A 57,671-nucleotide genomic window follows, 5' to 3' on the forward strand; every position below is an offset into this window, starting at 1 on the left:
GGGAATGTCTTTTATGCCGACTTCCACCGCTTGTAATGCGGGGCCTAAAGACTGCGGCAGGGACTGCGCCGGCGAGCCGTATCCTTCCTTCGTTCCGGTTTGCCGAGGCTCTTTTTCCCGCAAAGTGATTGACCCGGCGTTTAAACCGCACAGGCATATTGTGCTGCCCCGAAACAAGTCGTCGGCCAAGCCGATTGAACTTTTTTTGTGCATAAAGGAGTTCTTTTTGCCTGAGGGAAGGCCGTTTTTCGTTAAATCGATTAAATCGGGGCTTTGGGCCGTATCGAATACCAGTTCATAGTCGGCGGCGGTTTTGACCTTGCCTGCCGCATTTTTTTCCTGTGCAAAAGGGCATATAAAGCCCGGATGAAACCCGAGTCCGAAAAACATCGGCTCGGTTCCCGTATTTCTAACTTCAACGGTATGAGTAAGTTTCGGCCCTTCAAGCTTAAAGGTTTGTACGAGGCGAAAATCATAAGGAAAGAGTTTGAGCGTGTCGGAAGAGCTTGACGCTTCAAAGCTTAAAGTATCGGCGTTTTCGGCTATACAGCGGTGTTCGGTTTGACCGATAAAGCCGTGGATTCCCGCGTCGAAGGTTTTTCCTTTATGAGTAAACAGGCCGTTTTTTATCCTGCCCGACCAGGGGAACAAAAGGGGCGCATGAGAGTTCCACACCCCCTCTTTTCCCGGCCATAAAATATCGGTACCGCTGCGCAGTTTTATTGCCGTAAGTTCCGCACCGAGGCTGTCTATGGTTATATCAAGGTAATCATTGCAAAGCGTTTTTTTCATATCCTGATAATAGCATAAAAAAAGATTTTTGATGAGTACCCGGCCGGTTGAAAAAAACGAAAAATCAAGAAAAAAGTCCTTGACATAAGTTAAGTACTCCTATATAATAACCGGACACGACGCAGGATAGAGCAGCTGGCAGCTCGTCGGGCTCATAACCCGGAGGTCGTAGGTTCAAGTCCTACTCCTGCTAACGGCCGGTACGGTTTTCCGTATCGGCTTTTTTTTATTCTATTGACTTCTTTTATATTGTCGACTATAATCGACAATATGAGCAGGTTTTTGTCTTTTATATCCGACAGGAGCAAGGGCGTATGAAACGTGAATTGTTAAAAACCGTTATTTACGATCAGCGCAATGTAATAAAAAACTTCCAAATTGTTGACCGCGAATATGCCTTCAATATGAACGCCAATTATGTTTTGATCGGATTACGGCGTGCGGGGAAGTCGACATTGCTGTATAAAATCGTTCAGGATTTAATTGCGACCGGAACCGATTGGAATCAAATTATTTACATTAATTTTGAAGATGAGCGTCTGGCCGAATTTTCTTTGGAAGATTTTAATGATATTCTTTCCGTACAAGCGGAAATGAGCGATAAGCGTGGTTGGTTCTTTTTAGATGAGGTTCAAAATATTGACGGCTGGGAAAAGTTTGCGCGGCGCATGGCGGATTCAAAAGAACATATATTCATTACCGGAAGCAATGCAAAAATGCTTTCGCAGGAAATTGAAAGCCGCTTGGGAGGACGATACCGTACTCAATATGTAACTCCTTATAATTTCAGAGAATTTCTTACCGCTAAAAATATTGATTTTTCAGAAAAGGCTATACTCGGAACAAAAGACAGGGGGAAAATCAAAAGAGCATTTAAAACCTATTTTTACTTCGGCGGTTTTCCCGAAAGCATTCAATATGAAGATAAGCGGGAATATGTTTCAAGCATATATCAAAAGGTATTGCTCGGAGATATAGCTGCAAGAAACGGAATAAGAAATACAAACGGATTGCGGCTTTTAATAAAAAAAATTGCGGAATCCGTTAAGGATGAAGTTTCATATTCAAAATTGCATAATATTCTTAAAACCGTAGGCGTAAGCATCAGTAAGGATGCGGTTATCGATTATGTCGGTTATGCGCAGCAATCATATTTGATTTTTGCAATTAGAAATTATTATTCCAAATTTGTCGATAAAGAAACAACGCCCAAATACTATTTCAGCGACAACGGTCTTTTGAACCTGTTTTTGGATAAGGCGGAAGCCCGGTTGCTTGAAAATCTGGTGGCAATTAATTTACGGAATAGGTATAAAGACAAGGTTTATTATCTTAAAAGTCAAAATCTGGATATCGACTTTTTTGTAGAAAAAACCGGGGAAGTTATACAAGCGGCCTATTCCGTTTCCGACATTTCCTATAACCGAGAAACAAAGGCCCTCGTTCAGGCAGCGAACAGCGTCAAAAAAGCAAAAAAATTCTTTATTATCACGTATGACGAAGAAAAAGAATTAAACATCGGCGGTATAAAAATCACGGTCATTCCGGTTTGGAAATGGCTGCTTAAAAACTAAACCGGAAATAATATTTGCCGCAACTTCCTTATTTATAGATTAAATAAAAAAAATATAATAAACTTATAATATGCAAAAGAAAAAACTCAGTATTCAAGAGCAAGTCGACCACATGAAATCAAATGGAATTCCTTTTAAAATTTCCACTGAAGATGAAGCAAAAGAATTCCTTTCAAATCATTCATATTATTTTAAAATAAAAGCCTATGCAAAATGTTTCCGAAAATATATTAATAATAAGCATAACAAATACGGACAATATATTTCATTGGATTTCAATCAACTTTTAGTTCTATCTAAAATTGATATGATATTCAGGGCGGCTCTTTTAGATATAACACTGGAGATTGAACATTCGTTAAAAGTATATCTGAATAAAAATATTTCAGAGAATGATTTAGAAGACGGATATGGACTGACAACAGAATTCCTGACAAAACATAGCAATCTGCAGCAAAAAATTAATAATATTTTACAATATCCTGATTCAAATACATATACTTATGATATGGTTAAGAAGTATCAAAAGGCTTTTTCATCATGGAATCTTGTGGAAATTCTCACATTTGGAGATTTAATTTCATTTTATGAATTCTATGCTGAAAAATATAAAATTAGAACTAAGTTTGAAAAGCTTTTAAAACCTGTTAAATTTGTAAGAAATGCGGCTGCGCATAATAATTGTATGTTGAATCAACTGAACTCACAAGTGTTAGAAATCAAACCGTCTAAGAAAATACGGAATTATATTACAACTTATATTCCTTCAATCAGTCAAAGACAGCTGAAAAAATATTTAACCGTTCCCGTTTTACATGATTTTGCGGCTTGTATTTTTTCTTTTCTTTATATAGTAAAAAGCAATAATGCGTACCAAAGAGCAGTTATTACTTTAAATCAACTATTTGATAAAATAGAACAATCAAAAGATCTGTACAATAAAGAACTGAATATAATAAGCGGATTGACCTTTATACAAAACATAATTATTTTTTTAGAGAAACAAATTGTAATAATTTTCAACCGTAAAACTCTTGTTTTTTTTGTAAGATAATATATAATATTACTGTAGACCAAAAATCAACAGATTTTACACTCCCGGATGCCTGCATTTGGGAGTGTTTTTTATTCCCCTTTTTTATTATATTTAATGTATGACCCTACGTGAAGCGCGGAAAGAGGCGGTGCGGCTTCTTTCGTCCGCCGATTTTTCAAAACAAGTATCGCCTACTGCGGCATTGGACGCCGACTGCATATTATGCGATCTTTTGCACACAAACCGCAGTTTTCTTTTAGCACACGACGACAAAACGCTTTCTCCTTCAAAACAAAAAGCATTTTTTAAACGAATCGCTCAAAGGGGGGACGGTCTTCCTGTCGCCTATATTACCGGTCATAAAGAATTTTTCGGCTTTGATTTTTGCGTGTCGCCTGCGGTTTTGATTCCCAAGCCCGACACCGAACTGCTTGTTGAGCTCGCCCTTGACGAAATTAAAACACGCGCCGCATACCTACAAAAAAGCGGAAAGGCAGCGGCCTGCACTGAAAAATCAAAACCGGGCGCCGAAGCCTCGCAGCCCTATGACGGCTCCCGGCTGTATATAGCCGATGTGTGTACGGGGTCGGGCTGTGTTATTTTGGCGCTTCTTAAAACGCTTGAAGAAAACCGCTCCGGCCTATTTAAAAACATTCGCCTTATTTCCCGCGCATCCGATATTTCCGAAACCGCCCTTTTTCTTGCACGAAAAAATGCGGCGCGTTTATTGAACCGTTCCGAAATAGAAAAACCGCGTTTTTTTTGCGCGGACTTACTCGCTTTCGGCCCTCCGGCCGGCAGGGTAAGCGAAAGCCGCTATGATATAATTGTGAGCAATCCGCCCTATGTCCCCTCCGGGGTTGCAGCCGAACTTTTAAAAGACGGGAGAAACGAACCGCTTTTAGCCTTGGACGGGGGAAAGGACGGTACGGACATAATACGGCGTCTTATAACGCAAGCCCGGCACGCTTTAAAAGAAGGCGGCGTTTTACTGCTTGAAACGGGCGAATACAACGCTGCCGACACACGGGATGCGCTGACAAAGGCCGGTTTTAGCGATATAATAACATTTAAAGATTTATCGGGATTACCGCGCGTAACAAGGGCTCGAAAAATAATATGAGTGATTTTCAATTAAATAAAACCGTAACCGACAGCGCCGTTTTGCTGGATACTTTTTTCCGCGAATATCCGGATTATACGGGTTCGGATGCCGATCTTATAAAATCGGGCTGGGATTTTTTATGTAAGGCCGCAGGAGCGAAACTGCGTCCCGGCGGAGAACCTTATATTTTACACCCGATGCGCGTTGCCTGCATTTTGGCGGAAAACAAACTCGATGCGGAAGGCATTACCGCCGGCTTTTTGCACAATATTTACAACCTTGAAACCGCCGATGAAAAAGAAGCCGAAAAACGATTCTCCCCCGCGATTGTAAATATCGTCCGCGCCTCAAAGCGCATAACCGGTCTTAATATGCAAAGCAAAACGCTTGAACAAGCCGACTCATTCCGCAAAATGCTTTTTGCGATGACCGACGATATCCGCGTTATTTTGGTAAAAATGGCCGACAGGCTCGACCGTATCCGAAACATAGACGAGTTGGAAAGCGAAGAGCAAAAACAGCTTGCCGCCGAAATTATCGAAATCTGGGCGCCGCTTGCAAACCGCCTCGGTATGTCGGCGGTAAAAATCGAAATGGAAGACTTAAGTTTAAAATATTCCAACCCCGATGTCTTTGCCCAATTAAAACGCATTGTCGCCTTAAAAAAAAGCGAGCGCACCGACTACCTTGAAAAGGCGCAAAAAGAAATTTACAAGGCGGCTTCCCGCGCCGGTCTTGAAGTGAACGTGTACGGAAGGGCAAAGCATTTTTATTCGATTTATCAAAAGATGAAAAAGAAAAACCGCACGGCGGAAGAATTGCTCGACTTGCTCGCTATGCGGATTTTGTGTAAAACCCCCGCCGACTGTTATATTATGATAGGCCTTGTGCATAACCTGTGGAAACCGCTTGAAGGGCGTTTTAAAGATTATATCGCCATGCCCAAGTCGAACGGGTACCAAAGTATTCACACAACCGTTTTATGCGGAACGCGCCCCTTGGAAATTCAAATCCGCACAAACGAAATGCACGCGGTGGCCGAACACGGAGTTGCAAGCCACTGGCTGTACAAAAAGGGGATGAACAAGGACTTGGTCGACATAGACAGTTTGACGATTATCAATCAATTAAAAGAACTGCGCAAAGACCATTTAACCGACAGCGATTTTTTTAACGAAATAAAAAGCGAACTTTTGGGCGACTCGATTTTTGTGTTTACGCCCAAGGGTGAAGTACGGAAACTTCCCTTCGGTTCGACGGCGATAGACTTTGCCTATTCGATTCACACGCACATCGGAGAAACGATTACGGGAGCAAAAGCCGACGGTCATATTATTCCCCTGTCCAAGCCTTTAAAAAACACGCAAATTATCGAGATTTTGACGAATCCGCAGGCGCACCCAACGGAAAATCAATTAGCGCAGGTAAAAACCGCACGGGCGCGCTCCAAAATACGCGCATGGCTTGCCGCAAACGCTCCGCCTGAAACAAAAGAAGCCGCAAAAATCCGCGATACGGAAGTGCAAAAGACGGAAAGCGCAAAAGGTACGCCGCAAAAAAACGTGCCGCTTAAAGGCTCGCCGCCGGGAGCCGAAACTTCGGACTCCGCGGGCGGCGCAGGGCTTTTTCCCGGGGCGGAAGCGGCGGGAAGTACTGCCTTACGGCAAGAAAGCACAGCGGACGCCCCCGTTAAAATCCGCATAGGAGACACGGCAAATTTTTTGGCGTCGACTGCAAAGTGCTGTAATCCCCGCTATGGAGATGCCATTGTCGGCTATGTGTCGCGCGGGAGGGGAATTATCGTTCACCGCGCCGACTGCCCGAATTTTAAGCGCATAGAAAACGTCGCTCAGCGGACGATTCAGGTTATGTGGAAGGAAAGCCCTGCACAAACGTCAAACGCGGCGAAAAGTGCTAAAAAAGACCGCCCTAAAAAATCGGGGAAAAGGTAGAGAAAAAAGGTAAGGTGCAAGGAGGGCAGTTAAATTACTGCATAAAAACCGCATTATTCCGATATATCGATGTTCATCGTGCGGGCAATTTTTATTAATTTTTTGTCGCACGTCAATAATACTGCTTTATTCTTTTTTGCGGCAACGAGATAAAACATATCGTAGACGGGATGTTCATATTCTACGGCTGCATTATACACTTCCTTATATAAGGATTTTGTATCGATAAAATCGTCTATCAAGTCTATACAATATTTTATACCTTTTAAACATTTTGTTGTATCCAGCTTTGAAAAGACTTTATATTTCCAAAATACATTTGTTATTTCAGACGGGTAAATATCAGGTGCAAGTATTATATCCGCCTCTGTACAAATGCTTTTAAAATGAGATGCGTTTTTCATATTCAATGTCATTTCTACAGCCGCGCTTGCATCAAGAACAGCTATCATCGTTCTCTATCCTCTCGCAATAGTATTGCAGGATGCGGAAGCTCCTCTCCTGTAAAATCAAGCTCTTCCATTTTTTTTAAGATAATCTTTCGTCTGTTTTTATTTCCGATTTTTTCGTTAATACTTTCCTGCAGTAGAGATATAGTTTGTTCGGTTATTGTTTTTTGCTCCTTTTGGGCAAGATAATGTATTTGCCGATACATTGCATTAGGTAAATTCCGTACTTGGAGTGTGGGCATAAAACCTTCCTTAAAATAAAACAGCGGAACAAAGTGTCAACTTTGGAAGCTGTTTTATTTGTGCTTTCGTAACACAGGCGCACCCGCAGCGCAGCTTCAAGCGGAAAGCACATAAAATAATGAAGTTTTGCCCTTATAAAATATACAGGCAAAACCCAAATTAAAGTGAGCGACGCCATTTTAGACGCTTACTTTAAACCTTCCTTTATATATCAATATGACAAATTATCAGTACATCTTATATATCGCACAATTATTATAACACAGCTTCCGCTTTTATGCTATTCATATTTTTATGGGAATACTGTCGGTTCGGCTTTATTAGTTATTAGTTTTTTTTAAGTTTTTAATTATTTCCTGAATAAAAATCAAACCTATCAAAGCCGCAATAAACAAAGCAAACAGTCTGACTGCATAATCTCGTATTTGCAATTTTTGTCTTACATATATTTTACGGGTATGAGGCTCTATTCTTAAATCAACCGGGTCCAATTTTGTATTGAATAAGGTAAGAGTCATGTCTTGCAGCTTACCATCGATTATATATTTTATGTTGTACACATATTTTGTTTGAATTGTATAACCTCGATTTTTTGACGGAAGATAGTCGGTGAACATTTGTTCCTGTATATCGACAATTTGTACACTTTCCCAGTTCTTAGACAAACCGTTTTTAATGTTTCCCGTGATTGTTTTAAAACAGAGTAAAAAAGCGCCGGCAAAGCAAAAAAAAGCAAAGATAGTATACATTATTACACTGTGCCGAGCTTGCTTTTTCATCCTTCTTCTATTCCGTTAAGCGGATTGAGTATAAAGCGGTAAGCGAAAAACAATAAAACGCCGATACCTGCAAGCGTTTTTATATTCCAGCGCATATCAACCTTCCCTTTGTGCCCTCACCCGTATAATGGCGCCGTCTTGTAAATCGGCGCTTGTGAATAAAAGGCTGGGGGTGTTGTGGTGTACCGCATCCAGGATTTTTCCCGTTTCGGGGTCAACAAAGCAATAGGTATCGGGAGGTATCTTTAAAGCGGCGCAGTCGGGAGAAAGGGCTTCAAGTTCGGTGCCGCTTCGGGTTTGATTTGCCGGTTTGTATTCGTATAAATGACGCTTTTCGTCGGCTTCTATAAAGTGCGGAATTTTTTCGGGATGAAGCTCTAAATCTTTTTCACGGGCTTTTCGCGCCTCAGGATGCATACCGTCGAGGGAACGCTCGGCTTCGGCGGCAGTGCGGCTCGCCTCGCAAAATATCTTTTCCCTTTCGGCCGCGTTCAGTTTTTTTACGATGGTACCGGCCATATCGTACTCGCTTGTCGTTTCGCCTGAAACCGTTTCGTTTGCATTTTCTTTTCCGTAATAAAAACCGGTGCCGAAAGCGCGGTGGCTTGTTTTGTACAAATCTTCAATAAAGGGGGCGGCTTCGGCGGCGCTTATGCGGCCTTCCAAGCTGTCGATTGCCTTTCTGTATGCGCGCGTTACGATTGCCGTATAATACAGGCTTTTCATACGCCCTTCAATTTTCAAAGAATCCGCTCCCGCTTTTTTTAAATCGTCCAACTTATCAATCATGCATAAATCTTTGGATGAAAGAAGGGCTGTAAAGTTTTCGCCTTCAAAAATCGGAAAATACTCGCCCGGCCGTTTTTGTTCTTCCAGAGCAAGAGAGCCGCTTTGGACAAGCGAATAATCCCAGCGGCATGAGTGCGAGCAAAAACCCGCGTTCGCGCTTCTGCCGTTCATATAGGCGCTCATAAGGCAGCGGCCCGAATAGGCGATACACATCGCTCCGTGCACAAAAACTTCCAGTTCCATGTCCGGCACCGCATCCTTTATTTCGGCGATTTCCGTCAAAGAAGCTTCGCGCCCGAGCACTACCCTGCAAAAGCCCAAGTCGCGGTACATTTTAACGGCCTCGCGGTTTATGCAGTTCGCCTGCGTGCTTAAATGAAGGGACGCATTCGGAAAGTGTTTTTGTATAGTGCGCACCATGCCTATATCCTGAACGATAAAGGCGTCAAAAGGATAGGATTTAAAATAATCGATTTCGGATAAAAAGTTGTCGATGTCGGCATTGTGAAAGCTGATGTTCAGGGCGCAAAAAAGCTTTTTCCCCGGATATTGATTTTTGAGATTGTTGACCGTCTTGTATTCGTCGTCGTAAAAATTATCGGCTTTTACGCGAAGCGAAAAACGTTTTAATCCTATGTATGCGGCGTTGGCGCCGTAAGCGTATGCGTAGCTCAGCTTTTCGACATTGCCTGCAGGAGAAACGAGTTCCATACTTATCCTTGTCTGTTTTTAATGTGAGCGCCCGCTTTTTCAACCGCCAAGTGAGCTTGGGGTAAAAACTCATCCGCCATTTGAAAAAAGTGAATCATGCCTTCCCATAAATCGAGTTCACAGGGAACATCGGCTTTGCGCAGTTTGTCCTGAAAGCACAGCGCGTCCTGCTTTAAAAGCTCGTCGTCCGCCATTTGAATGTATACGTCGGGCAAGCCTGCAAGCATTTCGGGACTCGCAAACATCGGCGATACAAGGGGGTTGGTCAGGTTTGCAGAATACGTATAAAGTTCGGCGGCTGCACGTATAGCTTCGGAAGAAACGATTTTATCGCGGTTGTATTTTGACGGCGTTTTTACGGATTCCGAATCTCCCGATATATCGAACCACGGGGAAAAAAGCACCAGCTCGTCGATTTTTCCGCGGAATTTTTCTTTAATCGACAATACAAGGGCAACCGCGATTGAAGCACCCGAACCGTCGCCTGCAATAATAATACTGTCGTTTTCCGCGTAGAGTTTTTTTATGACCGCCTTTAAATCTTCCAAGGCTGCCGGAAAGGGATATTGGGGTGCAAGATGAATTTCGGGCAGTACGATTTTTGTGCATGATGCGTTTGCAAAAGAAGCGCAAAAGTTTCCCCATGCGGCGCATGAGCCTCCGACAAAGGAACCTCCGTGAACATAAAGGAGGACGCGCTTCGATGCGTACACCTCGGGGGTAAAAACGTCGCAGTCAACTCCTCCGATACTCCGCTTTTCGCGTTCGACACGGTTCGGTAAAATGGGAACGGTAAATTCCGCATTCAATTTTTGCCTGAATTTTTCGATGTCGGCTGAAGGGGTAAAAATCAAATGCTTTATTTTTTTTACGGCTTTTTTTGTGTCGGCGCGCATCATACGCTAAAGTATAGCAAAAAAATCACAAATTTGCTATACTTTGCACGCTATGCCTATAAAAATTCTTTCGGATTTACCGGCGCGTAAAGTGCTTGAAGAAGAAAACATCTTTGTAATGACCGAACAGCGCGCCCGAACGCAGGATATCCGTCCTTTAAAAATCGCCATTGTAAACCTTATGCCCACAAAAATCGCAACGGAAACGCAGATTTTGCGCCTTTTGGGCAATACTCCTTTGCAAGTTGAAATCTTCCTTGTACACATGGAAAATCATAAAACAAAAAATACGCGCGCCGACCACTTGGAACGTTTTTATATTCCTTCAAAAGAAGTACTCAAACGCAAATTCGACGGAATGATTATAACCGGCGCCCCGGTCGAACAGCTCCCCTTTGAAAAAGTCGATTATTGGAAGGACTTAACGCGCATTATGGATTATGCGGCCGAAAACGTTTTTTGCACCCTCTATATTTGTTGGGGCGCACAAGCGGGCTTGTACTATCATTACGGAATTCAAAAATACGATTTGGATAAAAAGCTGTTCGGTATTTTTAAACACAAGCGTATGACAAAGGCAGAACCCCTATTGCGCGGTTTCGACGACGTATTTCCTGCTCCGCAGTCGCGCCACACGGAAGTGCGCAGCGCCGACATCAAGGGCTGTTCCGATTTAACCGTGCTTGCCGAATCCGATGAGGCGGGTGTCCTACTGGTTAAATCGAAAAACAACCGCCAAATCTTTATGACGGGACACTTGGAATACGACACCGACACCCTCGCTTTGGAGTACACGCGGGATAAAAACAAGGGCTTGCCGATAGACGTACCGTGCAATTATTTTCCCGAAGATAATCCCGACAGCACCCCCGTTTCGACATGGAGAAGCCACGCCCACTTGTTTTATTCGAATTGGCTGAACTATTATGTTTATCAGGAAACTCCCTACGAGTTTGCATAGGAAGGGTTAAAATAATTTATCGGATACGCTGTGTGCAGTTACGCTTAAAGTATCTACGGCTTTCGGTAAAGACTTAAACAATCGGTAGCACAAAACCTCGATTAAAAACGATACCGGAATTTTGCTGCCGATTTCGGCATCGAGAACTTGAGAACGAAGCTGAAGACAAAAGGTTAAATCTGCGGTATTTCCCAGCGGAGAGCGAGCATAATTGGTAATTGCAATAACGCTTGCTTTTCCCTTTTTGCCCTGTTTTACCGCATGCAGAATTCCCTTTGTGCTTCCGGAAAAAGAAACGGCTATTAAAACGTCCGAGCTTTTTAAAGTCGAAGCACGTATGGCTTGCAAATGCGAATCTCCTTCAACAGTGGCGTCAAAACCGAGTCTTATTAAACGATAGCACAAATCCCACGCCTGTGCATAAGAGCCTCCGCTTCCGATAACAAGTATTTTTTTTGAAGCGCGCAAAAGTTTTACTGTTTTGTCGAGGTCAAGCGGATCGATGGATGCATTAACGGTGCGGATATCTTCACAAACGCTTGAGAAAAAAGTTGTTTCCGCAATCGGTGTTTCCGTTTCTTTTTGTGCAAGCTCAAGTGCAAGTTTAATTTTAAAATCCTGAAACCCCTTGCACTTGAGCTTTTGACAGAGCCTGATTATTGTTCCGTATCCTGCTCCGCTTTCTTCCGTTACCATCGTTATTGATTTGTAGATAAGCTCATTTTCCTGCAAAATATAATCCGCAAATTTTCGTTCGGCATCGCTGAGTTCCGGGAGCATTGCCCGTATGTTATTTAAAATGTGGGTTTTTTTCATTTTATTCCGTTACAGTAATTTTTTCGCCGTAGTTGAAAATACCCGCTTCAAATCCGCGTTCTTTTGCAAGGGCATGAACAATTCGAGGGTGAATGCCGGAAACTGCCAACGGAAACAAGGTTTCATCGTCTGCCACCGGATTCGGTATTGTCAACACTCGGATTAACTCATGTTTTACAGAGGCAGGCTCGTCGGTTATAACGAGAACCTTTGCGCCTAATTTTGCACTGTCTAAAGCAAGCTTCCATGAAAACCGGCTTGTTTTTCCCTTTGCACAATATATCACAATTGAAAAAAGTTTTCCAACGGATTCAAAGGGGCCGTGCCTAAAAGCGCCGCCGGTAAAAGGCGAGCTTAAACACCGTGTTCCTTCCATAAAAGTTAATGCCGACTGCCGTGCACTCGTATAAGCAGGGCCTCTTCCGACAAAGGCTATTGCGTCTCCGGGCAGTAAATGATCAACTGCTTTTTGAATTTCTTCGTCCGGAACAGAGAGCAATAAATCAGCCGTTTTATCAAGAACATCAAAGAAGTCGGCGGAAGGCGCTTTTCTTTTTGCAAGAGTTTCTCCCATAAGGTTTAATACGGCAAGCGTATTCGTATATGTTTTTGCCGATATACTTGCTTCTTCTCCTCCGAACAAAGGAAAAACGACGTCCGCATATGTACCTAAGGTACTTTCCCGATTATTTGTTATTCCGATAACCGATGATGTAACACGGTTGCCTTCAATCAGTTTACGTATTTCAACGCTTTCACCTGATTGACTGGTTAAAATTGTTAAAACACTACGATGTGGCTGCTCGGGACCGTAATACAGATATTCTCCCGCATCTCGGATGAGCACCGGAACTTCTCCTGCTTCTATTTTCGGCAAAGCGCTGTAAACTGAAAATTCGGAAGTACCCATTCCGAGAAAGTTCAGCGCAGAATGTTTATGCACAAGAGATAGCCAGGTGTTAAGCGATTCAAGCCCGGTTGTTTTGTAATAATCCACAGCACGGTGAAGGGCTTCCGGTACTTGCAAAATTTCTTCATAAAACTTACTCATAATGTTATATTCTCCTGTAAAAATATATGTAACATAATTATTTTGATTGTTAATTGAACAGATGTGCAGAGCCCAAAAGCGGCGCCGCATCTCCTATTTCCGTTTTACGAATATGAATTTTCTTTAAAAGCGGAAATTGTAAAAATGCCGGTGAAAAAAAATCAAAGTCTGTTGAAACCGAGCCTCCAAAAATGATTATATGCGGATCGAGGATATTGACGATTTGACATAATAATTGTGCCAAATATGTTCCGTATTCGTTAAAACACTGAATTGCATACGGGTTGTGTAATTCGGCTTCTTGATGCAATTCTTTCCCGGAAATTGTTTTTCCGGAAATTTTTTCGTACAGCTTTTCCAAAGACTGTCCGCTTAGGTATCTGTCTACTATCGAATTGTTTTCGGGCTTGTCGATTATCGACGTCGGAGAGCGCCAGATTTCTCCCGCTTGTCCCCAAGCTCCTTTAAATATACTTCCGTTTATTATAATTCCCAGGCCGATACTTGTTCCGAGTGTAAAAGTGAGTAATATTTTTCCCGCTTTATCACTTATACAACTGTATTCTCCTAATGCAAAACACGCAGCGTCGTTTTCCAATATAACCGGTCTTTTTAATTGTTCGGATAATTTTTGTGCAAGAGGATAATTCGGCATGGTCGGAAGGTTTTCACACGGATCAAGGCATCCGCCTGTAACCGACGTAGGAACGCCTATCCCGAGCGGACAATTTTTTGCTCCCGTTTCTTTTTCGGCCGAGCGAATAAGGTCCAATATATCATTCACTATCTCTTGCGCAGGGCGATTGCGTTGTGTGGGGCGGCGGAAAATTCGGCTTTTAACAACCGTATTTTCCACTAGGGCGCAACGCATTTGCGTTCCGCCGAGGTCAAACCCCCAAACGAGTTTTTCCTTTGTCATAAGGCGGATTATATATCCAAAAAAATATTTTGTAAAGGATTTTTTATCCGTGTTTGGTTTGTTTTTGGATATTTTATACTTGACAACAGGCAAGAATGGATATAATATCCTTGTTGAGTACTTCGCAAAAACTGAAAAAACAGTATATAAAAACGGCTGCGTTGTATTCCGGTTAAAAAAACAAAGCAAAGGATACAAAAATGGCATTAGAGCGGGTAAAGGTTGACGGAAACTATCTTACAAAAAACGGAAAACGATTTATACCCATAGGTGCGCATTGGGTTCCGGCAAAGGCGGCGCTCCAATGGGCTCAATACTGGGATGCTGCCGATATTGAAAAAGATTTTGTAAAAATGAAAGAGCTTGGGTTCAATGTTGTCAGATTCGACCTTTTTTGGGCTTGGTTCGAACCTCATCCCGGTTGTTATAATCCGGAAGCTTGTAAACAGCTCGATTCTCTTATCGATTTGGCACACCGCTATGAAATCTATCTTCATCCGACTTTTTTTATAGGCGGTGAAGTCGGAGAAGCTTTTTGGGATGTTCCGTGGAGGCAGGGCAGACATCCGCACGAAGATCCCGATATGCTGCGGTTGCAGACAAATCATGTTGCTTTTTTTACGAAAAAATATGCCGGAGAAACTGCGATTTTAGCATGGGATTTGACGGATGAACCGCCGTTTTGGGTTGTGTGGGGAAAAACAAGCGATGCAATGGCGGTAAACTGGACACGGCTGCTTGCCTGGGCTGTTCGCAGGCAGGATCCTGATGCTTTGGTTTGTGTCGGAACCAGTATGGAAGATTTAAACCACGGTCCTTTTCGGCCGGACTTGGTAGCCGAAGAAGTGGATTTTTTATCTTCGCATCCTTACCCGATTTATACTTTAGACAGATTTACCGATCCGATGTTATCTGAAAGAGGTAGTTATTGCGGCAGTTTTGAAGCTGCCCTTTCGCGAGGTGCCGGCCGGCCGCTTATGATTCATGAATACGGCGCGTCTTCTTCTCAATACGATCCTGAAAGAATAGGTTTATATGACCGCATTGTAATGTATTCGGGATTGGCAAACGGGGTAATGGGCTTTATGCCGTGGTGTTTTACGGATGCTGCTCCGGAAACTTGCGGACGGCTTCCGTATATACGTGCGCCGCATGAAACCCAATTCGGAATTACAACTTGGGACAGAAAAGATCGGCCGGCCGGCTGTGAGGTACGCAAGTTTGCAAAACTTCTTCAAAAACTTAATTTGGAGTCTATAGAACCGCGCAAAGGAGACGCCGCTCTTGTGGTTCCGTTTGAATGGGCCAAGGCGCACGGCGATTTAAACGGTTTGGGGTTAAACGGTTATAATACGATTCCATATACATCCGTACAGGATGTCCATCGCACGCCGGAAAATGATTATGAAGAAAATCGTTGGCTTACCGGCTCATTGATATCTTCTTATATTTTAGCTAAGCAGGCGGGTTTTCAAGTGGATATGCCCAGAGAGCATCACGATTGGGCTTCTTATCCGTTGTTGATTTTACCTTCGCCTTTGACGGCAACGGACAGAAACATAACGCACCTTCACACCGATTTTTGGAAAAAAGCGGAAATGTATGTTAAAAACGGCGGTGTTTTATATGCTTCTTTTTGTGCGGATGCAGCTATTCCCGAAATGCAAAACTTGTTTGGTGCCCGGCTGGCGGATCACGAACCGGTAGAAGATGCAGTGTTTACCTTTGTTCGCGATTTCGGAAGTTTTAAAAAAGGTCAAACAATAGAATATAAGGTTTCACAAAAACCGGAACATTGGCCCGTAACGGTTTGTCTTGAAGGCGGAACCGTTGTAGCCGTAGATGCCAAGGGAAATCCCGCGTTGATTTTAAATCGCCTTGGTAAGGGTATGACCCTCATGTCGACTTATCCGATAGAAACATATTTGTCGGAAACTCCGGCAGCCTTTGAAAATAATAATATCTCCTTTCTTGTTTATGATGCATTGATGCACGAAGCGAAAATAAATGTAACGGCACGTTCTTCCTGTCCGTCTATAGAAGTCGGCGTTTTGGGAAACGCAGAGCGCGGATATCTTGTTGCTGTAAACAGATCGTTTAAGTCGCAAAACGCCTCACTGATACTTGACTTTAATATAAAAGCCTTATCTCTTGTTGAATCTGCTTCCGGAAAAGGAAGGGCCGTACATGAAAATAATACATGGTCTTTATACATGGAACCGTGGGACGCAATTGTTTTGGAATGGACAAAGTAAAAGCGGGAGTTGCCGGAAAAACAAGCGGTTTTGGCAGCTCCGATTATTTTTCAACTGAAAAGGAGGATAGTATGAAAAAGAAAATGGTTGCCCTGTTGACAGTATCGATGCTGCTCTTTACAGTAGGCTGTTCCGTAAATAAAAAAACGGAAAAGGTACAAACCATAACGGTTTGGGATTATTACGGCAAAGAAGTTTCACCCTTGGCCGTTCTTGTTGAAAAATTTGAAAAAGAAAACAGCGACATAAAAGTCCTTCGACAGGATCTTGACTGGGAAACAATGCATACAAAGCTGAACGTTATTTTGTCCAGTAATAACGTTCCCGACGTGGTTACAGCGGATTTGACATGGATGCCCGTTTACGGTTCGTTGGGTGTTTTTACGGATTTGAAAAAACTTTCAGGAAACCTTATCAACGGCGAAAATTTGGAAAATATTTGGGCTCCTTCAAATTTAGAGGCCATGACATATGACGGCAAACTTATCGGCGCACTGTATGATTTTGATGCATATTGTCTTTATTACAGAAATGATTTATTTTCCGCAAAGGGATTAAAAGTGCCTCAAACATGGGAAGAACTGGTAACGGCGGGAAAGGCAATCGCAAAAGATGATAAATATAAATATGCAGCACTTTCCGATGTGTTTCATGCCGTTCAATTTGTCTATGAAAACGGCGGAGAAATTCTAAATAAAGATAATACCGCTGCCGCTTTTACTTCAGAACAGGCAAAAGAAGCGTTTCAATTCTATGGTGATCTTGTAAATAAACATAAAATGGCGATTCATTGGACGGATGGGCACGGAGATTTACTGCAGGGCATAAAGGATGAACGCATTGCAATGTTTTCCGACGGTCCTTACAGAATGGCCCAAATGAAAGAAATAGCTCCCGAACAATCCGGTAAGTGGAGTGTTGCTCCTCATCCTTTTTCAAAAAAACCGGGTACATATCTGGGAGGAACCGCACTTGTTATCCCTGAGCGTTCAAAAAATAAAGAAGTGGCATGGAAATTTATCGAATTTCTTTTAAAACCGGAAAACGCAGCCCTGGTCTATACGCAGGCAAGCGCGGGTCCCGCTGTTTTGACAGTCTTCGATCATCCGGAGTTTTCCGTTCCGGATCCTTATTTTAACAATGAAAAACCGTTGCAGCTATTTAAAGACGCGCTTATACATGCATCCGCATTTCCGAAAATTCGCGAATGGGATTCCGTTGATTTTGAAATCTCCGAAGCGACCGTACAAATACTCGGCGGATATATGTCGGTAGAAGATGCATTAAATACTGCTGCGGAAAAAGTAAACGCCGTTTTACAAAAAAAATAAAAACGAGGCATAAAAGAGAGAAGCAACGATGTATTCATTATTTAAACGAACAAAATACAGAATGTATATATTGAGTTATATTTTTATTACACCGTTGCTTTTGTCAACGCTTATCTTTTTATTTGTTCCTATGCTTATTTCTTTGTATTGGAGCTTTACTGATTTTAACGGAATTTCAAAACCCGCTTTTGTGGGGTTTAAAAACTATGTATCGTTATTTTCAGACAGCAGTTTTTTAGCCGCATTAAAAAATACGACCATCTATGTTTTATTAGGAATGACAATAGGCCCCTTTCTCGGTCTTATTACGGGTGTTTTTTTAAATTCAAAAATAAAGGGACAGACATTTTTTCGTACAGCCTATTTTTTACCGGTTATGACGTCTACAATTGTTGTCGCTATGATTTGGCGATTGTTATACAATGAAAACGGTATATTCAATTTTATTATTACTTATCTGGGCTATTCTCCCGTCGGCTGGCTTTCAAATCCCAGGCTTGTTCTTTATTCGATAACCGCCGCAAGTATTTGGCAGGGGTTCGGTTTCGAAACAGTGGTTTTTTTAGCGGCGCTGCAAAATATTCCAAAAGAACACTATGAAGCGGCTACTATTGACGGGGCAAAGCCGTTTACGCAGTTTTGTGTAATTACTTTGCCGGCTCTCCGGCCTGTTTTCTTTTTTGTATACTGTGTCGGATTAATCGGCAGTTTTCAAGTGTTTGATCTTCCTTACGCTCTTATGCATTCCAATCCGAATCCGGGCAATGCGTATACGACATTGGTGTATATGCTTTTTTCAAAATTCAGACGACTCGACCTTGGATATGCGTCGGCTATTGCGTATGTTTTATTTTGTATTCTTGTTTTTATATCTTTGGTACAATGGTTTGTAGAAAAAAAGAGGAGTGAGCGACAATGAACGGCCGCGGGTCAAGATACATATTTATTTTTCTCGTTTTATCTTCTTTTCTTATGATTTTTCCTTTTTATTGGACAGTTTCTTCTTCTATGAAGCTTGAAAGTGAAATTCTTGCTTCTCCGCCTCAATGGTGGCCAAATCCAATTATATTTTCAAATTATGTTAAACTGTTTTTGCATATACCGAATTTCGGATTATATTTTTTCAACAGTACGGCTGTAACAATTGTTGTTACTTTTTGCCAAGTGCTTTTATCGACCTTGGCCGGATATGCTTTTGCAAAGCTTAAATTTCCGGGGCGCGACGGAATTTTTTTTGTTATGTTATTGGGACTGATGATTCCTCTTCAAGTTAATCTCATTCCGCTATATAAAATTATGGACCTGTTTCATTGGCTTGATACGTACTGGGCCTTGGTGGTTCCCAATGCCGTATCTATTTTCAATGTATTTTTAATGCGCCAATATATGCAGTCTTTGCCGGACGAATTATTTGAAGCTGCAAGAATCGACGGCTGTTCCGAGTTTTTTATTTTTTTGAAAATAGCGTTACCTTTATCACTTGCAGGAACAACAACACTTATTATATTTTCCGTTATGAATTCATGGAACAGTTTTTTATGGCCCCGTATCGTAACGCATACGGAAACGTTGTTTGTTCTTCCCGTCGGACTTTCACAAATACAAATGAAAACGGTTATTAATCACGGAGAAATATTAGCGGGCACTACTCTTACCGCATTGCCTCTTATCCTTTTATTTATGTTTATGCAAAACTATTTTATAGACGGAATGACTGCGGGTGCCGTTAAAGAGTAGTGGCGGCGGCTGAAGTAGCGGCCTGTCTATTAAATTCCCTATAAAATAACCTTTAAGGAAGCCTTTGTCAAAATATCCTTGTATTCCTGCAAATCTTCCGGATGAAGAGATTTGTATCCGTCAAACTCATACGGTAAGCCTAATTGCCGGTATTTATTTTGACCGAATTGATGGAAAGGCAATAACTGAATTTCCCGTATACCGTTTGCGATAAAAAAACGGGCAAAGGCTTCGGCGTCATCGAGAGAATTGTTAAAGTGCGGAATAACGGGAACACGGACCAATACATTTTTTTCGGCTTTAATCAGCATGCGTAAATTCTCGATAATAATATCGTTGGTAACGCCCGTTCCCTGTGTATGTTTGTGAGAATCATAGTGTTTAATATCGAATAAAAATAAATCCGTCAAATCGATAATCCGCTTGAAATATTCGGAAGCGATAAAACCGCTTGTTTCGACTGCCGTGTGTAAAGCGTTTTTTTTGCATTCACAAAGCAGGGCTTGCACAAAATCGATTTGTACAAGCGCTTCTCCGCCCGACAAAGTTACTCCCCCGCCGGATTCTTCGTAAAAATCTTTGTCCTGCAAAATCTCAGCCATTACCGAATCGATATCCCGATATGTTCCGCAAACCTGTTCTTTGCCGTCTTTTGTCAGCGGTTGTAATATTTGCATGCTTGCCGATTGCGATTCGGGGTTTGAACACCATTTGCATGAAAGCGGACAGCCTTTAAAAAAAACAACCGTCCGTATTCCCGGCCCGTCGTGAATACTGAATTTTTGTACGTTAAAAATAAGTGCCTTCGGATTTTCCATACGGTAATTATATCACAAAATCAAACTTTTGAAAAGCATATACTTTCATTTGAAAACATTTTACTTGCATAAATAAATATTTTGTGTTATAGTATATATGAGAGAAAAAAACATGCTGCTGCAAAAGGGGGAACTATGAAGCGGGCATACAGTATCGGAATTGATATAGGCGGCACAAAAACCGCAATCGGTTTGTTTGATGCAAACGGTGTTTTGCTTGAGCGTATGCAGTATCCGTCGGATAAAGAAGCCGAACCGGAAGTGTTTTTCCGAAACGTTGCGGAACAATGTAAAAACCTGCTTGCGGTAAAAAAAGCGGAACTTGACGACATAGACGGCATCGGCATAGGAGTTCCCTCCTTTGTTCTTTTTGAAAAAGGTTTTATCGTAAAAACAAGCAATTTAACCAAGATAAAAAATTTCCCCGCACGTGACTATTTTGCAGACTGTTTTGATAAACCTGTCCGTATCGTCATAGATAACGATGCACATACCGGAGCCCTTGCGGAACTGAGGCACGGCGCCGGCAAGGGTTTTGAGCACATGCTTTTTTGCCCGGTCAGTACGGGCATTTCATCTGGTATTATTATCAATAAACGGCTTTTTCGCGGTTCTTACGGCTGGGCGGGAGAAAGCGGACACATGCTTACCTCGCCGGATACGGGCATTCTCTGCGGCTGCGGCAACAAAGGCTGTCTTATGTCATGGTGTTCCGGCAGTATGATTGTTAAACATGTGGAACAAAGAATAGCCGCGGGAGAAAAAACGCTTATAAGCTCCCTTGCCGCAAAAGATGCGGCGATAAGTACCGTTCACATTTGTGAAGCATGGGAACAAAACGATGTCATTGCAAAGCAGGCGGTTGAGCAAATGGCGCAATACATGGCAATTTGGCTGTATAACCTGTATGTTACGCTGAATATAAATTGCTTCGTTTTTTCCGGCGGTCTTTTATGCATGGGAGATAAATTATTTAAACGTGTGCGGGAATTATTTGATATGTACAATGACAATGAATATCCCGTGTATTTTAAAACAGCTCTGTGTGCCCGGGACGCCGGTATTATCGGCGCACGGGAATTATTATATTGAATCATCTCTAAAACCCGGTCGGATTTTTAGAGATTTTCTAAATGTGAAACGGTGCGGCGGCAGTCTTGAAAGCGCTTGCGTTTTTGACGGCCGGCCGGCTTTGTAAATAACAGGAGGTCCGGTATGAGTATGTACTTCGGAGAGTTGACCGAAAGAATGAAACATTTTAGAGAAGAAGTTTTGTCCGCTTCTCCCTGTGTTTGTGCACAGCGGGCGCTTTTAACTACGGAAAGTTATAAAGCCCATCAGGATATGCCGGTTGTTTTAAAACGTGCATATATGATGAAAAATATTTTGGAAAATATGAGTATCTATATAGAAGACGATACTCTGCTTGCGGGGAACCAAGCTTCACAAAACAGAGCGGCCCCGATTTTTCCCGAATACGCAATGGATTGGGTTATCAATGAATTGGATGAATTTGAAAAACGTCCGGGAGATGTATTTTTCATTTCCGAAAAAACAAAAGAAGAACTTCGTTCCATAGCGCCGTTTTGGGAACATAATACGACAAAAGAACGGGGTCTTGCGGCAATTCCCCCCGCCAGCAAGGTGTTTTACGACTTGGGTATTATTAAAGCGGAAGGAAACATAACCTCAGGCGATGCCCATATTGCGGTAAATTATAAACGTTTACTGCAAAACGGCTTGGCTGATTTTAAAAAACAAACCGAGCATGAAATGGCAAAGCTCGATTTAACCGACTATAATAACTTAAAAAAATATTATTTTTATGAAGCGGTTATTATTTTAATTGATTCCACCGTTGCTTTTGCGCATCGGTATGCATCTCTTGCCGGTAAAACCGCCGATAAACTGGAAAAGACAAATCCCGAGCGCTGTGCGGAATTGAGAGAAATGAGCCGCATTTTGCAAAAAGTTCCTGAACATAAGGCCGACACTTTTCATGAAGCGCTGCAATCGCTTTGGCTCGTTCATTTGGTTTTGCAAATAGAATCAAACGGACATTCTTTGTCATACGGCAGAATGGATCAATATGTATTTGAATATTACAATCGCGATATTCAAAACGGTACAATAACGCAAGAAAGCGCCTGCGAATTGCTTACCAACTTGTGGATTAAAACCTTCACAATCAATAAGATTCGCAGCTGGTCGCACACCCAATACAGTGCCGGCAGCCCCCTGTATCAAAACGTTACCGTCGGCGGACAAACAACCGATAAAAAAGATGCGGTAAATCCGCTCACATATCTTATTCTCCGCTCGGTTGCGCAAACACATCTTCCCCAGCCGAACCTTACGGTCAGATATCATGCCGGTTTGGATGACAGGTTTATGAAAGAATGTGTGGAAGTATTAAAATTGGGCTTCGGTATGCCGGCCTTCAATAATGATGAAATTATTATTCCTTCATTTTTGGAACGCGGTATTAAAGAAGAAGACGCATATAATTACAGCGCTATCGGCTGCGTGGAAGTGGCCGTTCCCGGTAAATGGGGATACCGCTGTACCGGTATGAGCTTTTTAAACTTTCCAAAATCTTTGCTTATTGTGATGAATGACGGCGTGGATCCCAAAAGCGGCACACGCCTTACAAAGAGCTGCGGACACTTTAAAGATATGAACTCTTTTTCCGATTTGCAAAAAGCATGGGATACGGTTATCCGCGACTTTACCAGACACAGCGTCATTATTGAAAATGCCTGCGACAGCGTTCTTGAAACCGACGTACCGGACGTTTTGTGCTCGGCCTTATGCGACGATTGTATCGGACGGGGTAAAACCTTAAAAGAAGGCGGCGCCGTATACGACTTTATCAGCGGTTTACAAGTCGGTATTGCCAATCTTGCCGATTCGCTCGCCGCAATAAAAAAGTGTGTGTATGAAGACAAGCTTATCAGCCGCGACGATTTATGGGAAGCTTTGATGAGCGACTTTGCCGGTGAAAAGGGTAAAAAAATTCAGCAGATTTTACTTACACAAGCCCCCAAATACGGTAACGATAACGATTATGTGGATTCTTTGGTTGTCGATGCATACCAAAGCTATATTGATGAAGTGGAAAAATATCCGAACACCCGTTTCGGCAGAGGCCCGATAGGAGGTTTGCGCTATGCGGGAACCTCTTCCATATCGGCAAATGTGGGACAGGGAATCGGTACTTTGGCAACTCCCGACGGACGCAATGCGGGAACTCCGCTGGCTGAAGGCTGCTCGCCGACTCATGCAATGGATACGCACGGCCCGACCTCCGTATTTAAATCGGTTTCGAAACTTCCGACGGCAAAAATTACCGGCGGTGTATTGCTGAATCAAAAAGTAACGCCGCAAATTTTACAAAAGGATGAAGATAAGGTAAAATTGGCAGCTTTAATCAGAACCTTTTTCAACCGATTAAAGGGATTCCATGTTCAATACAATGTCGTGTCCCGCGATACGCTTTTGGACGCACAAAAACATCCGGAAAAGCATCGTGATCTTATAGTCCGGGTTGCCGGCTATTCGGCCTTTTTCAATGTGTTGTCAAAGGCGACTCAAGACGACATAATCGAACGCACCGAGCAGGTTATATAACATAATATTGATATAAAAAAGGCTGTCGAAAACTTCAGTTTTCGGACAGCCTTTTTTTCGCGTATTTAATGCGATACCGTTTTATTTATAGTTTGCAATATTCGATTTTGTTACCAATTCATAGGGAATGTCGTACAGTTTGTTTATGGATTCTCCCTTTGCCGCTTTTACCGCAACGTCAACTGCGGTGCGGGCTTGTGCAACGGAATTTTGGAAAACGGTACAATTCAAACGTCCGGCTTCAACGGCTAATAATGCATCGGGAATTGCATCGACGCCGCCGATAAATTTACCTTTTACACCGGCTCCTTCGCATGCAAGCAATGCTCCCATAGCCATTTCATCGTTTTCCGCAAAAACGGCATCGAATTCCATACCCGATTGAATAATATTTTGAATGGCATCCAAGGCGCGCGAACGGTCCCAATCACAAACCTTTTCCGCAACTATTTTTGCTTCGGGGAATTTTTTCATAACTTCTTTTAATCCGGCAAAACGCATAACCTGTGCGTTTTGTCCCGTCGGTCCGTGTAAAACGATTATTTTGGCATTCGGTTTTACATTTTTGAACATTTCCTGTGCAAGCATAAGGCCGGATTGAATATCGTCGGATCCGACATATGAACGTTTTTTATCCGAAACGGTTGAAGCGCATAATTCAATAAGCGGAACGCCGGCTTTTGCCGCGGCTTCAACTGCGGGAACCTGTTGTTCGCGGTCAAAGGGAATCATAATAATGCTGTTTACTTTTTGCGTTATCAGGTTATCCACTTGACTGTTTTGTTTAACGGGGTCGGACTGTGCATCCAAAAACACCAATTTTACGGAAGAGTAATCCGGATTTTCGGCAACGTATTTTTCCATGTGTGTTTTTAACGACGTTAAATATTCCGACGTTAAGTTAAACATTGAAATTCCGACTTTGTACGTTCCTTCCGCACTTTCTCCTTTTCCTCCGGCTGCTAAAGGCAGCATAAGTGCCGCCGCAATCAAAAGAATTCCCAATTTTTTCATAAAAAATCCTCCTTGCTTTGATTTTTATGTTTTATGTAAACGGCAAAAATCAGGATTTACCGTTTTAGCCTATCTTGCGCTGCGGTTTGCTTTATCCGCCCATACTGCGCCGATGATAATCAAACCCTTTACAACCTGTTGTATATAAGACGATACATTCAAAATATCCAAACCGTTTTGGATAATACCGAAAATCAATACGCCCAGCAGAGTTCCGAATATAGTGCCTTTTCCTCCGGACGGGGAAGTTCCTCCGATGATGGCGGCCGCTATCGCGTCAAGTTCGTATCCGGTACCGGCATTGGGGGCGCCCGCGTTTGTTTTTGCCGTCATTAAAATACCGGCCAAACCGCAGCAAAAACCGGTAAAGGTATAGGCAAACAGCTTTATTCCGGCTGTGTTGATACCCGATGTTTTGGCGGCATCTTCATTTCCGCCTACTGCAAGCGTATAGCGGCCCAGTTTTGTCGTATGTAAAATAATAAAGCCGACTATAAGCATGCCGATAAAAATCCATATCGGAATGCCCAAGCCTAAAAAAGAAGACTGTCCTATGGCCGTAAAACGCTTATCCAGCTTTATGATGGGGCTGCCGCGCGTGTATACGTTTGTTATTCCGCGGGCAATCGACAGCATTCCGAGGGTAACGATAAACGGTACTATCTTGGCATACGAAATCAATAAACCGTTTATAAAGCCGAATATAAGACCGGCTGTAATGCCGGCCAATACTGCCCATAAGGGATTGCCGCCGCCGCTGACCAAACTTGCGGCGATTACACCCGAAAATCCCAATAAAGAACCGACCGATAAATCTATTCCGCCGGTTATGATGACAAAGGTCATACCCACTGCAAGAATACCGTTTATCGAGATTTGCTGAAAAATATTTTTTATATTTTGTACGGATAAAAAATTGTTGTTGGCAATAGAAACCGCCACCATAAGTACAAAAAGCAATAAGTACAAACTGTAAGCGGAAAATCCTTTTTTTAAATCCGCTAAAGTTACCGTTTTTTTCATTCATCCTCCATAAAAACCGCATTAAAATATGTAAAGCGGCCTTACCGTCGTTTTAGGCCGCTTCTTTTATTAGGTTAAAACATAAGTGCGTGCGCAAGTATTTCTTCTTTATTGATATTGTCGCCTTCCAAAATTCCGCGGACCTTACCGCTGTTCATTACAAGAATGCGGTCGCTTAAAGCAAGAATTTCCGGCATTTCGGACGATATAACGATAACGGCCTTACCCGCGTTTGCCAGACTGTCTATAAGCACGTATATTTCCTGTTTTGCTTTAACGTCGATACCGCGCGTCGGTTCGTCAAGTATCAGTATTTCGGGAACTGTGGAAAGCCACTTTGCCAATACGACCTTTTGCTGGTTACCGCCCGATAAGGATGAAACGGGAATTGTAAAGCCGGACGCTTTTACACACAGCTTTTTTAAAACGGCTTCGCATTCCTTTTTTTCGATTTTTTTATTGATAAAGGGGCCGAAAAACATATTAATAAGATTCGCAATCGACGTATTGAATGTTACGGACTTGTCCAAAAACAGTCCTTGCCGCTTTCTGTCTTCGGTTACCAATGCAATACGTTTTTTAATCGCATCGCAGGGCTTTTTTATGCGTACTTCGTTACCGTCGATAAATATTTTTCCCGCAGTTACGGGCCGCAAGCCGAAAATCGATTCTACAAGCTCGGTCCGCTTTGAACCGATTAAGCCCGTAATGCCCAATATTTCTCCTTTATGAAGCTCAAACGAAACATCTTCAAAACAATTTTCGGAACACAGTCCCTGCACGGACATTTTTACATCTCCGATTTGTTTTGCATTTCTTTTAAACAAATGACACACATCGCGGCCGACCATCATGCCGATGAGCCGGGACGAATCCAATTGCGTACTTATTTCGGTTCCTATCATTTTTCCGTCGCGCATAACGGAAATTCTGTCCGAAATACGGAATATCTCGTCCATCTTATGCGAAATATAAATAATCGAAATGCCGTTTGCGGTTAAACGTTTGATTATATCGAACAGCATTTCCACTTCGGCATCCGCTATTGCCGAGGTAGGCTCGTCCATAACTATGATTTGAGAGTTATATGAAATGGCTTTTACGATTTCCACCATTTGGATTTGCGCGATACTCAGCGTGTTCATACGCAAATGCGGCGGAATAACGGGTAAAGACAATTTTTCAAAAAGCGCCTTTGTTTGTTCGTTCAGCTTTTTTTTATGCACAAAGATTTTGCCGGGTAAGTGCCCCAAAAAGATATTCTCGGCAACCGTCATATCGGGAATGGGACTCAATTCTTGATGAATCATTGATACTCCCAGCTTTAAGGCGGCATGAGAATTTTGCGGCTGTACCGTTTTGCCGTTAATTTCTATTGAACCGCTGTCGGCTTTATGCATGCCGTTTAAGATTTTCATTAATGTCGATTTTCCGGCTCCGTTTTCTCCCATCAGAGCATGTACTTCTCCCTTGTACAGCTCAAAATCGACGGCTTCCAATGCTTGGACTCCGGGAAAGGCTTTGGAAATACGATTCATCTTTAAAACGGCGGTATGCATTATTGTTCCTCAAATATTTGTAAGTTTTCGAATAAAAGCTTTTTGTATTCAAATAAAAGAAAAATGGCTTTGATACTATATGCTAACACGTGTTTATCTATCTGTCAAGTTTTTTTTATAATTATTTATCTTTCGAATAAAACTTGTTTTATTGCCGTTCAAAGATGTTCAATAAGTATTGCTGCCGTCTTTTGAAAAATACTCGGTTGACAAGGAGTAAGCCTATTCTATAGAATAAAGCATTATGGGAACGGATATCATACAGCGGCAGTTGACAATCGTAAATTTATTAAACGAACATGATAAATTGAATGTAAAGCAAATAGCCGACCGCATCAAAGTTTCTACCGTTACTATACGGAAGGACTTGCAAATATTGGAAGACAAGGGGCTTTTGCGCCGCTTTCACGGTTATGCACTGCGGGTTTCTCATGACGATATAAATTCGCGGCTGTCTTATGCATATGAAATAAAGCAAAAAATTGCAAAAAAAGCCTTGTCCTTTTTAACTCCCGGCGAAACCGTTATGATTGAATCGGGAAGCACCTGTGCCTTGTTGGCGATGGAGATAGCAACGGCGGCAAAGGACATTACCATCATCACCAATTCGGCTTTTATAGCCGGCTACATACGGCACATTCCCAGTGCAAAAACCGTTTTATTGGGCGGAGATTATCAAAATGATGCACAGGTTATGGTCGGTTCGATAACGGAAATGTGCGCAAAAGAATATCATGTGGATAAATTGTTTACGGGTATTGACGGCTATACGGCCGAACACGGTTTTTCTCAGGAAAACCACACACGGGCGGGAACGGTTAAAACAATCAGTAAAAATGCCGATAAAATCTTTGTTCTTTCCGATTCGTCAAAATTCGGAGCGCGCAGTGTTGCCCGCCTGTTTTCGGCAAAAGAAGTGCATACGGTTATTACCGATGACGGAATCCCTCCGGAATTAAAAGCGGACTTGGAAAAGAAAAACGTCCGCGTTGTCTGTGCGTAAAAGTTTGAATTATCGAAATCGTTCTCATTCGAGCTCATCGCTACTTCACATACACCATTAAAAGCATAATGTCCGAATTGCGGATGCCGGAAATGCGGGCGGCTTGTCCGAGTGTGCGCGGGCGGACGGTTTCAAGTTTTTGGCGCGTTTCCGCAGAGAGGGCGGGAATCGAAGCGTAATCGAAATCGGCGGGAATGAGGGCGCCTTCCATGCGGTGCATTTTTTCGACGCGCCTGTCCTGTTTTTCGATATAGTACTTGTACTTATAGTCTATGCACGCATTTTTCCACGCCGTTTTGTCAAAGCCGTTTTCAGGCTCTTCTTTTGCGGCGGATGCGGGATTCTTTTCCAAATAGGCTAAAATTTCGTTGCGCATACGCACTTTGTCGCGCACCCGCTGCATTTGCGCTTCGCTTTTAAGACCGGCTTTAAAACCCTTTTCGGTTAAGCGCTCGTCCGCCGTATCGTGGCGCAGTTTTAAGCGGTATTCGGCGCGTGCGGTAAACATGCGGTAAGGCTCCTTTGTGCCCAAGGTTACCAAGTCGTCGATAAGAACGCCGATGTATGCTTCATCGCGGCGCAAAACAAGGCTTTCGTATTCGGGTATATCGCGCCTTCGGTCGGCGTGTCCTTCAACTTTTTCGCCGCAGAGTTTTTTATGGGCGGCGGCATAGCTTCCCGCATTGATTCCGGCGATAAGCCCCTGTCCCGCCGCCTCTTCGTAGCCGGAAGTTCCGTTTATCTGTCCTGCGGTAAAAAGGCCTGCGACGCGCTTTGTTTCAAGGCCCGCACTTAATTGGGTGGGGTCTATAAAGTCATATTCAACCGCGTAGCCGGGGCGCGTCATGACGGCATGCTCAAAGCCGGCAATTGTCCGTAAATAAGCATCCTGCACCGATTCGGGAAGCGACGAAGAAAGGCCGTTCAAATACATTTCGTCGGTGTCGAGTCCTTCGGGTTCGACAAAAAGCTGGTGGCGCTGCCGGTCGGCAAAGCGCATAACCTTATCCTCTATGGACGGACAATAGCGCGGTCCTATGCCGTTTATTTTTCCGCTGTACAGGGGCGAAAGGCCTATGTTTTCGCGGATCATAGCGTGCGTTTTTTCATTCGTATACGCAAGATAGCAGGGAACCATGGGGCGCTCTATTTTTTCGGTATCGAAAGAAAAGGGCAAAACTTCATCGTCGCCGTGCTGAATTTCCAAGCGCGAAAAATCGATTGAAGAGCGCAAAAGGCGCGGGGGCGTTCCCGTTTTTAAGCGTCCGACGCTAAAGCCCAAAGACACAAGGGATTCGGTAAGACCGAAGGCGCCCGTTTCTCCCAAGCGGCCGCAAGGCTCATCGTAATCGCCGATAAAGATTTTGCCGCCTAAAAAAGTTCCGGTGGTAAGAACGGCCGTGCGCACGGGAATATGCCTTCCGCGCTCCGTAACAAGGCCGGTAAGTTTTCGGCGGTTGGGGGAAACGTCAACCGTTTCCAAAGCGGTTACCGTATCCTGCAACAGGTAGAGATTCGGTTCGCTTTCCAAAAGGCGGCGGGCTAAAGAAGCGTAGAGCTGTTTGTCGGCTTGAGAGCGCGGCGCTTGCACGGCAGGCCCCTTGCTGCGGTTTAAAAGCCGGTATTGAATCATGCTTTTATCGATAAGGTGTGCCATTTCGCCGCCGAGTGCGTCTATTTCTTTAACGATGTTCCCTTTGGAAATACCGCCGATAGAAGGATTGCACGAAAGGCGGCAAATTGCATCTATGGACTGGGTTATGATAATCGTTTGGAAACCGCGCCGCGCCAAAGCAAGGGCGGCTTCAAGGCCTGCATGCCCAGCACCGACGACGGCCGCGTCAAAAGAGGATGTGTAACCCGTATAAGAAAAATTCACCATATTCACCATAATGATTATATTGATTTTATAAAAATCGTAAAGCGGTTATATTTAAAAGCGGGTATCAAAGACTTTTAGGGCCGCCTCTTTCCCGCGGTTCTTTTCTGCGTACCGTAAACAAGCGCGGAATTTCTTTGTTGGCGGTTTCGGCCCTTTGTTTGTATTTATTGTACAAACTTTCCTGTGCACGTACGGGAATTTCACCCGAGCGGGGCTTTTTAAGCGACCACGTACCGTCGGCGTTCAATTCATGCGCATGGGTATTATCCGAAAAATACAAGTGTAAAATATCCTTTAATTCTTGAAACAAATCTTTTTGCGTTACGGGGAACATAAGCTCAACACGGCGGTCCAAATTGCGGCTCATCCAATCGGCGCTTGAAAGATATGCCTCTTCTGCACCTCCGTTTTGGAAGTAAAAAATACGCGAATGTTCCAAAAAACGGTCTACAATGCTTATAACGCTGATGTTTTCGCTTTGTTTTCGTATTCCCGGCACCAGGGTACAAATACCGCGCACGTTTAACATAATCCGTACATGAGCATTGTTCGCGTCATACAAAGCTTTGATGATATCCGGGTCGGCAAGACTGTTCATCTTTGCCATAATAAGCCCCGGCGTTTCGCGGGTGGAATGCATTTTTTCCCGTTCTATCATGTACAAAAGGCGCGATTTTAAATTGACGGGTGCCATATAAAGACGGCGCATGGTTTGAATTGCCGAATAGCCGGAAATCATGTTAAAAAAAACGGTTGCATCGTTTGCAATTTCGGGATTTGAGGTAAATAACGATATATCGGAATACAACCGTGCCGTTTTTTCGTTGTAATTTCCGGTTGCCATATGAACATAGCGGACAATGCCGTCGCTTTCCCGGCGCACGACAAGCAGCATTTTTGCATGAACTTTAAGGTTTGCAATACCGTGAACAACGATAACACCGAAATGCATTAATTGCTGTGCCCAGGAAATATTGCGTTTTTCGTCAAAGCGGGCTTTTAACTCTACAAAGACGGTTACCTGCTTTCCTTTTCGCGCGGCGCGTTCAAGGGTTTTTATAATCGGTGATTTTCCGCTGGTACGGTATAAGGTCATTTTTATAGCCAAAACATCCGGATCGTCGGCGGCATCGTTAATAAACCGTAAAACCGGATCGTAAGACTCATAAGGAACATGAAGCAGTATATCCCGTTGTTTTAAAATATCCCACATCGCTTCGTTTTGCATAAGAGAAGGCGGATACAAAGGTTTCCATGCCGGATACCGATGTTTTGAAAACCCGCTTTTTTCGGCAAGATTGCTTAAAGAAGACAGATCGATTATTTTACCGGCTTTGTAAACGTCTTGACTGCTTAAGCCTGTTTTTTCTACCAATATTTTTGTAATTTCGGAACTTGTGTCCGTACAGGTAAGGCGTATGGGCACCGAAGCGCGCCGGGCGGCAAGGATTTCTTCCATAGCTTCCATAAAATCTTCATGTCTTTCTTCATCGACAGTAAAGGCGGCATCGCATACGGCTTTAAAAACAAGGCTTTGGTCTACCGAATACCCCTCAAATAAGCGGGTTCCGAATGCAAGAATAATATCGTCAAGAAGGGTAAAGCGCTGTTTTTTGCTTTCACTCGGAAGCCAAATAATACGCTGAACCGCCGGAGGAATTTGTACAAAGGCTAAGGCTTTTTCTTCTGCGGCAGGGCAAAAGGCGGGGTGGATATTCTTTGTGTCTATGATGGGTTTGAGTAAAAAGGCTGCATAGAGGCGCAAATTTGCTATATAAGGAAGCTCGCCGTTTTTTCCGCTTTTTAACGGCGTTAAAAGAGGAAAAATGTGCTTTTGGAAAAAGTTACCGGCAAACTGCCGCTCGGCTTCGGTAAAATCTTCAGGAGGAATATAGGAGAGTCCTTTTTTTCCTAAAAGAGGAAATATGTGCTCACGGAGCATCATATGCTGATGTGAAAAAATCTCATGTACCCGTTCGGATATAAGAGTAAGCTGCTTTAGGGGCGTTAAGCCGGAGCTGTCGGCTTCGTTAGGATTAATCTTTGCTTGGTGTTTTAATCCCGCAACACGGACCATAAAAAATTCGTCAAAATTGGATGAAACGATGGAAAGAAATTTTAGCCGCTCCAAAAGCGGATTTTCTTTTCGGTTCGCTTCAGTAAGAACACGCGCATTAAATTCGATCCATGACAATTCTCTGTTAAAAAAATGTGTTTTTTTATTTCCCATATCTTTTTCCGATTTAATCGTTTTTACGTAATAATAATAGTATACCCGAAAACGGATTCAAACAAATCGCCCTTTTCCGCTATTGCGGTTTTTTCAAGGTTTGTGTTATAGGTATGTTTTGTTTTAAAAATAAGCGTATCTTCTTTTTGCAGTATTGTAATATCGGTTATGTGCTGGGAATGACTCCTGTCCAGAGCGTCGGCAACGCGCAGTATGGCGGCAAGCTTTAACACAAGGGTACGATCGTTGCGCGCTAAGGTGAAAAAAGTTTCTTCCGGCAAAAGAGATAAAGATCCTTTATGGTAGCGGGCAACAAGGGCTACGATTTGAATGCGGTCTTTTGTCAGTCCGAAGATATCGGAATGTGAAATAATGTATTGACTGTGGAGTTGATGGTCGCTTCCGCGTATAAACATTCCTATATCATGGAGGATGGCGGCAACCTCAAGCAGTAAACGCGCTTCTTTATCCAAACCCAACTCACTTTCCATACTGTCATAAATATGAAGAGCGGTTTTACGCACATATTGTGCATGTTTTTCATCTATGCGGTATTTTTTACCGATATTCACCGCCGATGCGATGATTTGGGATGCAAAGTCCTGCTGCAGCGTGCTTTGTCCGGGAAGTTTGCTTAACAGTAACCCTTCCCGAATTGTCGTATCAAAAACAATTACTTTTTTTACATTCGTCAATTCGATAAACAACTTATATGTCAGCAAACCGACGGGAAGCGATTTTGCATCGCTGTAACCGATTTTGAATCGGGCCATGCACTCGTCGGGGGAATATTGTTGAATTTCGTCCACAAAGGCGGTGAATTTTTCACGGTCGATGGTTCGGGTGCGTTTTCCGATTTGTTGACCGGCTTCTTTTGCCGCAATTTGCATTTCGCTTCCGATGGTAATAAATTGGCGAATTTTTTTTAAGTTTGCTTCGGTATTTAAGTTTCCGCCGGCGTTTTTTATAAAATCTTCCAAAAAGCGGCGCGTATCGTGCCGGGAGCCTGTCATAGACTTTATATATTGTTCGATAATAACCGTTCCCAAGCGCAAACTGTGTACTGCCGCTACCTTTCCCTGGTCGAAGAGCATTATTTCCGTCGAACCGCCCCCGATTTCCAAAATAAGCGAATTTTGTCCCTGTATACCCGGTGCGTCTTGGCGCAGTACTTCCAATACCGCCAAATATATCAAGCGGTTTTCTTCAATACCGTTTATTACATCTATATGAAAACCCGTTTTTACCTGTATGCGGTCCACTATGGTGTCCCGGTTGCGGGCTTCCCGTAAAGCGCTGGTTGCAATTACCGTTATATGTGAATCTTCTATTTTCCAGCCGGCAAGCTGTTCGCGAAAACGATTTAAAATACGCAAACACTGTAAAAGACTTTCGCGGCTGACACTGCCGGCGGTAAATACATCCCGTCCCAAAGAAACCGGCTGTTCGGAACGGTCTACGGTTGTCCATGAATTTCGGGAAGAAAGCTCGCATACCATGAGCCTTATGCCGGTGGAACCTATTTCTATAACGGCTTCCAGTGTTTTCATAGGGTTTCGGTTTTTAGAGTTTGTCTATAAGCATAGAACATTTTCCCGACGGGATGGGAAGGGTTTTTTTCTTTTGTCCGAGAATGTTTATCGTAAAATAATACAGCTTTTCACTTTCCATTTGGATTTCCCAGCCGCGCAAACTTTTATTTGATAAAATGGTAATCATGTTCCGCTTTAGCGACAAGTTTTCAATTCCCATAATTTCAAGGTTGGGAATAATCCAATCGACCGTTTTGCGGGGCAAGCTGATTGACAAACCGATGACATTTTCGATCATTAATGCAATGGTTGAAAGTCCGGATGAATGCAAATGCCGTTTTCGCGGGAATTTGTCGTTTCCCGAAAGTTTTGCAAAACCTTCTTTTCCGGGCAAATACGCTTCCCATAAATCGCCTATTTCCGTTTTTTCATTTCCGTGCGGGAAAAGGGCGTCCAAAATATAATACAGGTGGCGGATTGCCGTTTCCCGTGCCAAATCGTAACGCTGATATTTTTCCAAACCTTTTATAACCATAAAATTAAAGGTGGGGAATACGCTTCCGCGGAATCCTTCTCCGTGTTGGCTGAATTTTTTTTCATCGGCTGAAAGGCTCGGAAAGGGATGGTCGGTTCCGAAAGTTTTCGGGTTTGTTAAGTGCGAAATAAGCATTTCGGCCTTATCTTCGTTCGGAATTTCGGCTAAAAGCGGCCAAAACCCTGCAATTGTTTTGTGGGTTAATTGGTCTCCTTTTTCATTTAAGTCATGATAAAAACCCGTGTCTTGATTCCACATAAGCGAATTGATACGGGTTTTAAGCGAAAAATACAAGCGTTTGTATTGAAAATTTAAATCTTTTTCATTTAAAATATCGCCTAAGGCCGCCATGTATAAGGCGCCGATGGCCATTGCACTGTTAAAATCCACCGGATAAAAGGTTTTATCGCGCGGGGCATTAAACATAGTACTTGCTTGATGCGGTACGGCGTATAAACCGTTTTCTTTTTTAAAATTGGTTTCAATCCATGTCATATATTTTTGTAAAACGGGCATAATTTCTTTTATACGCCGTTTGTTTGCCGATTTATGATACAGATTGAATTCCGCCCATGAAAACAAGGGCAATCCTATTCCCTCAGGATTTTCCGTGCTTACAATCGGAGATTTATCCGCGCTGTTATATCTCCAACGTATAGCGCCGTTTGTTTCCTGACATTGATACAGATAATCCAGATTTTGGTGCGCCGGAAAATTGCGATTCGAGTATACTAAAAAAAACGAAGCGAAAATCGACTCAAGCTGGTCTATCGTCGCAGGCAAATCCTCATGTTGGTATATAAAATACCCGTCGTCATTTTGGCTGCCCGTTTCGAGATCCTTCCAAAAATTTTGAACCCAAGACCATGTTTTATCGTATATGTCTACAAAATCCTGATCGTAAAAATGGATTTTAGGAAAATCGCGTTTATTCACTTATACTCCTTACGCTTGACACTTATGCGATTTTCGGCAATGCCGTATACTAATCAGTATATCACAATTTTCGAAAAAAGGATATAATTTTAAAAAATTTTTTAAACCGATTTATACCGCTAATTTTCGGCCGATTCCGAACTTTCTTCTTCCTGTATCGGCTTATCCGCTTTGTCGGTTTCACTTTCGGAAACGGCGGGCCTCTGTCGATAAAATAAACGGACCGTTTCGACCGGTGTTTTTTGCCGGTATTTTAAAAACAATGTTTTAGTTTTTGCATCATATACATAACCGGAAGAATTATACGTTTCAAAACGCGGATCCGTACGATATTGTAAACCGTAAATTTCAATTGAAACAAAGGGGTCAATGCCGTTAAGAATCATGTAATGGGTTTCATCGACCGGAAAGGCTGTTTTAAATACGATTGTGTCATTTTCATCTTTTGTATAATCAATCTTTGAAGCAACTGTCCATGCCCATATCGGGCGGTTGTTTTCAAACCCGATCACATCTATATGCGGATAAAAGGTATTGTCGCCGGCTATATAGGGGTATATTTCCGCCAGTGTGCGCAAATCCAAAGAAGAAAGGTTTTCCAACACGGATGCTAAAAGCATAATGCCTCCGGCTTTTGTGTTTTTGTCGGCTATCATAGTTCCGTATTCTTGTAGTGCTTTTGCCGCCCTTGCCGATAATATCGAATTGATGCGGTTTCCTTTATCTTCCGCATAAAGACTGCCGGAATCCGACAAAACACAGGATTGTTCTAAAAAATCGGCACATTGTTTTAATACCGGAGAAAGAAGGGCTGCACTTACGGGATTTACCTTATATAAAGTTGTATACACGTCTAAAATGCCCGCCGCTTGTGCCGGAGTCGGCGAAAAATCGGGTAATGCAGCCGGTAAGGCCAATAAGGGTGATGTTTCTTCCGGCGGGCGCTGGAGTAAAACAAGGGGAAGATGGTCAAGTTCAAATACGTCCAAATTGTTTTTTTCAAGCGAATATTGTATGCGGTAGGATATATTTTCCTGTTCCATAACAAGCGTTTGATTCATTTTAATTAATTTGTTAAAATAAGGTGCGCTGAAATAAGTCCGCTTGGTACTGTCGGTAAAAGCGGGCGGAACGGAATTCACGCCGTTATGGTAAACTCCGCGGGCGGCGCTTTCGGCCACATAGGCGGAAACCAGTTTTTCGCTCATGTTTTCCTGATTTACCGAAGGGAAACTTTCAAACAGTTTGTCGCGTGCCTGTTCCGTCAGTTTTTTTAAAGTTTCCGCTTGTGCTTTTTCAAAGCTTGCGATTGATGCAAAGCTGAAGGATGCTTTTTCTTCATAGATACCGATACGGGCCGCCGGAGAAGAAGCGCTTAAACGAACGTACTCGTTTGTTATAAGCTGTGCTTGCAGGAGGCGCGATTCGGCCTTTGATTTTATTAAAGCCCGCGTTTGATTTATATCCGTAACGCTGTAGCTTTCGGTTGTTTTATATGGTATAGTCAGCGAAACGGCTTTTTTCGGAAGCTGTGCGCTTAGGGCAAGCTGTTCCGAACTGCCGTCAAAAAGCAGTGAAACGTTTTCCGAAAAGGAAAGGACAAAACTTGTTTTATCTTTTTCTTCCCAGTTTTGTAAAACCAGGGGAATTTGTTTTTTGTCGGAAGTGTGCAGGATAAGCGGATTTGATTCTCCTGCAAAAAAAACGATACCCTTGTCCGAAACGTAAAAACCGTTTTTTAAGGACTGGGAGAGTTCGGTATCGGCTTGCGGCGTTTTTTTTGCTCTTATATACGATAAGCGCAGCTGTATGCCGCCGAAAGATTTGGAAACGGATAATTCATTTCTAAATTGGAGCATAAAAATGCCGAAAATAATAATACCGTAAAGAAAAGCTAAACCTATAAATTTACGAACGGGATTATGTGCCATTTGCTTTAGTGTACTCAATGATGGCCTTAAAATCAACTCCCCGTAAAACAGCAAAGGAAAAAATAATGATTAAACACGTTCAAAAGATACGCATTTTATTATTTTGCTTACATCTTATTGTCTTTGTTTTTGCCGCTTGTAAAACAACCGATGTCGTCTCCTCTCAAGCGGAGGAACCCGTTCTGCAAAGGCCCGTGCAGGAAATGCCCGCACAAACAATTCCGCCTAAAACACAAGGTGTAAAAGAAGATACAAAGGCCGGCGAAACGAAGGATAAAACCGCCTTTTCTCCGGAGGCTTTTACCGGCGATCTGCAAAAAATGCTTGCGCAGGGCAATATAAAAAAAGCCCTTGCCGCCTTCGAAAATCTGCCGGCAGAACATAAAAACAGCCCCGATTTGAATTATTTGCACGCATCTTTACTGCTTTCGGCCGGTGAAATTCGGCAAGCCGAACAAAAAGCGGCCGCATTATTGGCGAAAAATCCCGGCAATGAAGAACTTTTGCTTTTAAACGCAATGATTGCAAAAGCCGCAGGCAACAAAACAAAAAGCACCGATATTATAAAAACCGTACTTAAAAAAAATCCGAATAATGCCGATGCAAATGCGGCAATGGCCGATACCTTTATGCTTACACGTAATTTTGTACAGGCAAACCGCTACTTTAAAAAAGGTTTGGATGCCGATCCGAAACACGAAGCGTCTTTGTTCGGCTTTGCGCAAACCAGCTGGTATTTGGATAAGGTTGACAAAGCTAAAGAAGGTTTTACTAAGCTGACCGAGATAAATCCGCAAAACAGTATGGCGTGGTCGTATCTTGCAAAACTTGCTTCGGAAAAAAACGATTATTCTCAAGCGCTTGAATATATACAAAAAGCGCTTACATATGACGCCGATTATTATTATCACTGGCTTGATGCAGGTTCGTACTATATCGGCTTAAATAATTATGCCGAAGCCGAAAAAGCATGGACGCGGGCCATTGCTATCGAACCCGATTATTTTTTAGCCTATACGTATCGCGGCGGCCTTTTTGACGAGCAGGGAAAATACGAACAAGCGCTTAATGATTATCGGGACGTTATCCGATGCAATCCCAAATATTATTATGCGTATGAATCGATAGCAATGCTTGCGTGGCGGGTTGAAAATTGGGAAGAAGCTTTGGCGGGATTTTTAAAAGCATGGGAAACAAATCCTTCCAATGTATCCTATCAGCTTATGATATCCGCCGTTTATCAAAAGATGGGCAATATCAAAGTAAATAAGGAATTTTTGTCAAAGGTTATGAAAAATATGGACAAACAAAGCCTTGACTACCTTATGCTCAGATTATATTATGACGGGTTGGGGGACAGTGCTGTTTTGAATAAGGTGGTAAATCATAACAGCAGAACGACAAAGGGTAAGATGTTATTTTACATGGCATTGTTTTATGAGTTAAAAGGTAAACAAGAGCTGGCGAATAAAATCTACCTTGAAGTAGCCGATATGGAAGCTCCTTTATTTTTCGAATACAGGCTTACGCAATGGGCTGTCGAAAAAATGTCGCCCGGCCACAAAAATGCGGCTGAAAAAGAAAAAGCATTGAATGCAAAGCCGAAAAATTAAACGGGAAAGACGGCAGTCCGGCGTTTCCGATACCTTATATTGTAGGAATATATATGCAAACCGTAAAAAATCTTTTATTTAAAGACCGGGAAATAATACTGGTAGGAACGGCACATATTTCAAAAGAAAGCATAAAAGACGTTGAGAGCAGTATACGCGAAATGTCCCCCGATTGTGTCGCCGTAGAATTGGACGAACAGCGTTATGAATCCGTAAAAAATCCGGAGTCTTGGAAAAATCTTGATATCGTAAAGGTATTAAAAGAAAAACGCGGCTTTATTATGATGGCGAATCTGGTTCTCAGTTCTTTTCAACGGCGTATGGGGGCGGATGTGGGAGTAAAACCCGGCGATGAAATGCGTTCCGCTTTAAATATCGCCGAAGAATTGGACATCCCCGTCGTTATGGCGGACAGACCCGTTCAAACAACATTACGCCGCGCATGGGCAAAAAATTCATTGTGGGGAAAAGTAAAGCTTTTATCGGCTTTGTTGGCATCGGCTTTCGAAAAAGAGGAAATTTCGGCTGAAGACATAGAAAATCTTAAAAGTTCCAACGAAATGGATTCTATGATGGCGGAATTGGCACAATATTTGCCTGCGGTAAAAGAAGTGTTGATCGATGAGCGCGACCGTTACCTTGCTTCGCGCATATGGGAATGCAGGGGTAATAAAACCCTTGCCGTTTTGGGCGCAGGACACCTTCCCGGCGTAGAAAAACATCTTAACGCTCTTGCTGCGGGAACGGAACAAAGTAATACCGCCGATATAGAAAACGTACCGCCTGCCGGTATCGGCGGAAAAATTGCCGGCTGGATATTTCCCGTTTTGTTAGCTGCGCTGATAATTGCAGGTTTTTTTACCGGCGGGGCGGCAACTTCCGTAGACATGCTTGTTTCGTGGATTTTATGGAACGGCTCTTTAGCCGCACTGGGAACGCTTTTAGCGTGCGGACATCCGCTTGCAATTATAACCGGTTTTGTCGGTGCGCCGCTGGGAACGCTCAATCCTTTTCTTGCCGTCGGTATTTTTACCGGCCTTGTACAAGCGTGGATGTGTAAACCGAAGGTTGAAGATATGGAATTTCTTGCCGAAGACGCTTTAACGCTCAAGGGTTTTTATAAAAACCGCATAGGCCGCGTTCTGCTGGTGTTTTTTTTGTCAAGTCTAGGCGGCGCAATCGGAAACTTTATTGCGGTTCCTGCCTTGATAAGTTCTTTGCTGCACTAAAGAGGTATCGAAAACCGGATTTTACGGGAGATGCGAGTGAAAGGGAAAAATGCGGTTAAAAAAAACCTGTGTATTGTAAGTTTTGTACTGCTTTTTTTATGCATGCCGCCCGTGCTCCTTGCCGCTTTTTCTTTAGAGGACCTTTTAACCGGATATGCCGAGCGGGATATAGGTTTAAAAGAACTGCATATACAATTTATGCAAAGCCTTTTGGAAGAAAAAAAAGTATTTACGGATAACGGCATAAATGTAACACTTTCCACCGGCACTATGCATTTTGTTCCTTCCGGGAACGGCTTTACCTATTCCGTTGCGCCGGAAATTACATTTGCTTTTCCTTATTTGAATAATACGCGGATACAAGCCGCTTTGCCCCTGCGATCAAGCAGTGTGTCTGCCGGTACGGGAAAATCTGCTTTAAAGCTTACTTCCGACGCATCTTTAAGCGTAAAAACCGATATTATTTCTTATAAAAATAAAGAACGCAAACTTTTTCTTGAAAAAGCGGCCCGCCAAACCGAACTTGCACGCCGCGCTTGTGCCGAACGCGCGCTTGAAACCGAAAAAAACTTTTGGACGGAATTGCGCTCTTTATATACGGCTGCGGCTGCGGCGGCAAAGGCGCAAGACAGCCTTATTGCATCTGAAAACAATTTCAAAACGGTAAAAAATCAAGGTTATGCGGCGGTTTCTCCGAAATACCGCAAAGCCGAATTGGCCGTAAAAAGCGATGAATATGCGTTTGAAGAAAAAAAACGTCTTTGTGCCGCCGCTTTGACCGAATTTGCTTTAAACTGCGGAAAAGACGCGGATTTTTTTACCGAAATTCCGTTGTTGCCGGATGATTTGAAAAGCCGCCCCCTGTTATCGTTTAGCGATTTCGATACGGCTTTATACGGTGCTGCCGAACAGGCTTTTTGGAAATATACGTATAACGAAAAAATGCGGTCATCCCAAAAAAACTTTTTTTTGGGGGCAGGCTTTTCCTATACGTATCTTTCCGAAGGTACACCGGGAAAAAAAGATGTTCCCGGTACGGGAACATCCGGACACATTCAGCCGTCGAACGAAATAGGTGCCGAAGTTTCGGCTTCATGGAAAGGGGTATCGGCAGCGGCTGGAGTAAGTATAACAACGGAAAATCCGGCGAGTCCCCGCATTTCGTTTGCACTCGGCTGGGATATGAATGTTTTTAAAAACGCAGATTATACGGCTCAAATAAAGCAATATGACGCCGAATCCGACCTGCTTGCAGTTCAATCGGCACATGAAGATAAAAAAAAGCGCGAAAAAGCCCTTGAAACCAAGGCCGCCGACTTATTGTGGCAGCGCAGTAAAACTGCCGAAGAGGCCGCGTTATACGAGCAATTATATCGGGATATGCAAATATGGTTTAAAGAAGGAATTGTTTCGCCGGCGGATTTGCTTGAAGCAAAAATAAATTTCGAACAAATGTCGTATTATGCAAACGCTGCGGCTTTGGATTGCATAATTTACAACATAGATGTACGCCGTCTTTTTGTACAAAAAGCGGAGCACGACTAAACGGGGGGCCGTGTGAATATTATTCAGCTTTGTGATGTATGGCGTACTTATCATATGGGTGAAGAAGACATTCATGCGCTGCGCGGAATAAGCTTTAGTGTAGAGCGCGGCGAATTTCTTTCGATAATGGGACCTTCCGGTTCGGGAAAATCCACTTGTATGAATATGATCGGCTGTTTGGATAAGCCTACGTGCGGCGACGTACTTATAAACGGCAAAAAAACGTCACAGATGGGCGACAAAGAACTTGCCCGCTTGCGCAACGGAACGATCGGTTTTGTGTTTCAGCAATATCATTTACTCCCAACGATGAATGTTCTTGAAAACGTTATGCTGCCCCTGCGTTATAAAGGCTTGGCTCTCGGCGAGCGCAAGGATAAGGCACGGGCGGCTTTGGAAAAAGTCGGCTTAAGCGACCGCATAAAGCATCGGCCGTCGGAGCTTTCAGGCGGACAAAAACAGCGTACCGCCATTGCCCGCGCCCTTGCCTGCGACCCGTATATCATTTTAGCGGACGAACCGACGGGCGCTTTGGATTCTTCAACGGGCAGGGCTGTTATGGACTTATTCCGTATTATAAACGAAGCGGGAACTACCGTTGTAATCGTTACCCACGATACGGGTATCGGCCGCAGTACCGACCGCTGTATTCATATTTTGGACGGACAAATCGCATCGGATGAAGCACTGGAAGAATATGCGGTGTGATGGAAACATTAAAACTACCGAAAGGTTTTATAAAGATACGTTTTATGGAGGTACCTTATGAAAAGAAAATGTGGTTTTTATTTGTTTTGTGCATTGTTTATTTGTACTGCGTTTTTTGCAACTGCGGAAACAGCGGTTGTTTCGCCTGACGGCACTTCGGAGCAACATGTCGAAAATATTACGAACATGCTTAAATGGCCGGGCTTAAAAAAAAGCTTCGAACAAATCCGTACCGAATCGGCTCACCTTTCTTTTGCCCAAAAAGAACAAATATTTTCTTTGCACAAAAGCGACCCGCTTGCGCCTTTTCTTTTAAACTGTTTTGTGGGTTTCGGCGTCGGTTCTTTTGTGCAAAAAGACTATCTTTCAGGCGGCATTTGTTTAGCGGCGGATATAACATCCTTCGGCTTAGGTTTGACCGGGTTGATACTCTGGCAAAAAGAATTATTTGATGCCTCCCGTAATGCGAATAAAGACGGCGGCGCGCTTTTCCTTATGGTTTTCAACGCTTTCAGCGGGGCAACGGCCTTGCCTTTTTTTGTTGCAGGAGGAATTCTTTCTACGGCTGTGCGCATATACGGAATGATTGCACCCTGGGTGTACGGTGCTTCCTATGACGAGCAATTGCAAAAAGCCCTTCGCGTCGGAGAGGCACAGGTAAGTTTTGCACCGCTTGTGTTAAGCGATGCATCCTGCGGCATTGCCCTTTGCATCCGCTATTAAAGCTCTTTAGCAACCGTAAAGTTTTAAGAAAAAAGCGTTTTTATCAAGTCTTGTATGCCGCATACATGTACGACGTCTTCTTCCTTTTCCGGGCCTAAAAGGCGCGTAAACCCCAGTGTTGCGGCGGCTTTTGCGCGCTGTTTTAATCGGTGTACGGGGCGGATTTCTCCTGCAAGGCTCAATTCTCCCGTTACCGCCGTTTTTTCGGGCGGGGCAATGTCCGTTCGCGCCGAATAAAGAGCCGCCGCCAAAGCCGCATCTATGGCGCTTTCGGTTAAGCGTACCCCGCCTGCAACATTTATGTAAATATCCTGATCGCTGAAACGAAGGCCCGCACGTTTTTCCAAGACGGCTGCGACACGGCTTACCCTTGCATTATCGATTTTTTCCGAATATACGCGAGTTAATGCGGCCTTTGCGGGCACCGTTAAAGCTTGAATTTCAACCAAAAAAACACGGCTTCCTTCAAAAACCGGTACGACAGCCGTACCCGGAGGAACGGTACCGGATCTGCGGACAATAAAAAGGGATGACGGATCTTCTACCGCCGTCAATCCCCGTTCTCCCATCGAAAATATCCCCAATTCGTCAATCGAACCGAATCTGTTTTTCAACGAGCGCAAAAACCGTATATGATCGTCATTCCGCTCAAAAGAAATGACCGTATCGACTAAATGTTCAAGCGCTTTAGGACCTGCAATAGAACCGTCTTTTGTAACATGGGCGCTCATAAAAAGGACGGCATCGCGTTCTTTTACCCATGCCGTTAATTCGGCGGCACAGTATTTTAATTGATTAACCGTTCCCGGTATAGAACCCGCATCCGCGGAAAAAACGGTTTGTATCGAATCGACGATAACGCACAGGGGATTGAGCGCATTCAAAGCATTTTCTATATCCTCCAAGCGATTCGTACACAGTATTTCTATACCGGCGTTTTCCGCCCCGAGCCTGTCGGCCCGCGCTCTTATTTGTGATGCGGCCTCTTCTCCCGAAACGTAGAGGACGCGTCCCCGTGTTCCCGAAACAGCGGACTGCGCATTTTCGGTGTTTTTGCGTATTGCCGCCGCCGTTTGTAAAAGCAGGGTCGATTTGCCTATGCCGGGTTCTCCGCCTATAAGCACCGCAGAGCGCTTAACGGCTCCGCCGCCTAGCACACGGTCGAATTCGCCGATTCCCGTAAAAAAGCGCTCTCCTTCGGCAGGGTTTATTGCCGAAAGCGGAAGCGGTTTTATACGCTCTCTTGTCTGCAAGCCGTGAGAGCCGAAAGGAGCAGGATACGGCGATTCTTCGGCGATACATTCTCTGAGCGTATTCCATTCTCCGCATTCCGGACAGCGTCCCATCCAGCGAGGCTGCGTATAACCGCAGGAAGTGCACTTAAAAAAAGTCGAAACGGATTTTTTTTTAGCCATAAATCGAAAATAAGTATAAAACGGGATGTTTTTACTGTCAAGGCGGCTGCAAGCAGGCCGGTGCACGCCGCCTCCGTTTTTCTAAAAACTTCTTTGCAAAATCAAAAAGATTTTTATCTTGCAATATTTTATAAGAGGATATATTCTTTATATAGTACGCGAACGGTAAAAATTGTTTGCGCTTTGTAATTACAAATAAAAGGAGTGTCGGAATGAGCGAAAAAGAAGACGGCTTTGAACTTGCGGATAAGACAAAAAAACGAAGCTTAACTTTTAAAATAAGCGGTATATTTCTTTGTTCTTTTATACTTTTTATTGCAGTAATTGTACCGCTTGCGTCATATACGATACATTCTGCGGCAAAGGGTGCAGTTGATATTACCGTTATGAATCAATTCGACGGAGATCTTGCAATAATTCAAGATTATCTTAAAATTCTGTACGGACCGTTGAGCGTTACGGACGGAAAGCTTGTAGGTACCGAAAAAACGGTTGATACCGATTTTATAGATATGCTCGGACAAGCACTGGGTATCGAGATAACCGTTTTCGGCGCTGAAGGCTCGGAATTCAAACGAATTTTAACCACTATCAGTAATGATGAGGGAAAAAGAGCCGTCGGAACCTATTTGGCAAAGGGCGATGCATATGACAGTATTTTAAAAGGGGAAACATATATAGGAGAGGCAAGCATATTGCAGCGTGATTTTCTTACCGCATATAAACCCGTACATAGCGGCGGGCGGCTTAACTATATTTTGTTTTGCGGGATTGAAATGACGGAAGTAAATGAAAGTATAGGTGCGAGTTTAAAAAAATCGCTTTTTTCGATGATCGGGGTTTCCTCCGCTATTTTAGTGCTTGTTATAATCATAAGTATCATTATGATAAAAAATATTGTCGTAAAACCGATTGCAAATACCGTAGATGTGTTCTATAAAGTGGGTAACGGTGATTTAACGGTGGATTTGCCGGTTATCGGTAATGATGAAATTACACATATGTCCGTTTATTTTAATCAAACGATATCAAAGATGCGTTCCGCTTTGACTTCAATACATAAGGGAACCGAAGATATGCAAAATATCGGGGGAGAACTTGCAAGCAATATGAGTCAAACTGCCAGTGCAATTCATCAAATAAGTGCGAATATAGACGGCGTAAAACAACAAACCCTTACTCAAGCTGCAAGTGTAACGGAAACCGCGGCTACGGTGGAAGAAATTATCCGTACGATAAAACAGCTTAACGGTAATATTGAAAATCAAGCGGCAAGCGTTGCTGAATCTTCGGCCGCCATTGAACAAATGGCGGCGAATATCGATACGATAACCCAAACCTTGGAGAAAACAAACGGGTCAATACAAACCTTGGCGGATGCCACGGCCGAGGGCAGGGAAACAATATCGACGGCAGGCGGCGTAACGCAAAGGATAGCTGAAGAATCGGGCGGACTTATGGAAGCAAGCGGCGTTATTCAGCATATTGCAAGTCAAACCAATTTATTGGCAATGAATGCGGCGATAGAGGCCGCCCATGCCGGAGAAGCGGGCAAGGGTTTTGCCGTCGTTGCCGATGAAATCAGAAAACTTGCCGAAGAATCGAGTACACAAGGAAAAACCATAACCGAAACCCTTAAAGTTTTAAGCGGAGAAATAGAACAGCTTTCGAGCGCCGCAGGTACTGTCGAAGAAAAATTTAACGCAATATTTAATTTGTCCGAACAGGTAAAGAATATGAGCAATCATCTTATGGCGGCGATGCGCGAACAATCGAATGCAAGCAAAGAAGTTTTAACGGCAATTCGTGATATAAATACGGTAACGGTGCAGGTAAGCGACGGTTCTGCCGAGATGCTGATCGGCGGAGAAAATATAGCCGACGAAATGCGAAAGCTGGATAGCCTTACCCGTGTTATCGGTGAAAGTATGAGTGAAATGGCTTCCGGAGCGGTACAAATAAACAATGCGGTGCAGGAAGTAAACGGTATAACGCAAAAAAATAAGGAAAATATAGAAAATCTTGCAAATGAAGTAAAAAGATTTAAAGTATAAATACCTGCAAAGGAGATGGAATGAACGTTTCGCTGTATTCGCTGGGAGCCGCACAGGAAGTAACCGGTTCAAAGCATATTTTTGAAATCGACGGGCGGTCTTTTATGGTTGACTGCGGCGCTTTTCAGGGTAAGCGAAAAGAAGCCGATGAAAAAAACCGCAGATTCGACATTGCCGCCGATAAACTTGAAGCTCTTATTTTAACGCACGCGCATTTCGATCACTGCGGGCTGGTGCCGCTTTTGGTAAAAAAAGGCTTTCGGGGCAATATTTATTCGACGCCGGCAACCAGAGATTTGGCGAACCTTATTATGATGGACAGCGCCCGCATTCAAGCGCGGGATGCGGAATATTTGCAAAAACAGGCTGCTAAAAAAAAGGAAAGCTTTACGTGGAAACCCCTTTTTAACGAAAAAGACGTTGTGCTTACGGCGAACCAATTTGTCGCGCTTTCGTATAAACGCAAAATGTACATAGCACCCGACGTCGAATTGGAATTCTTTGATGCAGGCCATATCTTAGGTTCGGCGATTGCCATGGTTACGATTAAAAATCAAAAAGGCGGCGATATCCGCATTGCGTACACCGGCGATTTGGGACGTAAAAACAAAGCGATTATACGCGATCCCGATACCGATATACCCGCACCCGACTATGTGTTTTTGGAAAGCACCTACGGAAACCGTTTGCACGAAAATTCGGACATTGCTATGGACGAATTGGAAAAAGTGGTACGCAAAGCGGTCGCTTCAAAGGGGAAGGTTATCATTCCCGCCTTTGCAATAGAACGGACGCAGGAATTGGTGTATTATTTTCATCTGCTCGTCGATAAAAAGCGCATTCCCGAAATTCCGATTTATGTGGATTCTCCGATGGCAACCAATGCCACGAGTATTTTTCAAATTCATCCTGAATGTTACGACGAAGAAACCTTTAACGCTTTTTTAACGCACCACAAAAACCCTTTCGGTTTTAATGCTCTGTCGTTTATTACAAGCGTGGACGAATCCAAGCTTTTAAATAAAAAAAGCGGGCCTATGATTATTATAAGCGCCGACGGTATGTGCGAAGCCGGGCGCGTCGTACACCATTTGGCAAACAATATTTCGCAAAGCGAAAACACCGTTTTAATCGTCGGCTATATGGCCGAAAATACGCTCGGCCGCCGTATTTTGGACGGTGAAAAAGAAGTGCGCATTATGGGCGATTGGTATAAAGTGAATGCCGACATATGCCATATCGACGCATTCAGCGCCCATGCCGATTATGCCGAATGTAAAGAATGGCTGGACAGTATAGACACATCGCGCCTTAAAAAGATTTTTATGGTACACGGCGAAAAGGGCGTACAGGAAACGTTTTTAGGCTATTTAAATGCCAACGGCTACAAAGACGTTCAAATCGTAAAATACGGCGAAACCTATTCGGTTTAGCTTTGACGCAGGCTTCTTTTCCCCGTAGCGGGTCCCTTTTTCCGTATCGGAGCGGCTTATGCCGGGGTTTCAGGCAGGGTTTCCACCTTTTTCAAACTGCGCTCGATAGCCCGCGAACGGGTTCCGGCTTTTTCCAATTCCTTACCGGCCTGCTCTATCTTTTCGCGCGTTTTTTCAAGCATGATGCCGAACGCTTCGAATTCGCCGCGCACCGTGTTTAAAAGCCGCCATACTTCTCCCGTGCGTTTTTCCACCGCGAGGGAATGAAAGCCCATTTGCAGGCTGTTTAAAAAAGCCGATATCGTCGTAGGGCCGGCTATCGTTACGCGGTATTCGCGCTGGATACTTTCAAACAAAGAGGGGATGCGCAGCACTTCGGCATACAAGCCTTCGAAGGGTAAAAACATAACCGCAAATTCGGTGGTGTTCGGCGGGTCGATGTATTTTTCGGCAATGGTTTTTGCAAAAAGTTTTACGCGCTTGGCCAATTCACCCGTATATGTTTCTATCGCCGCGGCATCGCCTTCATCGTAGGCGCTGCGCAGCCGCTGATAGTCCACCGTCGGAAACTTTGCGTCTACGGGCAGCCAGATAAAGTCGTTTTTGCCGCCTGCTGCAGCATCCTTTGTTTTTGCGGGAATTTTGATTGCAAACTCTACCATGTCGGCACTGCCGCGCTTTGTTTTAACGTTGCGCCCGTATTGGGCTTCGGTTAAAAGCTGCTGCAAAATATTTTCAAGCTGAAACTCGCCGAGCACACCTTTTGTTTTTACATTCGACAATACTTTTTGTAAATCGCCGACACCCGCTGCAAGGGCGTTCATTTCGCCCAAACCCTTTTGAACCTGTTCGAGCCTGTCGCTTACCAATTTAAAAGACTGTCCCAAACGGGTTTCCAACGTATGTTGAAGTTTTTCGTCGACGGTAGAGCGCATTTTTTCCAATTGAGCGGTATTATCCGCGCGGATTGCCTGCAAAGCTCCGTTTAATTCCAGACGGCTTGCGGCAAACTCTTGACGGCTGTCGCTTGTTATTTTGAGAACCGAATCCTGTAAAGCTTTTAAACGCGTATCGAACACCGACGAAAAAGCCTGTATCGTGCGCGAAAGTTCTTCCCTGTTTTCGCGGGCGGTTTTTGCAACTGCATCGGAAGGATTGCGCAGTAAAAGCACAAGTATGATAAAAAGCTGCAATATAATGATTGCAACGCACAATATTTCGGTTAAATAAATCATAAATCGATTGTACCGTACTTTTCGGAATGCCGTCAATCCGCCGGGAAAAGCGGCGCAAGGCGGTAAAATGCTGTAATAGGGTAAATCGAAAACCGCCGGCAGCAAAGATTATGCCGCCGGCAGGGTACTATTTTGTGTCGGTTTTTTGTGCTTCCATCATTTTGCGCGCGGCGTATACAAAGGGCGTATCGGCTACACTCGTAATTATATAGATAACATAGGTTGAAAGCGTAATCGATACAAGCGTAGCTATCGGGTACAAATTAAAAAAAGCGCCCCAAGTAAAAATCAGCGTATTGATTAACTGAGAAATAAGGGTAGAACCGTTATTGCGCAGCCACAAAAACTTTCTTTTTGCGCCGCACAGCTTATTCGTAAAATCCCACCATTTATGATACAGCCATACATCGAAAAACTGCGAAATAACGTAACCTGCGATTCCGGCAATCATAATGCGCGGTGTATTTGAAAAAACGGTTTTCATACTTTCCATTGCCCAATCGTTTTCGCTCGGTAAAAACAACAGCCAATACTGCGAACACATTATAAAAAGAACCGAAGTTATGCTTCCGTACACAACCGCTTTTTTCGCAGCTTTTTTGCCGTACAATTCGCTTAAAATATCGGTAACGAGAAAGGTCGAAGCAAAAAGCACATTGCCCAGCGTTTGCTCCATACCGAAAGCGCGTATTAAAATCAGCACTTCAATATTCGCCGTAATCGTTGCGATAACCGTCCATAAAAACATACCCTGTTCTTTGAACAAACGCAAAAGAACGAGTACGGTTCCGAAATATAAAAACACAGAACCGATAAGCAGCAGTTCGTTATACATACACATCTCCGAAAATTAAAATAAAAATACGGCAGGACGGGTTCCTGCCGAAAAACGTAAAACTTCGCAAACGATATCAGAGAAAAGAAAAAAAAACAAGGCACTGCCGATTTTCGCATACCGGTAAAATGAAAATGACGTATGAAAAATTAATGTTGACAATTCAAACAGGCGGAGTGATAATATATTGATTGCTGCAAGAAATTTCGAAATACGGCATCAGGATAAAGCAAAAGGGATGATTTCTTGTGACACAGCGATATCTGACCTTAACACACGGCACAATCTGTACATAAGGAGGTAATAGTTTTTTTAAGGCATTCTTAGGTTTAAAAATTTGCAATGTGTTTATTAAAGGTAGATATATTGTAACTAAGGGGGGTCTTATGTTAAAAAAGCTTCATGTTGATTCTGCTACGCTAAAAAAATTCTTGGTTGTTTGTATCAGTTCGGAGTTTATCTACTATGTGTATGCTATCAGAAATACTTTGTACACGCCTTACAGAGAAATGCTCGGTCTTTCAAACACACAGCTTGGTATGGTTCTTACAATTATGGGATGGGTTGCCTTTTTTGGAGGAATCCCCAGTGCATGGGTATTAAACAGGTTTTCTGCACGTAAATTGCAAGCGATTAATCTATCCCTTTCAGGCTTAACTTGTTTTTATATGATTTCCGGAAAAGTAACCTACGCAGGCATGCTTGTTGTCGGTGTTATTTGGGGCTTTACTTTGGAAGCTTTCTATTGGGGAGCGGTTACAAAGAGTGTGCGGTGTATGTTTGCCGACGATCGTCAAGGAATTGCTTTCGGCAGCATGGAAATGACGCGCGGCCTTACAAATGTCATTGAAAATATGATATTCGTTTCGGTTTTTGCATGGATGGGCGAAACCCTTTTCGGTATGCGCGTAATCATGGGTATCGTTGGGATACTTTTGATTTTAATGGCTGTCGGTGTGTGGGTTTTGTTGCCGGAAGAAGAATATTTGCATTCGGTGACTAATGCCGGAAAAAACAAAGAGTCGTTAAAAGGCGCTATAGCATGTCTTAAGATTCCTCAATTATGGCTTGCAGGTTTTATGGGTATGGGAGTATATGCAGTGTATATTGGGACTTCATACTTTCAACCTTTTTTGGAAGATATTTTTAGCGTGCCTACGATACTCGTTTCAATCTTTGCTATTGTATCAACAAGCTATGTAAGAATGTTTGCCGGACCTGTAAGCGGTGTTATCGGTAATAAAGTATTTAAATCAACCGCATACTGGATGAGAATTCTTTTTGCTGTCGGTGTTCTTATGCTTGTGGGAATCGTCGCATCTCCTAAAACCGCCGGTATGGTTTGGCCGGTAACTATTTTGCTTGTTGTTCTTCAGATTGTTGTTTTTATGCTGCGCGGCGTGTATTATGCTCCTATCGGAGAATCCGGCATTCCCCGCGAAGTGTCGGGTTCTGCAATGGCAATCGCAATTCTTTTAATTCAATCTCCCATGTGTTGGGCCTATGTTGTCTATGCGGCGCTTATTGATCGATATAACAGTACTATTACAGGTTATAAATGGATGTTTATTGTGATGGCCTGTTTATACGGTATCGGTTTTATTGCATCAAGCATCCTCATCGCTGTTATCAAAAAACGCGGATTAAAGGTCAATGTTGCGGTAAAAGCGGAAGATAAAAAGCCGTCGTCACAAACGGATTAATTAGGCTGTACCGATGCAAAAAGGAGGCGGTATGGAAATTGCATTAGCGACTGATTTCGGAATTTACGAACTTTCTCCCGAATCTATGGATTGTCAAATGAAAAAACTGGCTGATGCCGGTATTTCTCATGTTCATTGGGCGCATGATTGGGATTTTGAATATTTGTATTCACAATGGGAAATTTTACAAATTAAAGAGCTGCTTGAAAAATACGGACTGAAATGCAAGGGCGTTCATGCTTCGGAGGGCAATACTCGATGCCGTGTTATTGACGGAAAACCTCGATTTTTAAATCGAAACCGTTTGCGGGATTGCAGAAAAGATTTTACTTCGCCGTATGAATACAACCGTTTGTCCGGTGTTGAACTTGTTTTAAATAGGGTCGATTTGGCATGTATGCTTGGAGCCGAAGAAATTGTTTTGCACATGGTGCTTCCCTATGAAGATTTCGAAGCAAGTAAAGACTTTAAAGATTTATATTGGAAACAGGCATTCAAATCTTTTGACGAAATGGAGTCATATTGCAGAGCAAAAAAAGTACGGATTGCTATTGAAAATATGATATGTACGCCGAAAGAATATCAATTTGAACAATTCGACAAGCTGTTTGAAAGATATTCACCCGAGTATATGGGAATATGTTTTGATTCGGGACACTCCGCTTTAGTATGTACGGATTGTACATATGAATTTGCGCAGAGGTACCAAAGCCGGTTAATTGCCATACATTTGGATGATAATAATTCTATCGATTTTTCTCTTTCAACGGATGTAGACGGCGCTGTCCAAAAATCGGACAAACATATGCTTCCTTTTACCGGAGTCGTTAATTGGGAAAAAATATGTCAGCTGATTGCAGGTTCGCCGTATAAGCTTCCTTTAACTTTAGAAGTGGTTGTTCCTCATAATACGGCGGAAGAAGAAATGGCCGGGCTGAAAAAAGCAAAGGAGGTTGGGGAAAAGCTTACACAGATGGTTCTTTCTTATCGTAGCTAACACTTCTTTATAAATCTTTGTATAAAAGCCCTTTTATCTTCATAGTTCGCTCTGCAAAGATAAGAGGGCTTCCGCAACGGCAGAGAAGGGGAAGAGTTCTATGCACAACAATAAAGTAAAAATCACTTTACAAAAAAAATTAAATCCGTTAAATGTATGGGCTCTTGCCTTTGGGTGTATTATCGGCTGGGGAGCCTTTGTGATGCCGGGTAATACCTTTTTACCCTCTGCAGGACCGGGCGGGACGGCTATAGCGCTTATCATCGGTATGTTCATAATGATTATAATTTCGTTTAATTATAGTTATATGATTCCTAAATACCCGATAGCAGGCGGAGAATTTTCTTTTACAAAAGAAACGCTGGGAACAAAAAATGCATTTATATGTGCATGGTTTCTTGTGCTTGCTTACATTGCAAATGTTCCGATGAATTCAAGCGCACTTGGATTAGTGGGGCGTTATTTGTTTCCCGGACTTTTACAAAAAAAACATCTTTATACTGTTGCCGGATATGATATTTATTTGGGAGAAGTAATCTTTTCAGTAAGTACTCTTATCATCTTAGCCCTATTTAGTATATGCGGGATAAGTGTTTCCGGCTGGCTACAGACAATTTTGGCTATGTCTTTATTTTTATGTATAATGGTTTTAGTGTTATATGCCCTTTGCAGTTCTGCAGCTTCGATTCGGAATTTGTATCCGCTTTTTGTCCGTAATAAAGAAACTATGCACATTTCTTGGAAGGGTATTATAAGCGTTTTGGCAGTGTCGCCTTGGGCCTTTGTCGGGTTCGATACAATCCCGCAAGCAAGTGAAGAATTTAATTTTCCTATGAAAAAGGTAAATTTTATCATGATAATTGCCATGCTATTCGGTGCCTTTGTGTATATCGCTATGAATACGATAACTGCAAGCGTTTTTCCTTGGGAAAATTTCTTAAAAGAAAACTATGCATGGGCGACCGGTGCGGCTATAAAAACTTTAATGGGAATACCGGGTTTAATTATTTTAGGCTGTGCAATTATCAGTGCAATTTTAACCGGTATTCTCGGTTTTTTAATGGCGTCAAGCAGGCTGATTTATTCTCTTGCGTGTTCGGATTATTTACCCGAATGGTTTGCAAAACTTCATCCTAAGTATAAGACACCTGTGCACGCCATATTTTTTTGTCTGTTGGTATCTGTTTGGGGACCGTGGCTGGGTAGACAGGCGCTTAGCTGGTTTGTAGACATGTCGGCTGTCGGAGCAGCAATAGGGTACGGCTACACGTGTATTGACAGTTTTATTCAGCAAAAAAAAGACAAAACTCAAAAATTATGGCTAAAAGCTTCTGCGGTTTTAGGAACGGGTTTTTCTTTTTTATTTATTATAATGCTTGTTTTTCCCGGGTTGCCGGCATATTTGGCCTTCCCTTCCCGGATAATGCTGTTTTGCTGGATTATATTAGGCGTCCTTTTTTATAGATTTCGTTTAATGTAATTACCGGTAACCGGATTTTTTGCGTGTTGTATGGTTCTTTAAAACATCAAAACCTCTTGACTTTATATATGAGAATGATTATCATTTTCATATATGGTGAAAAGAAGTAAAGAATCATACAACACCAAACAACGCGAACACATTATACACTTTCTCAAAGATGCTCAAAACCGCCATTTTACGGCCGAAGAAATTCATTATGCCTTGAGTAATGCGGGCAGTACGGCCGTAAAATCACCGGCGCTTGCAACCGTATACCGTACCTTGGATAAGCTTGTAAAGGACGGGTGTTTGAGAAAATATATCGGCGGTGAAGGCGGTAAAGCTTGTTATCAATATATAAGCGAAGATGCCGAATGTGCTGAACATTACCACTTAAAGTGTACGAATTGCGGAATATTGATTCATCTTAATTGCGATAAAATCGGAACTTTGGTTTCGCATATACGCCGGAAACATAGTTTTGTTTTGGATACAAGCAGAACTGTGTTGTACGGTTTGTGTGCGGACTGCAGTAAAAATATATAATAAATTTTATGGAGAGAATTTATCATGAAAAAAGGAATTGCCTTTTTATGTGCGGCCGCCTTATGCGCCGCTTCTTTAACGGCGTCGGGTGCTGCGGAAAAAAACGCACAAACCGGCGAAAAAAAAGATAAGCCGTCGGTTGTTACAACAATATTTCCGGTTTTTGATTTTAGCCGCGCCCTTATGTTCGGCGCGCCCGATGCCGCTACGGGAAAAAGTAGGGTTGAAACGGACGGAGCGAATTTAAAGTTGTTGGTTAAACCGGGGATGGAGATTCATTCCTTTGACCCTTCTCCTGCAGATATTGCAGCGATTGAAAAAGCCGATGTTTTTATCTATATCGGCGGAGAAAGCGATGAATGGGTACACGACATTTTGGAATCGATGGATGTAAGCGGTAAAACAATTGTCCGCTTAATCGATTATGTTGACCTTGTCGAAGAGATTATCGTTGAAGGAATGGAGCACGAGCACGACGAAGGGCATGAGGAACATGAGCATCATACACATGATCATGATGCAGGACACGAAGTTGATGAGCATGCCCATGAACACGATGAGCACGAGCACGAACACGAACACGAACATGAGCATGAACACGAAGTCGACGAACATATATGGACATCGCCGGTAAACGCTATAAAAATGGTCGAGGCGATAAAAGACGCTTTAATAAAAGCCGACACGGTAAAATACGGCGGAAAAAACGTTCGCTTTTTCTCGGATAATGCCGAATCGTATGTGCATCAGATAAAAGACGTTGAATCGCAGATTCAAAAAGCGGTTCACGGCGCATCCGACAAATTCATATTGATGGGCGACCGATTTCCGCTTCGTTATTTTGCCGATTATTACGGCTTGGAATACCGTGCGGCTTTCAGCGGATGCAGTGCTGCCGTTGAAGCAAGCGTCGCGACGATGGCTTTCCTCATAGATACGGCGGCGCAAAAAAGGGTTCCGGCTGTGTTCAGCATTGAGTTAAGCAATCAAAAAATTGCAAAAGCGATTTCCGAAGGAGTTTATCAAAAAACAAACCGTTCGGTGATGCCGGAAGTTTTGGAATTGCATGCCGTTCACAATGTGACGAAAAATGACTTTAAAGCCGGAGAAACATGGGTGTCCCTCATGCGCCGCAATGCGGAAAATCTTAAAAAGGGTTTAAAGTGAGCGGCTAAAATATCGCCGCTCACTTTACTTTGAGTTTTGCCTGTGCCTTTCAAACTGATTGAATAATGCTTTTTGCACGTTTGTGTGCAAAATATAAAAGAAAGCCGGATTTATTTGTGGCGGCAAAACTCCGATATTGACTGCCGTTTTGCTTGAAGCTTGCGCTGCGGGGGGCACTGCGTTGCAAAACGGCGGAATTGAACAATTTTCGGAAATTGACATTTCCTCAATTGTTCAATTTAAGAGGGGTTTAAAGTGAACGGCTAAAATATCGCCGCTCACTTTACTTTTTGAGGCCGGGAAAAGCTTTGCGGTAAAAGGAAAATAAAAAGAATGACCATACTTTCAGCTCGAAATATAAATGTGTCGTACGGTGCCCGAAAAGCGGTTGAAAACGTTTCGTTCGATATAAAAAAAGGCGATTATCTGTGTGTCGTCGGTGCTAACGGATCGGGGAAAACAACCTTGGTAAAAACTTTGCTGGGCATTATTCAGCCCGATTCGGGTTATGTAAACCGTAAAGATTGCGCAATCGGTTATTTAAGCCAGCAAAATGCCGTACAAAGGGATTTCCCGGCTTCGGTACGGGAAGTTGTACTGTCGGGCCGTATAAAACAAAGCATACGGCATCCGTTTTATTCTAGGTCCGATAAACAAATCGTAATGCGGCGTTTGGAGCAATTGGGAATTCTTTCTCTTGCCCGGCTGCCGTATAAACATCTTTCCGGCGGACAGCAGCAGCGAGTTCTTTTAGCCCGTGCTTTATGCGCAGGCAGCGATATGTTGGTTTTGGACGAGCCGCTTACCGGCTTGGACCCCGCCGTTACCGATGAATTGTACGGATTGATCCGCAGCTTAAATAAAAAAGAAGGGATAGCCGTTTTAATGGTTTCCCACGATGTCCGCCGGGCTATTGCAAACGCATCTCATATTTTGCATATGAACACAAAAGCTTTGTTTTACGGATCCGTTGAAGATTATAAAGCAACGGATTTATACCGCGCTATGACCTTTGTAGAGGTGTGCTGCCGATGATTCAATTATTGCGTGATTTATTTTCTTATTCGTTTATTATCAGAGCGCTTATAGGAGGAAGCTTAATCGCTTTATGTGCGGCATTGCTCGGGGTAAATCTTGTTTTAAAACGTTTTTCCATGATAGGCGACGGATTGTCCCATGTAGGCTTCGGTACCTTAGCTATTGCCATGGCGCTTAATTTATCGCCGCTTATCGTTTCGATTCCCGTAGTGGTTATTGCGGCCTTTTTACTTTTGAGGATGAGTTCCGAGTCGGATATAAAAGGCGATGCCGCCGTTGCGCTTTTTTCCAGCAGTGCCCTTGCCTTGGGAATTCTCATTACATCGCTGACTTCTGGTTTAAATACTGACGTAACCGCTTATATGTTCGGCAGTATTTTGGCTATGAGCAAAACGGATGTATATATAAGCATAGGATTAGGTGTCGTTGTAATAAGTTTATATATATTTTTGTACAACAGAATCTTTGCAATTACATTT

At 43.1% G+C, this 57,671-nt stretch carries 46 protein-coding genes, 1 tRNA gene and 1 pseudogene (2 of these 48 only partly in view); 27 read left to right on the forward strand and 21 right to left on the reverse strand.

The features are described from left to right. Positions 1–792: the 5' portion of a hypothetical protein gene (locus H0R92_RS04550; RefSeq protein ID WP_432961575.1), read on the reverse strand. Its footprint begins 180 nt before the window's first position; the window shows 792 of its 972 coding nt (coding positions 1–792); the start codon lies at positions 790–792; its stop codon lies beyond the left edge, outside the window. Between the two features lie 120 nt (positions 793–912). On the opposite strand from H0R92_RS04550, the gene H0R92_RS04555 reads away from it, so the two are divergent. From H0R92_RS04555 to H0R92_RS04575, 5 genes are all read left to right on the forward strand, one after another. Further along, positions 913–985, forward strand: a tRNA-Met gene (locus H0R92_RS04555). A 121-nt stretch (positions 986–1,106) separates the two neighbouring features. Further along, a complete protein-coding gene (locus H0R92_RS04560; protein WP_432961577.1) occupies positions 1,107–2,366 on the forward strand; it encodes an ATP-binding protein in 1,260 nt (419 codons plus the stop codon). Between the two features lie 70 nt (positions 2,367–2,436). Beyond that, positions 2,437–3,420, forward strand: a complete 984-nt coding sequence (locus tag H0R92_RS04565) for an Abi family protein (RefSeq protein WP_432961578.1) — start codon at positions 2,437–2,439, stop codon at positions 3,418–3,420. A gap of 100 nt (positions 3,421–3,520) precedes the next feature. Beyond that, positions 3,521–4,525 (forward strand): peptide chain release factor N(5)-glutamine methyltransferase, encoded by a 1,005-nt coding sequence (prmC, locus tag H0R92_RS04570; protein ID WP_432961579.1) that lies wholly within the window; start codon positions 3,521–3,523, stop codon positions 4,523–4,525. Next, entirely contained in the window at positions 4,522–6,459 is a 1,938-nt protein-coding gene (locus tag H0R92_RS04575; protein ID WP_428770054.1) for a RelA/SpoT family protein, read from the forward strand. Before prmC ends, H0R92_RS04575 begins: the two co-directional genes overlap by 4 nt. 53 nt (positions 6,460–6,512) lie before the next feature. Here the strand turns inward: H0R92_RS04575 and H0R92_RS04580 are convergent, their stop codons facing one another. From H0R92_RS04580 to H0R92_RS04600, 5 genes are all read right to left on the reverse strand, one after another. Continuing rightward, positions 6,513–6,911, reverse strand: a complete 399-nt coding sequence (locus tag H0R92_RS04580) for a type II toxin-antitoxin system VapC family toxin (RefSeq protein ID WP_432961580.1) — start codon at positions 6,909–6,911, stop codon at positions 6,513–6,515. Continuing rightward, the gene (locus H0R92_RS04585; RefSeq protein WP_428770056.1) at positions 6,908–7,150 is read right to left on the reverse strand and encodes a hypothetical protein; all 243 of its coding nucleotides are present in this window, start codon (positions 7,148–7,150) and stop codon (positions 6,908–6,910) included. The genes H0R92_RS04580 and H0R92_RS04585 overlap by 4 nt, the downstream gene beginning before the upstream one ends. 321 nt (positions 7,151–7,471) lie before the next feature. Then, positions 7,472–7,900: a hypothetical protein gene (locus H0R92_RS04590; RefSeq protein WP_432961581.1), complete on the reverse strand. Its 429-nt coding sequence runs from the start codon at positions 7,898–7,900 to the stop codon at positions 7,472–7,474. A gap of 126 nt (positions 7,901–8,026) precedes the next feature. Beyond that, positions 8,027–9,430, reverse strand: a complete 1,404-nt coding sequence (locus H0R92_RS04595; protein WP_432961582.1) for a peptidase U32 family protein — start codon at positions 9,428–9,430, stop codon at positions 8,027–8,029. Between the two features lie 2 nt (positions 9,431–9,432). Then, a complete protein-coding gene (locus tag H0R92_RS04600; RefSeq protein WP_432961583.1) occupies positions 9,433–10,329 on the reverse strand; it encodes an alpha/beta hydrolase in 897 nt (298 codons plus the stop codon). A gap of 49 nt (positions 10,330–10,378) precedes the next feature. Between H0R92_RS04600 and metA the strand changes: the two genes are divergently transcribed. After that, positions 10,379–11,287, forward strand: a complete 909-nt coding sequence (gene metA / locus H0R92_RS04605; protein ID WP_432961587.1) for a homoserine O-acetyltransferase MetA — start codon at positions 10,379–10,381, stop codon at positions 11,285–11,287. Positions 11,288–11,293: 6 nt separating this feature from the next. Here metA and H0R92_RS04610 read toward each other — a convergent pair whose 3' ends face one another. Genes H0R92_RS04610 through H0R92_RS04620 form a run of 3 tightly spaced genes read right to left on the reverse strand, consistent with a single transcriptional unit; the run spans position 11,294 to position 14,073 of the window. Beyond that, entirely contained in the window at positions 11,294–12,103 is an 810-nt protein-coding gene (locus H0R92_RS04610) for a MurR/RpiR family transcriptional regulator (protein WP_432961589.1), read from the reverse strand. A 1-nt stretch (position 12,104) separates the two neighbouring features. Further along, positions 12,105–13,154 (reverse strand): SIS domain-containing protein, encoded by a 1,050-nt coding sequence (locus H0R92_RS04615; RefSeq protein WP_432961592.1) that lies wholly within the window; start codon positions 13,152–13,154, stop codon positions 12,105–12,107. 49 nt (positions 13,155–13,203) lie between these two features. Further along, the gene (locus H0R92_RS04620; protein ID WP_432961594.1) at positions 13,204–14,073 is read right to left on the reverse strand and encodes an ROK family protein; all 870 of its coding nucleotides are present in this window, start codon (positions 14,071–14,073) and stop codon (positions 13,204–13,206) included. A 200-nt stretch (positions 14,074–14,273) separates the two neighbouring features. Between H0R92_RS04620 and H0R92_RS04625 the strand changes: the two genes are divergently transcribed. From H0R92_RS04625 to H0R92_RS04640, 4 genes are all read left to right on the forward strand, one after another. Beyond that, positions 14,274–16,328, forward strand: a complete 2,055-nt coding sequence (locus tag H0R92_RS04625) for a beta-galactosidase (RefSeq protein WP_432961596.1) — start codon at positions 14,274–14,276, stop codon at positions 16,326–16,328. A 71-nt stretch (positions 16,329–16,399) separates the two neighbouring features. After that, on the forward strand, positions 16,400–17,659 hold the full coding sequence (locus H0R92_RS04630; protein WP_432961598.1) for an ABC transporter substrate-binding protein: 1,260 nt from the start codon (positions 16,400–16,402) through the stop codon (positions 17,657–17,659). A 100-nt stretch (positions 17,660–17,759) separates the two neighbouring features. Then, on the forward strand, positions 17,760–18,578 hold the full coding sequence (locus tag H0R92_RS04635) for a carbohydrate ABC transporter permease (protein WP_432961600.1): 819 nt from the start codon (positions 17,760–17,762) through the stop codon (positions 18,576–18,578). Continuing rightward, the gene (locus tag H0R92_RS04640; RefSeq protein ID WP_432961602.1) at positions 18,575–19,396 is read left to right on the forward strand and encodes a carbohydrate ABC transporter permease; all 822 of its coding nucleotides are present in this window, start codon (positions 18,575–18,577) and stop codon (positions 19,394–19,396) included. The genes H0R92_RS04635 and H0R92_RS04640 overlap by 4 nt, the downstream gene beginning before the upstream one ends. 38 nt (positions 19,397–19,434) lie before the next feature. Here H0R92_RS04640 and H0R92_RS04645 read toward each other — a convergent pair whose 3' ends face one another. After that, the gene (locus H0R92_RS04645) at positions 19,435–20,214 is read right to left on the reverse strand and encodes a glycyl-radical enzyme activating protein (protein WP_432961604.1); all 780 of its coding nucleotides are present in this window, start codon (positions 20,212–20,214) and stop codon (positions 19,435–19,437) included. A gap of 135 nt (positions 20,215–20,349) precedes the next feature. Between H0R92_RS04645 and H0R92_RS04650 the strand changes: the two genes are divergently transcribed. Together H0R92_RS04650 and H0R92_RS04655 are read left to right on the forward strand one after the other, a co-directional pair. Beyond that, entirely contained in the window at positions 20,350–21,306 is a 957-nt protein-coding gene (locus H0R92_RS04650) for an ROK family protein (RefSeq protein WP_432961606.1), read from the forward strand. Positions 21,307–21,429: 123 nt separating this feature from the next. After that, positions 21,430–23,844: a glycyl radical protein gene (locus H0R92_RS04655; RefSeq protein WP_432961608.1), complete on the forward strand. Its 2,415-nt coding sequence runs from the start codon at positions 21,430–21,432 to the stop codon at positions 23,842–23,844. Between the two features lie 81 nt (positions 23,845–23,925). Here H0R92_RS04655 and H0R92_RS04660 read toward each other — a convergent pair whose 3' ends face one another. The 3 genes from H0R92_RS04660 to H0R92_RS04670 all read right to left on the reverse strand — a co-directional run bounded on the left by H0R92_RS04660 (position 23,926) and on the right by H0R92_RS04670 (position 27,440). Beyond that, positions 23,926–24,858, reverse strand: coding sequence for a sugar ABC transporter substrate-binding protein (locus H0R92_RS04660; protein ID WP_428770071.1), 933 nt, complete (start codon positions 24,856–24,858; stop codon positions 23,926–23,928). A 69-nt stretch (positions 24,859–24,927) separates the two neighbouring features. Then, positions 24,928–25,881 carry an ABC transporter permease gene (locus tag H0R92_RS04665; RefSeq protein WP_428770070.1) on the reverse strand — a complete coding sequence of 318 codons (954 nt, stop codon included), beginning with the start codon at positions 25,879–25,881 and terminating at the stop codon, positions 24,928–24,930. A gap of 74 nt (positions 25,882–25,955) precedes the next feature. Further along, positions 25,956–27,440 (reverse strand): sugar ABC transporter ATP-binding protein, encoded by a 1,485-nt coding sequence (locus H0R92_RS04670; protein WP_428770069.1) that lies wholly within the window; start codon positions 27,438–27,440, stop codon positions 25,956–25,958. Positions 27,441–27,684: 244 nt separating this feature from the next. On the opposite strand from H0R92_RS04670, the gene H0R92_RS04675 reads away from it, so the two are divergent. After that, positions 27,685–28,443: a DeoR/GlpR family DNA-binding transcription regulator gene (locus tag H0R92_RS04675; protein WP_428770068.1), complete on the forward strand. Its 759-nt coding sequence runs from the start codon at positions 27,685–27,687 to the stop codon at positions 28,441–28,443. Between the two features lie 40 nt (positions 28,444–28,483). On the opposite strand, the gene mnmG is transcribed toward H0R92_RS04675, so the two are convergent. The 5 genes from mnmG to H0R92_RS04700 all read right to left on the reverse strand — a co-directional run bounded on the left by mnmG (position 28,484) and on the right by H0R92_RS04700 (position 37,489). Next, positions 28,484–30,325: a tRNA uridine-5-carboxymethylaminomethyl(34) synthesis enzyme MnmG gene (gene mnmG / locus H0R92_RS04680; RefSeq protein WP_432961612.1), complete on the reverse strand. Its 1,842-nt coding sequence runs from the start codon at positions 30,323–30,325 to the stop codon at positions 28,484–28,486. Between the two features lie 64 nt (positions 30,326–30,389). After that, positions 30,390–32,555, reverse strand: coding sequence for a polyphosphate kinase 1 (gene ppk1 / locus H0R92_RS04685; RefSeq protein WP_432961614.1), 2,166 nt, complete (start codon positions 32,553–32,555; stop codon positions 30,390–30,392). 23 nt (positions 32,556–32,578) lie between these two features. Further along, complete coding sequence (locus tag H0R92_RS04690; RefSeq protein ID WP_432961616.1) at positions 32,579–34,105, reverse strand: HD domain-containing protein; 1,527 nt, start codon at positions 34,103–34,105, stop codon at positions 32,579–32,581. Positions 34,106–34,118: 13 nt separating this feature from the next. Beyond that, a complete protein-coding gene (locus tag H0R92_RS04695) occupies positions 34,119–35,558 on the reverse strand; it encodes an MGH1-like glycoside hydrolase domain-containing protein (RefSeq protein WP_432961618.1) in 1,440 nt (479 codons plus the stop codon). Positions 35,559–35,677: 119 nt separating this feature from the next. Continuing rightward, positions 35,678–37,489, reverse strand: a complete 1,812-nt coding sequence (locus H0R92_RS04700; RefSeq protein WP_432961620.1) for a hypothetical protein — start codon at positions 37,487–37,489, stop codon at positions 35,678–35,680. A 65-nt stretch (positions 37,490–37,554) separates the two neighbouring features. Here H0R92_RS04700 and H0R92_RS04705 point away from each other — a divergent pair, with 65 nt between their 5' ends. Genes H0R92_RS04705 through H0R92_RS04725 form a run of 5 tightly spaced genes read left to right on the forward strand, consistent with a single transcriptional unit; the run spans position 37,555 to position 43,307 of the window. Further along, positions 37,555–39,102 (forward strand): tetratricopeptide repeat protein, encoded by a 1,548-nt coding sequence (locus H0R92_RS04705; RefSeq protein ID WP_432961622.1) that lies wholly within the window; start codon positions 37,555–37,557, stop codon positions 39,100–39,102. Between the two features lie 53 nt (positions 39,103–39,155). Next, positions 39,156–40,331: a TraB/GumN family protein gene (locus tag H0R92_RS04710; RefSeq protein WP_432961624.1), complete on the forward strand. Its 1,176-nt coding sequence runs from the start codon at positions 39,156–39,158 to the stop codon at positions 40,329–40,331. Positions 40,332–40,367: 36 nt separating this feature from the next. Then, positions 40,368–41,876, forward strand: coding sequence for a hypothetical protein (locus H0R92_RS04715; RefSeq protein WP_432961626.1), 1,509 nt, complete (start codon positions 40,368–40,370; stop codon positions 41,874–41,876). A gap of 54 nt (positions 41,877–41,930) precedes the next feature. After that, on the forward strand, positions 41,931–42,584 hold the full coding sequence (locus H0R92_RS04720; RefSeq protein WP_432961984.1) for an ABC transporter ATP-binding protein: 654 nt from the start codon (positions 41,931–41,933) through the stop codon (positions 42,582–42,584). Positions 42,585–42,641: 57 nt separating this feature from the next. Next, positions 42,642–43,307 carry a P13 family porin gene (locus H0R92_RS04725; protein ID WP_432961628.1) on the forward strand — a complete coding sequence of 222 codons (666 nt, stop codon included), beginning with the start codon at positions 42,642–42,644 and terminating at the stop codon, positions 43,305–43,307. Between the two features lie 23 nt (positions 43,308–43,330). On the opposite strand, the gene radA is transcribed toward H0R92_RS04725, so the two are convergent. Then, the gene (gene radA, locus H0R92_RS04730) at positions 43,331–44,722 is read right to left on the reverse strand and encodes a DNA repair protein RadA (protein ID WP_432961630.1); all 1,392 of its coding nucleotides are present in this window, start codon (positions 44,720–44,722) and stop codon (positions 43,331–43,333) included. A gap of 491 nt (positions 44,723–45,213) precedes the next feature. Between radA and H0R92_RS04735 the strand changes: the two are divergent. Together H0R92_RS04735 and H0R92_RS04740 are read left to right on the forward strand one after the other, a co-directional pair. Next, positions 45,214–46,776 (forward strand): annotated as a pseudogene (locus H0R92_RS04735) (methyl-accepting chemotaxis protein); the annotation flags it as partial. Positions 46,777–46,796: 20 nt separating this feature from the next. Further along, a complete protein-coding gene (locus tag H0R92_RS04740) occupies positions 46,797–48,209 on the forward strand; it encodes an MBL fold metallo-hydrolase RNA specificity domain-containing protein (protein ID WP_432961632.1) in 1,413 nt (470 codons plus the stop codon). Between the two features lie 56 nt (positions 48,210–48,265). Here H0R92_RS04740 and H0R92_RS04745 read toward each other — a convergent pair whose 3' ends face one another. Both H0R92_RS04745 and H0R92_RS04750 read right to left on the reverse strand, forming a co-directional pair. Beyond that, positions 48,266–49,549, reverse strand: a complete 1,284-nt coding sequence (locus H0R92_RS04745; RefSeq protein WP_432961634.1) for a DNA recombination protein RmuC — start codon at positions 49,547–49,549, stop codon at positions 48,266–48,268. A 22-nt stretch (positions 49,550–49,571) separates the two neighbouring features. Continuing rightward, positions 49,572–50,279 (reverse strand): queuosine precursor transporter, encoded by a 708-nt coding sequence (locus H0R92_RS04750; protein ID WP_432961636.1) that lies wholly within the window; start codon positions 50,277–50,279, stop codon positions 49,572–49,574. Positions 50,280–50,665: 386 nt separating this feature from the next. On the opposite strand from H0R92_RS04750, the gene H0R92_RS04755 reads away from it, so the two are divergent. From H0R92_RS04755 to H0R92_RS04785, 7 genes are all read left to right on the forward strand, one after another. Then, positions 50,666–51,982: an MFS transporter gene (locus H0R92_RS04755; RefSeq protein WP_432961638.1), complete on the forward strand. Its 1,317-nt coding sequence runs from the start codon at positions 50,666–50,668 to the stop codon at positions 51,980–51,982. A gap of 31 nt (positions 51,983–52,013) precedes the next feature. Beyond that, the gene (locus H0R92_RS04760) at positions 52,014–52,979 is read left to right on the forward strand and encodes a sugar phosphate isomerase/epimerase family protein (protein ID WP_432961640.1); all 966 of its coding nucleotides are present in this window, start codon (positions 52,014–52,016) and stop codon (positions 52,977–52,979) included. A gap of 100 nt (positions 52,980–53,079) precedes the next feature. Continuing rightward, complete coding sequence (locus H0R92_RS04765; RefSeq protein ID WP_432961642.1) at positions 53,080–54,459, forward strand: APC family permease; 1,380 nt, start codon at positions 53,080–53,082, stop codon at positions 54,457–54,459. 93 nt (positions 54,460–54,552) lie between these two features. Beyond that, positions 54,553–54,987: a Fur family transcriptional regulator gene (locus H0R92_RS04770; protein ID WP_432961644.1), complete on the forward strand. Its 435-nt coding sequence runs from the start codon at positions 54,553–54,555 to the stop codon at positions 54,985–54,987. Between the two features lie 24 nt (positions 54,988–55,011). Continuing rightward, entirely contained in the window at positions 55,012–56,154 is a 1,143-nt protein-coding gene (locus H0R92_RS04775; RefSeq protein WP_432961646.1) for a metal ABC transporter substrate-binding protein, read from the forward strand. Positions 56,155–56,487: 333 nt separating this feature from the next. Further along, complete coding sequence (locus H0R92_RS04780) at positions 56,488–57,189, forward strand: metal ABC transporter ATP-binding protein (protein WP_432961648.1); 702 nt, start codon at positions 56,488–56,490, stop codon at positions 57,187–57,189. Then, on the forward strand, positions 57,186–57,671 hold the 5' portion of the coding sequence (locus tag H0R92_RS04785; RefSeq protein WP_432961650.1) for a metal ABC transporter permease. The gene runs 345 nt beyond the window's last position; 486 of the gene's 831 nt are visible here — the first part of the coding sequence; its start codon is at positions 57,186–57,188; its stop codon lies beyond the right edge, outside the window. Before H0R92_RS04780 ends, H0R92_RS04785 begins: the two co-directional genes overlap by 4 nt.

It is taken from the genome of Treponema sp. OMZ 840 (assembly GCF_050937815.1).
Lineage (GTDB): Bacteria > Spirochaetota > Spirochaetia > Treponematales > Treponemataceae > Treponema_C.

Coding starts and splice junctions, on each gene's coding strand:
- H0R92_RS04560 (WP_432961577.1), top strand. CDS start 1,107: ATGAAACGTGAATTGTTAAAAACCGTTATTTACGATCAGCGCAATGTA.
- H0R92_RS04565 (WP_432961578.1), top strand. CDS start 2,437: ATGCAAAAGAAAAAACTCAGTATTCAAGAGCAAGTCGACCACATGAAA.
- prmC (WP_432961579.1), top strand. CDS start 3,521: ATGACCCTACGTGAAGCGCGGAAAGAGGCGGTGCGGCTTCTTTCGTCC.
- H0R92_RS04575 (WP_428770054.1), top strand. CDS start 4,522: ATGAGTGATTTTCAATTAAATAAAACCGTAACCGACAGCGCCGTTTTG.
- H0R92_RS04580 (WP_432961580.1), bottom strand. CDS start 6,911: ATGATAGCTGTTCTTGATGCAAGCGCGGCTGTAGAAATGACATTGAAT.
- H0R92_RS04585 (WP_428770056.1), bottom strand. CDS start 7,150: ATGCCCACACTCCAAGTACGGAATTTACCTAATGCAATGTATCGGCAA.
- H0R92_RS04590 (WP_432961581.1), bottom strand. CDS start 7,900: ATGTATACTATCTTTGCTTTTTTTTGCTTTGCCGGCGCTTTTTTACTC.
- H0R92_RS04595 (WP_432961582.1), bottom strand. CDS start 9,430: ATGGAACTCGTTTCTCCTGCAGGCAATGTCGAAAAGCTGAGCTACGCA.
- H0R92_RS04600 (WP_432961583.1), bottom strand. CDS start 10,329: ATGATGCGCGCCGACACAAAAAAAGCCGTAAAAAAAATAAAGCATTTG.
- metA (WP_432961587.1), top strand. CDS start 10,379: ATGCCTATAAAAATTCTTTCGGATTTACCGGCGCGTAAAGTGCTTGAA.
- H0R92_RS04610 (WP_432961589.1), bottom strand. CDS start 12,103: ATGAAAAAAACCCACATTTTAAATAACATACGGGCAATGCTCCCGGAA.
- H0R92_RS04615 (WP_432961592.1), bottom strand. CDS start 13,154: ATGAGTAAGTTTTATGAAGAAATTTTGCAAGTACCGGAAGCCCTTCAC.
- H0R92_RS04620 (WP_432961594.1), bottom strand. CDS start 14,073: ATGACAAAGGAAAAACTCGTTTGGGGGTTTGACCTCGGCGGAACGCAA.
- H0R92_RS04625 (WP_432961596.1), top strand. CDS start 14,274: ATGGCATTAGAGCGGGTAAAGGTTGACGGAAACTATCTTACAAAAAAC.
- H0R92_RS04630 (WP_432961598.1), top strand. CDS start 16,400: ATGAAAAAGAAAATGGTTGCCCTGTTGACAGTATCGATGCTGCTCTTT.
- H0R92_RS04640 (WP_432961602.1), top strand. CDS start 18,575: ATGAACGGCCGCGGGTCAAGATACATATTTATTTTTCTCGTTTTATCT.
- H0R92_RS04645 (WP_432961604.1), bottom strand. CDS start 20,214: ATGGAAAATCCGAAGGCACTTATTTTTAACGTACAAAAATTCAGTATT.
- H0R92_RS04650 (WP_432961606.1), top strand. CDS start 20,350: ATGAAGCGGGCATACAGTATCGGAATTGATATAGGCGGCACAAAAACC.
- H0R92_RS04655 (WP_432961608.1), top strand. CDS start 21,430: ATGAGTATGTACTTCGGAGAGTTGACCGAAAGAATGAAACATTTTAGA.
- H0R92_RS04660 (WP_428770071.1), bottom strand. CDS start 24,858: ATGAAAAAATTGGGAATTCTTTTGATTGCGGCGGCACTTATGCTGCCT.
- H0R92_RS04665 (WP_428770070.1), bottom strand. CDS start 25,881: ATGAAAAAAACGGTAACTTTAGCGGATTTAAAAAAAGGATTTTCCGCT.
- H0R92_RS04670 (WP_428770069.1), bottom strand. CDS start 27,440: ATGCATACCGCCGTTTTAAAGATGAATCGTATTTCCAAAGCCTTTCCC.
- H0R92_RS04675 (WP_428770068.1), top strand. CDS start 27,685: ATGGGAACGGATATCATACAGCGGCAGTTGACAATCGTAAATTTATTA.
- mnmG (WP_432961612.1), bottom strand. CDS start 30,325: ATGGTGAATTTTTCTTATACGGGTTACACATCCTCTTTTGACGCGGCC.
- ppk1 (WP_432961614.1), bottom strand. CDS start 32,555: ATGGGAAATAAAAAAACACATTTTTTTAACAGAGAATTGTCATGGATC.
- H0R92_RS04690 (WP_432961616.1), bottom strand. CDS start 34,105: ATGAAAACACTGGAAGCCGTTATAGAAATAGGTTCCACCGGCATAAGG.
- H0R92_RS04700 (WP_432961620.1), bottom strand. CDS start 37,489: ATGGCACATAATCCCGTTCGTAAATTTATAGGTTTAGCTTTTCTTTAC.
- H0R92_RS04705 (WP_432961622.1), top strand. CDS start 37,555: ATGATTAAACACGTTCAAAAGATACGCATTTTATTATTTTGCTTACAT.
- H0R92_RS04710 (WP_432961624.1), top strand. CDS start 39,156: ATGCAAACCGTAAAAAATCTTTTATTTAAAGACCGGGAAATAATACTG.
- H0R92_RS04720 (WP_432961984.1), top strand. CDS start 41,931: ATGGGTGAAGAAGACATTCATGCGCTGCGCGGAATAAGCTTTAGTGTA.
- H0R92_RS04725 (WP_432961628.1), top strand. CDS start 42,642: ATGAAAAGAAAATGTGGTTTTTATTTGTTTTGTGCATTGTTTATTTGT.
- radA (WP_432961630.1), bottom strand. CDS start 44,722: ATGGCTAAAAAAAAATCCGTTTCGACTTTTTTTAAGTGCACTTCCTGC.
- H0R92_RS04740 (WP_432961632.1), top strand. CDS start 46,797: ATGAACGTTTCGCTGTATTCGCTGGGAGCCGCACAGGAAGTAACCGGT.
- H0R92_RS04750 (WP_432961636.1), bottom strand. CDS start 50,279: ATGTATAACGAACTGCTGCTTATCGGTTCTGTGTTTTTATATTTCGGA.
- H0R92_RS04755 (WP_432961638.1), top strand. CDS start 50,666: ATGTTAAAAAAGCTTCATGTTGATTCTGCTACGCTAAAAAAATTCTTG.
- H0R92_RS04760 (WP_432961640.1), top strand. CDS start 52,014: ATGGAAATTGCATTAGCGACTGATTTCGGAATTTACGAACTTTCTCCC.
- H0R92_RS04765 (WP_432961642.1), top strand. CDS start 53,080: ATGCACAACAATAAAGTAAAAATCACTTTACAAAAAAAATTAAATCCG.
- H0R92_RS04770 (WP_432961644.1), top strand. CDS start 54,553: ATGGTGAAAAGAAGTAAAGAATCATACAACACCAAACAACGCGAACAC.
- H0R92_RS04775 (WP_432961646.1), top strand. CDS start 55,012: ATGAAAAAAGGAATTGCCTTTTTATGTGCGGCCGCCTTATGCGCCGCT.
- H0R92_RS04780 (WP_432961648.1), top strand. CDS start 56,488: ATGACCATACTTTCAGCTCGAAATATAAATGTGTCGTACGGTGCCCGA.